This window comes from Comamonas sp. 4034 (genome assembly GCF_050434545.1).
GTDB classification, from domain to species: Bacteria; Pseudomonadota; Gammaproteobacteria; order Burkholderiales; family Burkholderiaceae_C; genus Comamonas; species Comamonas odontotermitis.
Map to the genome: position 1 here is coordinate 1 of NZ_JBNDIT010000003.1, position 54,496 is coordinate 54,496.

General features: G+C 62.6%; 55 protein-coding genes, 1 tRNA gene and 1 pseudogene (1 of these 57 cut by a window edge). 23 read left to right on the plus strand and 34 right to left on the minus strand.

What is annotated here, in order from left to right; genetic code table 11:
- Positions 1 to 134, minus strand: a pseudogene (locus tag ABIE32_RS04220) (IS5/IS1182 family transposase); the annotation flags it as partial.
- Positions 135 to 250: 116 nt separating this feature from the next.
- Positions 251 to 1,153, minus strand: a complete 903-nt coding sequence (locus tag ABIE32_RS04225; RefSeq protein WP_429014286.1) for a LysR family transcriptional regulator — start codon at positions 1,151 to 1,153, stop codon at positions 251 to 253.
- 205 nt (positions 1,154 to 1,358) lie between these two features.
- Between ABIE32_RS04225 and ABIE32_RS04230 the strand changes: the two genes are divergently transcribed.
- The 3 genes from ABIE32_RS04230 (at position 1,359) to ABIE32_RS04240 (ending at position 5,391) form a co-directional block, all read left to right on the plus strand.
- Positions 1,359 to 3,062: an acyl-CoA dehydrogenase family protein gene (locus tag ABIE32_RS04230; protein ID WP_429014288.1), complete on the plus strand. Its 1,704-nt coding sequence runs from the start codon at positions 1,359 to 1,361 to the stop codon at positions 3,060 to 3,062.
- Positions 3,063 to 3,235: 173 nt separating this feature from the next.
- Positions 3,236 to 4,207, plus strand: coding sequence for a Bug family tripartite tricarboxylate transporter substrate binding protein (locus ABIE32_RS04235; RefSeq protein WP_377780036.1), 972 nt, complete (start codon positions 3,236 to 3,238; stop codon positions 4,205 to 4,207).
- A 35-nt stretch (positions 4,208 to 4,242) separates the two neighbouring features.
- The gene (locus tag ABIE32_RS04240) at positions 4,243 to 5,391 is read left to right on the plus strand and encodes a CaiB/BaiF CoA transferase family protein (RefSeq protein ID WP_429014291.1); all 1,149 of its coding nucleotides are present in this window, start codon (positions 4,243 to 4,245) and stop codon (positions 5,389 to 5,391) included.
- A 97-nt stretch (positions 5,392 to 5,488) separates the two neighbouring features.
- On the opposite strand, the gene ABIE32_RS04245 is transcribed toward ABIE32_RS04240, so the two are convergent.
- The 3 genes from ABIE32_RS04245 to ABIE32_RS04255 form a co-directional block, all read right to left on the minus strand.
- Positions 5,489 to 6,202: a DNA/RNA non-specific endonuclease gene (locus ABIE32_RS04245; protein ID WP_429014294.1), complete on the minus strand. Its 714-nt coding sequence runs from the start codon at positions 6,200 to 6,202 to the stop codon at positions 5,489 to 5,491.
- Positions 6,203 to 6,274: 72 nt separating this feature from the next.
- A complete protein-coding gene (locus tag ABIE32_RS04250) occupies positions 6,275 to 7,180 on the minus strand; it encodes a LysR family transcriptional regulator (RefSeq protein ID WP_429014297.1) in 906 nt (301 codons plus the stop codon).
- Positions 7,170 to 7,400 (minus strand): hypothetical protein, encoded by a 231-nt coding sequence (locus tag ABIE32_RS04255; protein WP_429014298.1) that lies wholly within the window; start codon positions 7,398 to 7,400, stop codon positions 7,170 to 7,172. Before ABIE32_RS04255 ends, ABIE32_RS04250 begins: the two co-directional genes overlap by 11 nt.
- Positions 7,401 to 7,436: 36 nt before the next feature.
- Here ABIE32_RS04255 and ABIE32_RS04260 point away from each other — a divergent pair, with 36 nt between their 5' ends.
- From ABIE32_RS04260 to ABIE32_RS04270, 3 genes are all read left to right on the plus strand, one after another.
- Positions 7,437 to 8,198 carry a sulfite exporter TauE/SafE family protein gene (locus tag ABIE32_RS04260; protein ID WP_429014300.1) on the plus strand — a complete coding sequence of 254 codons (762 nt, stop codon included), beginning with the start codon at positions 7,437 to 7,439 and terminating at the stop codon, positions 8,196 to 8,198.
- Positions 8,199 to 8,319: 121 nt separating this feature from the next.
- Entirely contained in the window at positions 8,320 to 8,664 is a 345-nt protein-coding gene (locus tag ABIE32_RS04265; RefSeq protein ID WP_429014301.1) for a hypothetical protein, read from the plus strand.
- A 232-nt stretch (positions 8,665 to 8,896) separates the two neighbouring features.
- A complete protein-coding gene (locus ABIE32_RS04270; RefSeq protein ID WP_429014302.1) occupies positions 8,897 to 9,106 on the plus strand; it encodes a hypothetical protein in 210 nt (69 codons plus the stop codon).
- Between the two features lie 125 nt (positions 9,107 to 9,231).
- Here the strand turns inward: ABIE32_RS04270 and tolA are convergent, their stop codons facing one another.
- The 9 genes from tolA to ABIE32_RS04315 all read right to left on the minus strand — a co-directional run bounded on the left by tolA (position 9,232) and on the right by ABIE32_RS04315 (position 15,907).
- On the minus strand, positions 9,232 to 10,368 hold the full coding sequence (gene tolA / locus ABIE32_RS04275) for a cell envelope integrity protein TolA (RefSeq protein ID WP_429014304.1): 1,137 nt from the start codon (positions 10,366 to 10,368) through the stop codon (positions 9,232 to 9,234).
- A 12-nt stretch (positions 10,369 to 10,380) separates the two neighbouring features.
- A complete protein-coding gene (locus tag ABIE32_RS04280) occupies positions 10,381 to 10,806 on the minus strand; it encodes an ExbD/TolR family protein (protein ID WP_429014306.1) in 426 nt (141 codons plus the stop codon).
- 21 nt (positions 10,807 to 10,827) lie between these two features.
- Complete coding sequence (gene tolQ, locus ABIE32_RS04285; RefSeq protein WP_224151887.1) at positions 10,828 to 11,526, minus strand: protein TolQ; 699 nt, start codon at positions 11,524 to 11,526, stop codon at positions 10,828 to 10,830.
- Positions 11,523 to 11,951 carry a tol-pal system-associated acyl-CoA thioesterase gene (gene ybgC, locus ABIE32_RS04290; RefSeq protein ID WP_429014307.1) on the minus strand — a complete coding sequence of 143 codons (429 nt, stop codon included), beginning with the start codon at positions 11,949 to 11,951 and terminating at the stop codon, positions 11,523 to 11,525. The genes tolQ and ybgC overlap by 4 nt, the downstream gene beginning before the upstream one ends.
- A gap of 11 nt (positions 11,952 to 11,962) precedes the next feature.
- Positions 11,963 to 13,159 (minus strand): pyridoxal phosphate-dependent aminotransferase, encoded by a 1,197-nt coding sequence (locus ABIE32_RS04295; protein ID WP_429014309.1) that lies wholly within the window; start codon positions 13,157 to 13,159, stop codon positions 11,963 to 11,965.
- Between the two features lie 143 nt (positions 13,160 to 13,302).
- A complete protein-coding gene (gene nusB, locus ABIE32_RS04300) occupies positions 13,303 to 13,839 on the minus strand; it encodes a transcription antitermination factor NusB (RefSeq protein WP_224151890.1) in 537 nt (178 codons plus the stop codon).
- Complete coding sequence (ribH, locus tag ABIE32_RS04305) at positions 13,836 to 14,297, minus strand: 6,7-dimethyl-8-ribityllumazine synthase (protein ID WP_224151891.1); 462 nt, start codon at positions 14,295 to 14,297, stop codon at positions 13,836 to 13,838. The genes nusB and ribH overlap by 4 nt, the downstream gene beginning before the upstream one ends.
- Positions 14,298 to 14,300: 3 nt before the next feature.
- Positions 14,301 to 15,422, minus strand: a complete 1,122-nt coding sequence (gene ribBA / locus ABIE32_RS04310) for a bifunctional 3,4-dihydroxy-2-butanone-4-phosphate synthase/GTP cyclohydrolase II (protein ID WP_224151892.1) — start codon at positions 15,420 to 15,422, stop codon at positions 14,301 to 14,303.
- 194 nt (positions 15,423 to 15,616) lie between these two features.
- Entirely contained in the window at positions 15,617 to 15,907 is a 291-nt protein-coding gene (locus ABIE32_RS04315; RefSeq protein WP_184707258.1) for a 2Fe-2S iron-sulfur cluster-binding protein, read from the minus strand.
- Between the two features lie 473 nt (positions 15,908 to 16,380).
- Here ABIE32_RS04315 and ABIE32_RS04320 point away from each other — a divergent pair, with 473 nt between their 5' ends.
- The 3 genes from ABIE32_RS04320 (at position 16,381) to ABIE32_RS04330 (ending at position 21,674) form a co-directional block, all read left to right on the plus strand.
- A complete protein-coding gene (locus tag ABIE32_RS04320; protein WP_429014312.1) occupies positions 16,381 to 17,298 on the plus strand; it encodes an SDR family NAD(P)-dependent oxidoreductase in 918 nt (305 codons plus the stop codon).
- A 293-nt stretch (positions 17,299 to 17,591) separates the two neighbouring features.
- On the plus strand, positions 17,592 to 19,121 hold the full coding sequence (gshA, locus tag ABIE32_RS04325; RefSeq protein WP_429014314.1) for a glutamate--cysteine ligase: 1,530 nt from the start codon (positions 17,592 to 17,594) through the stop codon (positions 19,119 to 19,121).
- Between the two features lie 198 nt (positions 19,122 to 19,319).
- Positions 19,320 to 21,674 carry an FUSC family protein gene (locus tag ABIE32_RS04330; protein WP_429014315.1) on the plus strand — a complete coding sequence of 785 codons (2,355 nt, stop codon included), beginning with the start codon at positions 19,320 to 19,322 and terminating at the stop codon, positions 21,672 to 21,674.
- Here the strand turns inward: ABIE32_RS04330 and ABIE32_RS04335 are convergent, their stop codons facing one another.
- Positions 21,675 to 21,971: an oxidoreductase-like domain-containing protein gene (locus ABIE32_RS04335; protein ID WP_429014316.1), complete on the minus strand. Its 297-nt coding sequence runs from the start codon at positions 21,969 to 21,971 to the stop codon at positions 21,675 to 21,677.
- Entirely contained in the window at positions 21,968 to 22,219 is a 252-nt protein-coding gene (locus ABIE32_RS04340) for a hypothetical protein (protein ID WP_224151897.1), read from the minus strand. Before ABIE32_RS04340 ends, ABIE32_RS04335 begins: the two co-directional genes overlap by 4 nt.
- A gap of 69 nt (positions 22,220 to 22,288) precedes the next feature.
- On the opposite strand from ABIE32_RS04340, the gene ylqF reads away from it, so the two are divergent.
- The 3 genes from ylqF (at position 22,289) to ABIE32_RS04355 (ending at position 26,076) form a co-directional block, all read left to right on the plus strand.
- The gene (ylqF, locus tag ABIE32_RS04345) at positions 22,289 to 23,233 is read left to right on the plus strand and encodes a ribosome biogenesis GTPase YlqF (protein ID WP_429014318.1); all 945 of its coding nucleotides are present in this window, start codon (positions 22,289 to 22,291) and stop codon (positions 23,231 to 23,233) included.
- A gap of 517 nt (positions 23,234 to 23,750) precedes the next feature.
- Positions 23,751 to 23,996, plus strand: coding sequence for a hypothetical protein (locus ABIE32_RS04350; protein WP_224151899.1), 246 nt, complete (start codon positions 23,751 to 23,753; stop codon positions 23,994 to 23,996).
- Positions 23,989 to 26,076, plus strand: coding sequence for an AAA family ATPase (locus ABIE32_RS04355; protein ID WP_429014320.1), 2,088 nt, complete (start codon positions 23,989 to 23,991; stop codon positions 26,074 to 26,076). Before ABIE32_RS04350 ends, ABIE32_RS04355 begins: the two co-directional genes overlap by 8 nt.
- Positions 26,077 to 26,218: 142 nt before the next feature.
- On the opposite strand, the gene ABIE32_RS04360 is transcribed toward ABIE32_RS04355, so the two are convergent.
- The 3 genes from ABIE32_RS04360 to ABIE32_RS04370 form a co-directional block, all read right to left on the minus strand.
- Positions 26,219 to 27,193 (minus strand): TraB/GumN family protein, encoded by a 975-nt coding sequence (locus ABIE32_RS04360; protein WP_429014322.1) that lies wholly within the window; start codon positions 27,191 to 27,193, stop codon positions 26,219 to 26,221.
- A 201-nt stretch (positions 27,194 to 27,394) separates the two neighbouring features.
- Entirely contained in the window at positions 27,395 to 28,387 is a 993-nt protein-coding gene (locus tag ABIE32_RS04365) for a Bug family tripartite tricarboxylate transporter substrate binding protein (protein WP_429014324.1), read from the minus strand.
- 24 nt (positions 28,388 to 28,411) lie between these two features.
- Positions 28,412 to 29,608 (minus strand): M20 aminoacylase family protein, encoded by a 1,197-nt coding sequence (locus tag ABIE32_RS04370; protein WP_224151904.1) that lies wholly within the window; start codon positions 29,606 to 29,608, stop codon positions 28,412 to 28,414.
- 335 nt (positions 29,609 to 29,943) lie between these two features.
- Between ABIE32_RS04370 and ABIE32_RS04375 the strand changes: the two genes are divergently transcribed.
- A complete protein-coding gene (locus ABIE32_RS04375) occupies positions 29,944 to 31,530 on the plus strand; it encodes a hypothetical protein (RefSeq protein ID WP_429014325.1) in 1,587 nt (528 codons plus the stop codon).
- A 33-nt stretch (positions 31,531 to 31,563) separates the two neighbouring features.
- Positions 31,564 to 33,069 (plus strand): hypothetical protein, encoded by a 1,506-nt coding sequence (locus ABIE32_RS04380; RefSeq protein ID WP_429014326.1) that lies wholly within the window; start codon positions 31,564 to 31,566, stop codon positions 33,067 to 33,069.
- 58 nt (positions 33,070 to 33,127) lie between these two features.
- Here ABIE32_RS04380 and ABIE32_RS04385 read toward each other — a convergent pair whose 3' ends face one another.
- The 4 genes from ABIE32_RS04385 to ABIE32_RS04400 are packed head-to-tail and all read right to left on the minus strand — an operon-like array spanning position 33,128 to position 35,222.
- Complete coding sequence (locus ABIE32_RS04385; protein WP_429014328.1) at positions 33,128 to 33,922, minus strand: pseudouridine synthase; 795 nt, start codon at positions 33,920 to 33,922, stop codon at positions 33,128 to 33,130.
- A 53-nt stretch (positions 33,923 to 33,975) separates the two neighbouring features.
- Positions 33,976 to 34,401: a DUF6691 family protein gene (locus tag ABIE32_RS04390; protein ID WP_429014329.1), complete on the minus strand. Its 426-nt coding sequence runs from the start codon at positions 34,399 to 34,401 to the stop codon at positions 33,976 to 33,978.
- A gap of 10 nt (positions 34,402 to 34,411) precedes the next feature.
- Complete coding sequence (locus tag ABIE32_RS04395; protein ID WP_429014331.1) at positions 34,412 to 34,840, minus strand: YeeE/YedE family protein; 429 nt, start codon at positions 34,838 to 34,840, stop codon at positions 34,412 to 34,414.
- Positions 34,841 to 34,877: 37 nt separating this feature from the next.
- The gene (locus ABIE32_RS04400; protein ID WP_377780364.1) at positions 34,878 to 35,222 is read right to left on the minus strand and encodes an ArsR/SmtB family transcription factor; all 345 of its coding nucleotides are present in this window, start codon (positions 35,220 to 35,222) and stop codon (positions 34,878 to 34,880) included.
- A 72-nt stretch (positions 35,223 to 35,294) separates the two neighbouring features.
- Here ABIE32_RS04400 and ABIE32_RS04405 point away from each other — a divergent pair, with 72 nt between their 5' ends.
- Complete coding sequence (locus tag ABIE32_RS04405) at positions 35,295 to 36,203, plus strand: MBL fold metallo-hydrolase (RefSeq protein ID WP_429014333.1); 909 nt, start codon at positions 35,295 to 35,297, stop codon at positions 36,201 to 36,203.
- Positions 36,204 to 36,223: 20 nt separating this feature from the next.
- Here ABIE32_RS04405 and ABIE32_RS04410 read toward each other — a convergent pair whose 3' ends face one another.
- The 3 genes from ABIE32_RS04410 to ABIE32_RS04420 all read right to left on the minus strand — a co-directional run bounded on the left by ABIE32_RS04410 (position 36,224) and on the right by ABIE32_RS04420 (position 40,133).
- Positions 36,224 to 37,504 (minus strand): MFS transporter, encoded by a 1,281-nt coding sequence (locus tag ABIE32_RS04410; RefSeq protein ID WP_224151912.1) that lies wholly within the window; start codon positions 37,502 to 37,504, stop codon positions 36,224 to 36,226.
- Between the two features lie 613 nt (positions 37,505 to 38,117).
- On the minus strand, positions 38,118 to 38,963 hold the full coding sequence (locus ABIE32_RS04415; RefSeq protein WP_429014335.1) for a DUF4377 domain-containing protein: 846 nt from the start codon (positions 38,961 to 38,963) through the stop codon (positions 38,118 to 38,120).
- A gap of 285 nt (positions 38,964 to 39,248) precedes the next feature.
- Positions 39,249 to 40,133: a peptidoglycan DD-metalloendopeptidase family protein gene (locus ABIE32_RS04420; RefSeq protein ID WP_429014336.1), complete on the minus strand. Its 885-nt coding sequence runs from the start codon at positions 40,131 to 40,133 to the stop codon at positions 39,249 to 39,251.
- A gap of 305 nt (positions 40,134 to 40,438) precedes the next feature.
- On the opposite strand from ABIE32_RS04420, the gene ABIE32_RS04425 reads away from it, so the two are divergent.
- Positions 40,439 to 41,086, plus strand: a complete 648-nt coding sequence (locus ABIE32_RS04425) for a DUF2242 domain-containing protein (protein WP_224151914.1) — start codon at positions 40,439 to 40,441, stop codon at positions 41,084 to 41,086.
- 191 nt (positions 41,087 to 41,277) lie between these two features.
- The gene (locus ABIE32_RS04430) at positions 41,278 to 41,841 is read left to right on the plus strand and encodes a DUF6891 domain-containing protein (RefSeq protein ID WP_429014338.1); all 564 of its coding nucleotides are present in this window, start codon (positions 41,278 to 41,280) and stop codon (positions 41,839 to 41,841) included.
- Between the two features lie 377 nt (positions 41,842 to 42,218).
- Here ABIE32_RS04430 and ABIE32_RS04435 read toward each other — a convergent pair whose 3' ends face one another.
- Together ABIE32_RS04435 and ABIE32_RS04440 are read right to left on the minus strand one after the other, a co-directional pair.
- On the minus strand, positions 42,219 to 42,395 hold the full coding sequence (locus ABIE32_RS04435) for a hypothetical protein (protein ID WP_377780368.1): 177 nt from the start codon (positions 42,393 to 42,395) through the stop codon (positions 42,219 to 42,221).
- A gap of 447 nt (positions 42,396 to 42,842) precedes the next feature.
- Positions 42,843 to 42,919: transfer RNA gene (locus ABIE32_RS04440), tRNA-Arg, on the minus strand.
- Positions 42,920 to 44,239: 1,320 nt separating this feature from the next.
- Here ABIE32_RS04440 and ABIE32_RS04445 point away from each other — a divergent pair.
- Positions 44,240 to 44,491, plus strand: a complete 252-nt coding sequence (locus ABIE32_RS04445) for a putative hemolysin (protein ID WP_429014340.1) — start codon at positions 44,240 to 44,242, stop codon at positions 44,489 to 44,491.
- Positions 44,492 to 44,556: 65 nt separating this feature from the next.
- On the plus strand, positions 44,557 to 44,958 hold the full coding sequence (locus ABIE32_RS04450; RefSeq protein WP_429014342.1) for a BLUF domain-containing protein: 402 nt from the start codon (positions 44,557 to 44,559) through the stop codon (positions 44,956 to 44,958).
- Positions 44,959 to 45,044: 86 nt separating this feature from the next.
- Here the strand turns inward: ABIE32_RS04450 and ABIE32_RS04455 are convergent, their stop codons facing one another.
- Positions 45,045 to 45,233: a hypothetical protein gene (locus tag ABIE32_RS04455; protein WP_429014344.1), complete on the minus strand. Its 189-nt coding sequence runs from the start codon at positions 45,231 to 45,233 to the stop codon at positions 45,045 to 45,047.
- Here ABIE32_RS04455 and ABIE32_RS04460 point away from each other — a divergent pair.
- Together ABIE32_RS04460 and ABIE32_RS04465 are read left to right on the plus strand one after the other, a co-directional pair.
- Positions 45,232 to 45,576: a hypothetical protein gene (locus ABIE32_RS04460; protein WP_224151993.1), complete on the plus strand. Its 345-nt coding sequence runs from the start codon at positions 45,232 to 45,234 to the stop codon at positions 45,574 to 45,576. The genes ABIE32_RS04455 and ABIE32_RS04460 overlap by 2 nt on opposite strands.
- Before the next feature lie 113 nt (positions 45,577 to 45,689).
- Entirely contained in the window at positions 45,690 to 46,691 is a 1,002-nt protein-coding gene (locus ABIE32_RS04465; RefSeq protein ID WP_429014614.1) for a linear amide C-N hydrolase, read from the plus strand.
- Between the two features lie 75 nt (positions 46,692 to 46,766).
- On the opposite strand, the gene ABIE32_RS04470 is transcribed toward ABIE32_RS04465, so the two are convergent.
- Together ABIE32_RS04470 and ABIE32_RS04475 are read right to left on the minus strand one after the other, a co-directional pair.
- Positions 46,767 to 47,195, minus strand: a complete 429-nt coding sequence (locus tag ABIE32_RS04470; RefSeq protein ID WP_429014346.1) for a tetratricopeptide repeat protein — start codon at positions 47,193 to 47,195, stop codon at positions 46,767 to 46,769.
- Between the two features lie 46 nt (positions 47,196 to 47,241).
- On the minus strand, positions 47,242 to 48,117 hold the full coding sequence (locus ABIE32_RS04475) for a LysR family transcriptional regulator (protein ID WP_429014347.1): 876 nt from the start codon (positions 48,115 to 48,117) through the stop codon (positions 47,242 to 47,244).
- A gap of 97 nt (positions 48,118 to 48,214) precedes the next feature.
- On the opposite strand from ABIE32_RS04475, the gene ABIE32_RS04480 reads away from it, so the two are divergent.
- Positions 48,215 to 49,741, plus strand: coding sequence for an MFS transporter (locus ABIE32_RS04480; RefSeq protein WP_429014349.1), 1,527 nt, complete (start codon positions 48,215 to 48,217; stop codon positions 49,739 to 49,741).
- A gap of 60 nt (positions 49,742 to 49,801) precedes the next feature.
- Positions 49,802 to 50,320 (plus strand): spermidine N1-acetyltransferase, encoded by a 519-nt coding sequence (gene speG / locus ABIE32_RS04485; protein WP_429014350.1) that lies wholly within the window; start codon positions 49,802 to 49,804, stop codon positions 50,318 to 50,320.
- A 99-nt stretch (positions 50,321 to 50,419) separates the two neighbouring features.
- Here the strand turns inward: speG and ABIE32_RS04490 are convergent, their stop codons facing one another.
- The 3 genes from ABIE32_RS04490 to ABIE32_RS04500 all read right to left on the minus strand — a co-directional run.
- Entirely contained in the window at positions 50,420 to 52,210 is a 1,791-nt protein-coding gene (locus ABIE32_RS04490) for a M14 family metallopeptidase (RefSeq protein WP_429014351.1), read from the minus strand.
- A gap of 124 nt (positions 52,211 to 52,334) precedes the next feature.
- A complete protein-coding gene (locus ABIE32_RS04495; RefSeq protein WP_429014353.1) occupies positions 52,335 to 53,426 on the minus strand; it encodes an endonuclease/exonuclease/phosphatase family protein in 1,092 nt (363 codons plus the stop codon).
- 85 nt (positions 53,427 to 53,511) lie between these two features.
- Positions 53,512 to 54,496, minus strand: the 3' portion of a protein-coding gene (locus tag ABIE32_RS04500) for a DEAD/DEAH box helicase (protein WP_224152000.1). 788 nt of this gene lie beyond the right edge of the window; 985 of the gene's 1,773 nt are visible here — the last part of the coding sequence; its start codon lies off the right edge, out of view — the gene reads right to left on this strand; its stop codon occupies positions 53,512 to 53,514.

Below are 54,496 nucleotides of genomic sequence, written 5' to 3' on the forward strand. Positions count from 1 at the left end.
GCCCACGCTTGCCGCTCGCAGGAGCCAGCCACTGCATGTCTTTATCCAGCCAGATGCTCAAGTCGCCTCTAGCCTTCAGTGCTGCGTTGTACGCCGGTGCGGTACTTGCGCCGTCCCCAGTTCGTCTCACTCATCATCCGAGCCTACTACCGCTGCGGCCCGGATTTGTGCAACAAAGCCGTTGAGGCGCGCACTGTATAAGCACTAGTGGGTAGTTTCGCCTGGATGAGCTTACCCGTGCCTTTGGCTGCTATACCTTGCCTTTGCCAATGGCGCTGACGGCTGCGCGCAAGTTGTGCAGCAGGTCCTCCACCAGCGCGTTGTCCGGCTGGCTGCGCCAGATTGCCAGCAGTTCGGACACGGGGTGTTGGCCCTGCAGCGGCCTGAATACGACCCGTGGCATGCCCACGCGCTGCAGGGCAGCGGGTACGATGGCGGTTCCCTGGCCGTGGGAGACCAGCGACAGCACCGACAGCCAGTGCCGCACCTCGTGGCGAATCTCCGGGGCAAAGCCATGGGCCATGCACATCTGGTAGATGCGCTGGTGGTAGACCGGCGAGACGGCGCTGGAAAAGAGAATCAAGCGCTCGTCCTTCAGGCGCGCCAGATCAATTTCCGGCTCCTTCGCCAATGCGTGGCCTTCGGGCAGGCAGGCGACGAAGGCCTCCTCCATCAGCAGCTGGCTGGCAATGCCTTCAGGCAGCAGAATGCTGTGCACCAGGCCCAGGTCAAGCCGTCCCTGCTGCAGGCCCTGCACCTGCTCGGCACTGTTGAGTTCGAGCATGTCCACGCGCACCTGCGGGTGCTGCGCCTGAAAGGCTGCCAGCGCCTGTGGCACGCCACGGTACAGGGCTGATCCGACGAACCCGAGCCGCAGGTGGCCGCGCACGCCGTGACCCACATCACGCGTCTCCTGCACTGCCTGCTGGGACAGCGTCAGCAATTGCCGCGCACGAGGCAGCAGGTGCTCGCCCGCAGGCGTCAGGCGCACGCCCTTGCTGGTGCGCTCGAACAGCTGGGCACCAATCTCCTCTTCCAGCTGCTTGATGGCTACCGACAGCGGCGGCTGCGATATGGACAGGCGCCTGGCCGCGCGGCTGAAATGCAGTTCTTCGGCGAGGGTTGCGAAGTAGTTGAGAAGGCGCAGTTCCATGCTGTCTCCTTGAATCTGGGCTCCTCCGTCCACGGTTGGTTCCATGGCTCTGGGACGCTATTAATATTTAATATGTATCGATCAAGATTTTAATAATATTTGACGCGAATCGGTCAGGGTGCTGAAATTCAGCGATCAAACACAGGCTGCGCTGCAGGCTCCAAGGTGGAACTGTGGCGACAGACCCGCTTTCCAGGAGACGCGCATGTCCGCCCATGACCAGCCCCAGCATACTGCCGTTGCCAAGACGGTGCTGCCCAACGAACACCCGGTGCCAGATCGCCACGGCGCCAATTTCTACGAGACCGATCCCGAGCTGCAGACACTGCTCAAGCTGTATCTGCCAGCCGATCTGCTCGCGCATCTGCAGCCGCACTTTGCGCGCATGGGAGAGTTGGCAGGTGGCCGGATCGACGAGCTGGCAGGCATTGCCGACAAGAACCCGCCCACGCTCGAATACCGTACCCGCGCGGGCGAAGACAGGCAGCGCATCATCAAGCACCCGGCCTATGAAGAGCTGGAGCGCATTGCGTACGGCCAGTTCGGCCTGCAGGCCATCTCGCACCGCGACGACATGCTGGGCTGGAAGGGCAAGATGCCGCCCATCGTCAAATATGCGCTGACGTATCTGTTCGTGCAGTCCGAGTTCGGGCTGTGCTGCCCACTGTCGATGACCGACTCGCTCACCCGCACCCTCAAGAAGTTCGGTGACCAGGCGCTGGTGGACAAATACCTGCCCCAGCTCCTGTCGCTGGATTGGGACACGCAGGCCCAGGGCGCCATGTTCATGACCGAGCAGGCGGCGGGCTCCGATATCTCGAACACCCAGACCGTTGCCAAGGCGGCTGCCGACGGAAGCTGGCGTCTGACAGGCGACAAGTGGTTCTGCTCCAACCCCGATGCTGCATTTGCCATGGTGCTGGCGCATGTCGATGGCGCGCCTGCCGGCATGAAAGGCATATCGCTCTTCTTGCTGCCGCGCACGCTGGACGACGGCAGCAACAACCACTACCGCATCATCCGCCTCAAGGACAAGATGGGCACCAAATCCATGGCCAGTGGCGAGATCCGCATGGATGGCGCCGTGGCCTATCTGGTGGGTGAGCAGGGCCGGGGCTTTGTGCAGATGGCCGACATGGTCAACAACTCGCGCCTCTCCAATGGCGTGCGTTCGGCAGGAATGATGCGCCGCGCCGTGGCCGAGGCCGAGTTCGTCGCGCGCGAGCGCATCGCCTTCGGCAAGCGCCTCGAAGACATGCCGCTGATGCAGCGCCAGCTCGACAAGCTGCGCGTGCCCGCCGAGCAGGCACGCACCATGGTGTTCCAGACTGCGCGCACATTGATGCGCTCGGACGCGGGTGAAGAAAACGCCTACGCGCTGCTGCGCATTCTCACGCCGATGATCAAGTTCCGCGCTTGCCGCGATGCGCGCAAGGTGACAGGCGATGCCATGGAAGTGCGTGGCGGCTGCGGCTACATCGAAGAGTGGAGCGATCCGCGCCTGGTGCGCGATTCGCACCTGGGCTCGATCTGGGAAGGCACCAGCAACATCGTGGCGCTCGATGTGATCCGCGCCATCAAGCGCGAAGGCTCGCTGCCGGTGCTGCAGGCCTATCTGAAGGATTTGCTCGACCACAGCACGACCACCGCTGGCTACCGCAAGGCGCTGGAAGACGCATTGGGCCGCGCCAGTGCGCTGGCCGAGCGCGCCGCGCAGGAAGGTGGCGATGCGCTGGCCCGCCAGGCCGCCACGGGCCTGTACAACTGCACCACCGCGATTGCCATGGCGTGGGAAGCGGGCAAGACCGGATCAGCCGAGCGCCTGCGCCTGTCGCAACTGGTGCTGCTGCACCGCGTGCTGCCCCGCGATCCGCTGGAGAGCGGCGCCGTGCCTGCCGACTGGCGGTAAGGCGGCGACCGGTTGATATAAGCAGTTTTAGGGAAAAAGTGCTGATGGCACGCACGGGGCGTGCGCCATAAGCTACTTTTTTGATAGTGAATTGGCCTGTGGTGCGGCGCAAAACCGTGCTGCAGGCTGCGAAACAACAAGATGCAAGGAGACAGATGATGAAAAAACGCAGCATGTTGCTGGCCCTCGTGGCCGCAGGTGTGGCCCAGTGGATGGGCGCTTCGGTGGCCAGTGCGGCAGAGAAGTTTCCCGATCGCCCGATCATGTTCACCGTGCCCTTCCCGCCGGGCGGTCCCACGGATGCCATGGCGCGCATTCTGGCCACCGCAATGACGCAGGAGCTGGGCCAGAGCGTGATCGTGGAAAACAAGGCGGGCGCTGGCGGCAACATTGGCGCCGAGTACGTGGCGCGTGCCAAGCCTGACGGCTACACCATCATGTTTGGCACCTCCGGCCCGCTGGCCATCAACCAGAGCCTGTACAAGGCCATCAAGTACGATCCGCGCACCAGCTTTGCGCCCATCATCTACGTGGGCTACCTGCCCAACATCCTGGTGGTCAAGCCCGATCTGCCCGTCAAGAACGTGCAGGAGCTGATTGCTCTCGACAAGGCCCAGCCTGGCAAGCTCAACTTTGCCTCGTCGGGCAACGGCGCTTCGTCGCACCTGGCAGGTGTCATGTTCAACGGCGTTGCCGGCACCCATCTGCAGCACATTCCCTACAAGGGCACGGGCCCTGCGCTCAACGACCTGCTGGCCGGTCAGGTGGACATGACCTTCACCGACATCCTCACCGCCATGCCGTACATCAAGACCGGCAAGGTGAAGGCGCTGGGCGTGGCCACTGCCAAAAAATCCAGCGCCATGCCCGAGATTCCGACCGTGGCCGAGCAGGGCCTCAAAGGCTATGACGTGAGCGTATTCTTTGGCGTGGTAGCGCCCAAGGGAACGCCGCAGGACCGCATCCAGGTGCTGAACCAGGCGTTTTCCAAGGCGCTGGATTCGGACGCTGTGAAGAAGGCATTTGCCGCCCAGGGGCTGGAGGCATCGCCTGACCGTTCGCCAGCCTACTTGGCGGGCTTCATCAAGACCGAAGTGGACAAGTGGAAATCCGTCGTGCAGCAGTCGGGTGTGACGCTGGATTGAACGCACAATCAGGGCCCAACCATCAGCATCCGAGCATGAGCAATACTCCGCAATCCATTCCCAATACCGGCGCGCTCAAGGGCGTGCGCGTGCTGGACCTCTCGCGTATCCTGGGTGGCCCGCTGTGCGGCCAGATCCTGGGCGACCATGGCGCCGATGTGCTCAAGGTCGAGCCGCCGCAGGGCGACGACACCCGCACCTGGGGGCCTCCGTTCCGTGACGGCGTAGCCTCGTACTACTTTGGCCTCAACCGCAACAAGCGCATCCAGTTCATGGACCTGGCAAGCCCCGAGGGGCAGCGGGAGATCAAGGAGCTGATGGCGCAGGCCGACGTGGTGGTGGAAAACTTCAAGGTCGGCACCATGGAGAAGTGGGGTATCGGCTACGAGCAGATGCAGCATGTGTTTCCGCACCTGGTGTGGTGCCGTGTGACCGGCTTTGGCGCCGACGGCCCGCTGGGCAGCCTGCCCGGCTACGACGCCGCCATCCAGGCCATGGCAGGCTTGATGAGCATCAATGGCGAGGCCGACCGCGACCCGCTGCGTGTGGGCCTGCCCGTGGTCGACATGGTGACGGGCCTGAACGCCGTCATCGGCGTGCTGCTGGCGCTGCACGAGCGCGCGGCCAGCGGCCAGGGCCAGCTGGTGGATGCATCGCTCTACGACGCAGGCATTTCGCTGCTGCACCCGCATGCGGCCAACTGGTTCATGAACGGCAAGATTCCCGGCCGCTCTGGCAATGCCCACCCCAATATCTACCCGTACGATGTGGTGAGCACCGGCACCTCGCCCATCTTTCTGGCCGTGGGCAACGACCGCCAGTTCCGCCTGATGTGCAAGCACCTTGGTCAGGAAGGGCTGGCGGACGACCCGCGTTACGCCACGGCGGGCCAGCGCTCGGTGCACCGGGCCGAGCTCAAGCCGCTGCTGGAGACGGCTTTTGCCGCGCTGGACGGCGTCAAGCTCGCGGAGGAGCTGATGGACATCGGCGTGCCCGCCGCCCCTGTGCTGAATGTGGAACAGGCCCTGCAGGCTCCGCACACCCAGCACCGCGAGCTGGTCGTCAGAATGGGCGAATACACCGGCCTGGGCGCGCCGGTCAAGCTCAGCCGCACGCCTGCGTCCTACCGCTTTGCGCCGTTGACGGAAGGCAAGGCCTTTCTGGATGCCGCCAACGATGCCTAGGCGGTGGTTACCGCGCACCGCATGACGTAAAAGAGGCCGCAAGGCCTCTTTTTCATGGTCGTTCCCCGGGGGCTACGCCATTCAGGGGTCATGCCATTCAGTTCAGCAGCCGGATGCCCGTGCGCTGAACAAATGCCTCATAGCTGATCGGTTTGCCTGCGCGGGTGGATTTCTGGTTGGCCTGCAGGTGCACCCAGCGCTCACCGGTGGCCGGGTCGTACACCATCTTGAACACGGCGTCCGGCACCCAGACCTCGCTATTGCCAATCGTGTGGGGCTGGCGGCTGCTGAACACCGGGCCGGTGATCACGTACACATCGCCTCGGGCGCGGCGGATGTAGCGGCGCGTATCCTGCTCGATCTGCGACCAGGGCTTGCCGTTCTGCGTCGGGTCCTGCGGCACCATATTGGCCAGCGAATAGCTCTGCGCCTTGCCAAAGGTGGTGCTCATATCGCCTGCCGCAGCCATGTGGCCCCGGCTGAAGCCCGAGCGGCGGTAGTCGGAGAGCAGGGCGCGTTCGGATTCGGGAAGGCGGGCTTCCTCATAGAACTTGTCATTGCGCTTCAGATCCTTGGCCTTGTTCAGCATTCGGGCGTTCAGGCGCTGGGCGGTGTAGAGCGGCGTCTTGGTCTGGCCCGAGTGCAGCACCGCAAACTCCTCAAAGCACAGCGCACGCTGCTGGCCATAGCCTTGAATGACCGGGGGCTTGCCGGAGAAGAATTGCGGGCAATCATCAAAACCTGCTGCAAAAGCCGTAGCGGCACAGGAAAGCAGGGCGGGCGCGAGAAGAAAAGAGGAGCGGAAAAACATAAGCGCGCAAGTGTTGCACAACTTGGCGGACTTGCGGCCAAAAAACCTCGCGCGCTGCGGGCATTGAAACGGCTATGGGCTTGCAGGCAGTTCCATCAAAAAAGCCCAGAGCTGCTGCGCATGCGTAGGCAATTGCTCGGGGTTGCGGCAAGCCAGCACCAGGTGGCGCGCGGCCCATCCGGCAGCCAGGGGGAGGATGCGCAGTGGCGTCTGTGGCCAGCGCTCAACGCAACGCTGTGCGGCAGCCTGCGGCACCAGTGCCGCGCCCAGGCCCATGGCAGCCCAGTCGCACAGGGCGTCAAGATGCGGCGCTCTGGCACGGTAGCGCAGGCCAACGCCTGCCTGCAGCGCCTGCGTGGCAATCAGCTGCTGCAAGGCATGCTGTGGCAGCAGTCCCAGCAGGGGCAGATCCTTGAGGTGGGACAACCGACTATCTGCCGGCAAGCCTTCGAGCAGCGGCGCAGGGCCCAACAGCACCAGCGGGTCGGCGCGCCAGGTCTGCGTATGCAGTGCGCCGGAGGCGGCCGCGTTGGAGAGCACGCCCAGGTCTGCCTCTCCGTCCAGCAGCGCGCGTGCAATGGTGTCGCTGGTGCATTCGCGCAACTCCAGTCGCAGCAGCGGGTTGGCCTGCATGAAGGCACCCAGCGGTGCAATCAGGTGTTCGCTGATGGCCGAGGTGTTGGCCAGCAGTTCGATGCGTGTACCCAGCCCTTGGCCAAAGGCCTGCATGTCGCCCGCCATCTGCTCCATCTGCAGCAGCATGCGGCGTGCGTGGGGCAAGAGCACGGCCCCAGCCTCGGTGGGCAACACGCCGCGCTTGCTGCGCGAGAGCAGGGCCATGCCCAGCACGGCTTCCATGCCACGGATGCGCTCGCTGGCTGAAGCCAGGGTGATGTGGCTGCGCTCGGCGCCCTGGGTGATGGTGCCTGATTCCACCGTGTGCACAAAAAGGCGCAAGTCCTGCAGATCAAAACGCATGGCGGGCAATGCGTGAAAGGGAGGTTGGATGCATCAGTCCATGGTAGCGGACGGGTAATGTTTTGAATATGGATTTTCCATAGTAATAATCAGAAATATCCAGTTTGTCTAACGAAAATACCTGATTCAGAATTTTCTCTATGGAAAAAACTGAAATGAATGGGTGCCTGCATGGCTTGCCGCTGCTCCCTCCGGTTGCAGATGCGGGCTGTGTTGTCATGGCTGCTGCAAACACGCGGGCCTATGGAGGTGGCGCATGACGGATCCGGGTTGGTGGCTGGGTGTTGCAGCCGTCTTTGTAATCGCAGGCATGGTCAAAGGAGTGGTGGGCCTGGGCTTGCCCACGGTGTCGATGGCGCTGCTGGCGCTGTGGCTGACCCCGGCAACGGCTGCGGCCTGGCTGGTGTTGCCGTCGATGGTGACGAATATGTGGCAAATGCGCCCCTGGCCCCAGTTGCGCGTATTGGCACGGCAGCTGTGGCCCATGCAATTGGGCGTGGTGATTGGTACCTTGGGCGCGGCCTGGCAGTTTGGCGCCTTGCAACTGGCCAGCAGCCAACGCTGGTTGGGCGCGGCGCTGGTGTTGTATGCGCTATGGGGTTTGTGGGGCAGGCCCTTGGTGGTTCCGGCTTCTGCTGGCGGCAGGCAGCAGTCGCTGGCGCACGGCATGTTGGGCGCGCTGGTGGGGGCGGCCACAGGTGTGGTGACGGCATTGACCGGCGTGTTCGTCATCCCCGCCGTGCCCTATCTGCAGAGCCTGGGCTTGGGCAAGGATGCCCTGATCCAGGCCATGGGCCTGAGTTTTTCGGTATCGACGATCGCACTGGCCATCAGCCTGCAGCAGCACGGCGGCGTGGCCATGGCCGAATGGGCATGGTCTGCCCTGTGGCTGCTGCCCGCACTGGCAGGCATGTGGAGTGGCGAGCGGCTGCGCGGGCGACTGTCGCCCCAGGTCTTCAAGCGCTGCCTGTTTGCGAGCCTGTTGTTGCTGGGGGTGTATATGACGGTGCGCCGATAACAAAAACAGCGGAAGAATTCATGCCCCAGCAGGTGGTGAGGGGCATGTCATTGAAATAGGATCAATGTTTTTCGAGGTGGTTGGATAAACTCATTTCGTTACACCCGGTTCATTCACCCTTATGCATTTGCTACACCGCCTTCGAGCTCCAAAACAAGCTGCAGCTTTGCTGGCAACCCTGATGGGGGCAATCATTCCGTGGGTGCGATTGGCCATTCGCGGCCATGTCGAGTTCTGCGATGGTGAGTGCAATCCACGCGATTGGCTGGACTATGCCGACATCATGGGGGGCCTGCTCTCACTTTGCATCCCCGCCGCCGTCCTGACATGGTTGGCCTTTCAGTTCTTTCGACGCGATGAAAGGAACTGGATGCTTATGTTGGTCTGGTTGTTCACCTTCATAGGCGCCATTGCCAGTGGTGTGTATCTTGCGCGACTGGAGGAGGCGTACTTTGCCCAGTTTTAGGGGTTCGTGGCGCAGCTCGCTTCGTCAAAATCCGTTTCTCGCCTCAGCAGGCGCGAGCCTCACATCTGCATATGCACGGGGTGCAAAGAGTTGGGCCTGTCCATTGCGTTTGATCTGTCTGGCAGTTGCTGCATTGTGGCCAGGCTCACGCCGGCCAGAGCCTCCTTCTACGGAAAAAGCCACGCTCAGCATTCGTTGGACCGACACCGAGTTTCGTGAGGAGCTCACTGGCATGTTTCCCTGCGACGCCATTGGGATAGAGGTCGTCACCAAAGGGTATGCGCTGGGCGAGCCGGTGGAGGTGAAGGTTTCAGGGGGGCTGGAGGAGGAGCCTCCCGAAATCTTTTTTCCCTTGGTGGACCATCAAGGCATCGCGCGAATGCTTTTCCAGGCCCCCGAATGCCGAGAAGGTGCGGGCGAGACCGACGAGCCGGGAAATTGATCTCGTCAAAGAGCGCTTTAGAAAGCGGAAAAACCGTACGCTAATGGGCAGCGTTTGTATGGCAGTCCTGTTCGATGCAGCCCAAGGACAGAGCGTCTGCCACGCTTGCTGCGTGGGCAGGGCGCTCAGTCCTTGGGTCGGAAGCCGATGACGAGGTTGCTCGGCACTGTGCCATCCACATCCTTGGGCAGCGTCTCGGTCTTGTGCATGGCGCGTACCACGGCGTCGTCCCAAGCCTTGTTGCCGCTGGATTTGACCACGCGCACGCCGACGATGGTGCCGTCGGGTGCGGCACGTACTTCCAGCTCAGCCCGCGGATTGCCCTGGATATCGTCCGGGAAGGCGATATTGGGGCGCACCTTGGCTGCCACACGGCCGCCATAGCCAGCAGATGGGCCTCCCTTGCCACCAGAAGTACCCGATGTGCTGCCACCTTTGGCAGAGGCGCCGGATGCACCATCGGCCCCCGCCAAGCCCTGCATGCGGGCCAGATTGGCGGCGCGCTGGGCTTCGGCAGCCTTGGCATCGGCTGCTGCCTTGGCTTTGGCCTTGGCGTCGGCTTCTGCCTTGGCCTTGGCATCGGCCTTGGCTTTTTCGGCCTTCTCGCGCTCGGCTTGTTCCTTCTGGGCTTTTTCCTTGGCGTCCTTTTCCTTTTGCAGGCGATCTTTCTTCTCCTGCTCCAGGCGATCCTTCTTGTCCTGCTCGGCCTGCTTCTTGCGATCGGCTTCCTTGCGTTCGGCCTCGGCTTTCTGCGCCTTTTCCCTGGCTTCTTTCTTCTCCTGCTCGATGCGGTCCTTCTTGTCCTGCTCGGCTTGCTTCTTGCGCTCGGCTTCCTTGCGTTCGGCCAGTTCGCGCTCCTTCTGTTCCTTTTGCTCGCGCAGCTTCTTTTCCTGCTCCTTTTTCTTGCGCAGGGCAATCTCGGCTTCGTGGTCGTCGTCATCCTCCTGTGCTGCAACAGGCTTGGGCGGCGGCGTCACCACGGGTTTGGGCGCGGGAGCAGGTGGTGGGGGAGGCGGTGGGGGCGGTTCAGGCACCGGCTGGGGAGCGGGCGGCGGCGTGACCGGGGCAGGCGCGGCCTGCTCATTGGTGGGGGCCCACAGCTCGGCCTCGACAGCGGGCTGGTCGCTGTCTCGCGGGTTGCGCACCGTCCACAACAGTGCAATCACCACCAGCAAATGCGCAACCGCGGCCAGGGACCAGGATTTGGTCCGCGACGGTGGCTTGGGTGGTGCGAACTGGTCGCGTTCTTGGCGAGGGGACATGGAGGCTTTTCTTTACTTGCCGGCTACTTGCAGCGCAACACGTTTGACACCAGCGGCCTGAATGGCAGTCATGGCGTCCATGACTTTCTGGTAGCTCAGGTCCTTGTCCGCGACCAGGAGCATGGCGCTGTCTTCGGGTTGTTCACTTTGCCAGGCTTTAGCGGCTCCACCCAGTTCTGGAAGGGTGAGTTCCTTGGACGATTTGCCAGCTTGAAGCTTGATGGTGCCGTCCTTGCCAAGCAGCACATGGGCGATGTTCTTGGTCGGCGGGCGTTCGCTCTTGCCTGCCTTGGGTACATTGATGGCGCCGGGCGTGAGCATGGGTGCCGTCACCATGAAGATGATGAGCAGCACCAGCATCACGTCGATGAACGGAACCATGTTGATTTCGTTCACGGTGCGGCGGTTGCGTTTTCCGCGAGAGGCTACGGCCGGCATGGCAGTTTCCTTTGAATCTTGTTAGTGCGCAGCGTGCAGCGGCTGGGCGCCCAGGTTGCGCTGCAGAATGTTGGAGAACTCTTCGATGAAGGTTTCCTGCTGGCTGGCGATGCGGTCGATGCCGCTGGAGAAGCGGTTGTAGGCCGTGACGGCCGGAATGGCGGCGAACAGGCCCATGGCGGTGGCTACCAGCGCTTCGGCAATGCCGGGGGCCACGGTGGCCAGTGTGATCTGTTCCATGTTGGCAAAGCCGGTGAAGGCATGCATCACGCCCCATACGGTGCCGAACAGGCCGACGTAGGGCGAAACCGAGCCGATGGTGCCCAGCAGCGACAGGCCCGATTCGATCTCGTCCATCTCGCGCTGGAAGCTGGCGCGCATGGCGCGGCGGGTGCCGTCCAGCAGGGTGTCGGGGTTGGTGATGTGGCGCTCGCGCAGCTTCTGGTATTCGCGCATGCCACTGGCAAAAATGCGTTCCATGGGGCCGCAGGTTTTGACGTTGTGGATGGCGTTCTGGTAGAGCTCGTTCAGGCTCGATCCAGACCAGAAATCGGTCTCGAAGGCTTCATTCTTGTTCTTGATCGATTTGAGCATGCCCACCTTGCGCAAGATGGTGGCCCAGCAGGCGACCGAGGCGCCGACCAGGATCAGCATCACGAGTTGCACTACCCAGCTGGCGTGCAAGACCAGACTGGCAATGGACATTTCTTGGGGGTTCATGAGATGGTTTGAATCAGGGTTGGAGGAATTCTTGCGGGCCGCATGCTGGCAGCATCGACCCAGCCGATACGGATTGTGCCTTCACACAGCAGCACAGGTGTATCCGTTGGTTGCTTCGGTTTTAAGAGCACCTGCTGCGCTATGGTCATGGACGCGCGGCCTGCGGATTGGAGTTGCGCGGTGACGACGAGTTCATCGTCGAGCCGTGCAGGTTGTAAATATTTGATATTGGCCTCGCTCACCACAAACATGCCGCCCACCTCGTCGCGCAGGCGCTGCTGCTCGATGCCCAGCGAGCGCAGCCATTCGGTGCGGCCGCGTTCCATGAACTTGAGGTAGTTGGCGTAGAATACGATGCCGCCGGCATCGGTGTCTTCCCAGTAGATCCGGATGCTGTGTGTGAAGGGCAGGGTGCTGGAGGTCATTGCATAGTGCCTCAGGCCAGCAGCTTGCGCAGGCGGGCGATGGCTTCCTGCAGCTGTTCCATCGAGTTGGCGGTGGAAAAGCGCACAAAGCGGCCCGTGTCCACGGTGCCGAAATCGCGCCCCGGCGTGATGGCCAGGTGGGCACGCTCCATCACGGCGTAGGCAAAGTCCCAGCTGCAATCCTTGCCGGGTGCGATGCCCAGTTTCTGCGCCGCCTGCGTGCAATCGGCCCAGGCGTAGAAAGCGCCATCAGGCGCCACCGGCACGGGCAGGCCGAGCGCTTCGAGCGCGGGGATGAAGTAGTCGCGGCGCGCCTTGAATTCGGCGCGGCGGCGTTCATACTCGGCAATGCTCTCGGGGGCAAAGCAGGCAAGCGCCGCATGTTGGCTGATGGTGCTGGCGCAGATGAAGAGGTTCTGCGCCAGGCGCTCGATGGCGGGCACCAGCGTCTCGGGCACCACGGCCCAGCCCAGTCGCCAGCCGGTCATGTTGAAGTACTTGCTGAAGCTGTTGATCGAGATGATGTCTTCGCCCAGGGCAAGCGCCGTCTGGCCGTAGGCGTCGTCATGCGACAGGCCCAGGTAGATTTCGTCGATGATGGTGAAACCATCCCGCGCCTTGACCTCGTCGTGGATCTTGCGCAGCTCGGCGGGTGCAATGGAGCTGCCGGTCGGATTGCTGGGCGATGCCAGCAATACGCCACGTGTCCGGTCGCCCCAGGCGGCGCTCACCTTGTCGGCGCTCAGCTGAAAACGCTCTTCGGCCGTGGTGGGCAGCAGCACGGCATTGCCTTCCGCTGCGCTCACAAAGTGGCGATTGCAGGGGTAGCTCGGATCGGGCATCAGAATCTCGTCGCCCGCATTGATGAGCGCCAGGCACACCAGCTGCAGCGCGGCCGATGCGCCTGCGGTGATCACGATGCGGCGGGCCGGAATATCGACGCCAAAGCGCTGCGCGTACCAGGCTGACAGCGCCTCGCGCAGCGGTGCAATGCCCAGCGCAGGCGTGTACTGCGTCAGGCCGCCCTCGATGGCCTGGCTGGCGGCTTTCTGCACCAGAGGTGGCGCGGTGAAATCGGGCTCGCCAATGTTCAGGAAGATCATGGGATCGGCCGTGCCCGCCACCTTGGCCGCCAGTGCCTGGGCGGCCTTGGCCACTTCCATCACATAGAACGGTTCAATGCGGTCGGCACGGTTGGCAATCTTCATGGTCTCTGCAATCAAGGGTGAAACAGGTGCTGGCGCTTGCTGTTGATACGCAATGCGCTATCAAAAGTATAACTGTACGGTAGATAAGCGCAAAAGACAGAACCGATGCCAGCAGCCTGTGCGGGCAATCGGTTGTCTGGGGATCAGGCCGCCGTGTTGCGGTCGGCTGCCACTTCGGCTGCGCGCAGGGCGGGTGCCAGGGCATTGAGCACGGCGTTTACATACTTGTAGCCATCGGTGCCGCCAAATTCCTTGGCCAGTTCGATGCTTTCGTTGATGACCACACGCCAGGGCACATCCAGGCAGTGCTGGAACTCGTACACACCGATCCACATGCAGGCGTGCTCGATGGGCGAGATCTCGGCCATCGGGCGGTCGAGGTGCGGCACGATCTGGGTGTTGAGCGCTTCGGCATTCTCGATGCAGCCATGCAGCAGGGCGTCGTAGTGCGCGGCGTCGGCTTTGTGAAAGCCTGCGAGGTCGCGCGTGAAGCTGTCGATGCTGCTGGCGCTGTTGCCGCTGACCAGATGCTGGTAGAGCGCCTGCAGCGCAAACTCGCGCGAGCGGCTGCGGGTGGACTTGGAGGCGGCCTTGCGCGCGCCGGTCGAGGTCAGGCCCTTGCGGGATTGGCGCGGCGGGCGCTTGTCGGGAGAGGATTCGCTCTGGTCGTGGTTGTTCATAGTGTTTCCAGCAGGTTGGCCATTTCGACGGCGACGATGGCGGCATCGCGCCCTTTTTCCGTCTGGCGTGCGATGGCTTGCGCTTCGTTTTCGGTGGTGATGATGGCGTTGGCGATCGGAATCTGGAAGTCCAGCGCCACGCGCGTGACGCCAGCACCCGATTCGTTGGCCACCAGCTCAAAATGGTAGGTTTCGCCTCGGATGATGCAGCCCAGGGCGATCAGGGCGTCGAAATCTTCCGATTCGGCCATGGCCTGCAGGGCGACGGGCACTTCGAGCGCGCCGGGCACGAGGACGTGGCGGATGTTGTCTGCCTGCACGCCCATGGCTGCCAGCTCCTGGAGGCAGGCGTCTGCGAGGCTGTTGGTGATGCTTTCATTGAAGCGCGCCTGCACGATGCCGATGGACAGCTTGCTGCCGTCGAGGTTGATGGCCTTGCCTTTTTCTGCTCCAAACATGGCTTATTCCTTGCTGATGTATCCGGTGATTTCGAGTCCGTAGCCTGCCATGCTGGGCAGGCGGCGGGGGGCGCCCATCAGGCGCATTTTTTGTACGCCGCAGTCACGCAGGATCTGCGCACCGATGCCGTAGGTGCGCAGGTCCATGCGGCCACGCTCGGGCGCCTGTGCGGCGCGGGCCTTGCCGTCGAACTGCTGCACCAGCTGGCTGGCGCTTTCATTGCAGTTGAGCAGCACGGCCACGCCGCTGTCCTGCCCGCCCAGGTAGGCGAGGCTGGCGTCCAGCGTCCAGCTGTGCATGGAGCGGTTGGTCTCCAGCAGGTCCATTACCGACAGGGGCTCATGCACGCGCACGGGCACGTCGGTCTCGGCCTTCACTTCGCCCTTGACGAGGGCGATGTGCACGGCATGGCTGGCGCGGTCTTCATACAGGTGGGCGGTGAATTCGCCGTGCGCGGTCTGCAGGCTGCGGCTGCTGATGCGTTCGACCAGGCTTTCGTTGCGGCTGCGGTATTCGATCAGGTCGGCAATGGTGCCGATCTTGATGCCGTGCTCGGCGCAGAACAGCTGCAGGTCGGGCAGGCGGGCCATGGTGCCGTCGTCCTTCATCACCTCGCAGATGACGGCAGAAGGCGAGCAGCCAGCCATGCGGGCCAGGTCGCATCCCGCTTCGGTGTGGCCGGCGCGCATGAGCACGCCGCCATCAACGGCCTGCAGCGGAAAGATGTGGCCGGGTTGCACCAGATCGCTGGCCTTGGCATGGGGCGCCACGGCGGCCTGCACGGTGCGGGCGCGGTCGGCGGCCGAGATGCCGGTGGTGACGCCTTCGGCGGCTTCGATGGAGACGGTAAAGGCGGTGGAGAGCGGGGCGCCGTTGCGCGCCGTCATCTGGCGCAGCTCCAGGCGCTCGCAGCGCTCGCGGGTCAGGGTCAGGCAGATCAGGCCACGGCCCCACTTGGCCATGAAGTTGATGGCCTCGGGCGTGACATGGTCGGAAGCCAGCACCAGATCGCCTTCGTTCTCGCGGTCTTCTTCATCGACCAGGATGACCATGCGCCCAGCGCGCATTTCGGCAACGATTTCCTCCACCGGGGAGATCGGTGCAGGGGACAAGGGGCTGCTCATGGATTGCCTTTAAAGAACATAGGTGGCGGGTTGCCGTTGCGTGACCTGGCGGGCGCTGGTGGCACCCGGCAGGCAGTACAAACCCCAATTTTAGACCAGGCGCATGGCGCCTGCGGGGAGGTTCTCATACTTGAGGGCATGAGAGGGCCTCGGTCCACACCGGGATGGATCGTTTGATTTGAATCAAATTTGAATCAATATTCGCCGCGCAGCAGCACCACATTGCCGTCTGGGTAGGCGACGCAAGGCAGGATACAGCCTGCCTCCTTGTCCTCGGGGCTCAGGCCCGGCCATTCAATTTCGTAGTGCACGCTGCCTGATTTGAGGCGGCCCACGCAGGTGCGGCAGGTGCCGTTGCGGCAGCTGCTGGGCCAGTCCACGCCGCCTTCTTCCAGCGATTGCAGCAGGGGCGTGTCGGCCCAGGCGTCGACCTGGATGTCTTCGTTATCGATTTGGGCGTTGTAAAGCTCTGGAGTGATCGGCATGGGGAATCAATGCACGGGCAGGCGCCGGTGCTGGTAACAAATCGGATGAAAAAAGCATAGCGCCTCGCGCTTGCCTGGTATAAGTAAATGAGCAAAACCATTGGTGAGCCCGGTTTTGCTGAAATTGCGGGCAATGTAACACGTGCGTAATAAAAACATGGGCTTAGCGGTTGAAATGGCCGGGATCGGCCACTTATCCACATGGTTGTTCAGCAAATTTCGGGATAACCCTAGGAATCCCCTGCAAAACTCCTTGCCGTGGTCGGAACAGTTTCTTAGGCGATCCGCGTTCATCCCATCTGGCGAGGGTGTTGCAGAGGATTTCTGGGAGTACAGCCCTGTCGCCCAAGCGGCGCAAATGGTGGGGCGGCTGGCTTACAGTGCCTCTGCATCACGGCTTTCGCGCTTGGGCGGAGGCAGTCAAACAATACTGGGGTGCCTGCGTGCACCCCGCAGCCAAAAAAGGTGCAGCTATGGGATTGGACTTCAGCGAACGGGTGGCGATTGTGACGGGCGCAGGCGGCGGTTTGGGCCGCGAGCACGCGTTGGCCCTGGCGCGGCGCGGCGCTAAGGTGGTGGTCAATGATCCCGGTGGCGCGGTCGATGGCCGCGGCAACTCGTCGGCGGCCGAAAAGGTGGTGCAGGAGATCGAGGCGGCAGGCGGCATTGCCATGGCCAACCATGCATCGGTCACCGATTTTGCGGCTGTCGAAGCCATGGTGGCCCAGGTGATGGAGCGCTGGGGCCAGATCGACGTGCTGGTCAACAACGCAGGCATTCTGCGCGACAAGAGCTTTGCCAAGATGGAGCTGGACGATTTCCGCCAGGTGCTCGATGTGCATCTGATGGGCAGCGTGCACTGCTGCAAGGCCGTGTGGCCCCATATGCAGGCGGCCGGGTACGGGCGCATTGTGCTCACCACCTCGTCATCGGGCCTGTTTGGCAATTTTGGGCAGAGCAACTACGGCGCTGCCAAGATGGCCCTGGTTGGCCTGATGCAGACCCTGGCGCTCGAAGGCGCCAAGTACCACATCCATGTCAATGCGCTGGCGCCCACGGCGGCCACCCGCATGACTGAGGGCCTGATGGCGCCCGAGGTACTGCGCGCGCTGCGTCCCGAGCTGGTGTGCCCTGCCATGCTGGTGCTGGCGCACGAGAGCGCACCCACCCGCACCATCCTGTGCGCAGGCGCAGGCAGCTTCGAGGCGTCGCACATCACCATGACGCGCGGCGTCCACATCAGCACCGAATGCGTGCCGCTGGCCGATATGGATACACGTCTGGCCGAGCAGTTGCCCCAGGTGCTGGATCGCCAGGGCGACGTCGTGCCCGACAACGGCTTTGTGCAGGCCGACATGGAAATGCGCAAGGCCCTGCAAAAGCTGCATTGAGCAGGCCGCGTGCATTGGCGTGCAGTTGGAGTTGAAAAAAACAATAGCTGGTAGCGCGCGTCAATATTTCGTTTCAATAGGTTTTATATTTGTAATGCAGTGCTGGCAAGCGTTGACAGCTCTCTTTTTTGCCAAAAAAGGCGACGGGCTGCGACCGCCTACACTGCCCGCAGCGCTTGCGCAGCGGCTGGCTGGCAAAATCCCGGGGCGGGCGCGGGCTGACTGCGCGTGGCGCAACCAAGGCGGGCACAACCTGATAATGTGCTGCCTCAGCTTGGCACACAACAATGCAGATGAACCATATCCAACAACGAATCGACGCGGTCGGCCGCGAGCGGCTGCTGCACATCGGCCGAGGCATTGAAAAAGAAGGCCTGCGCGTGACCGAGGACGGCGCGCTGGCGATGACGCCGCACCCTGCCGCCCTGGGCTCGGCCTTGACGCACCCCAGCATCACGACCGACTTCAGCGAATCGCAGATCGAAATCATCACCGGCGTGCACCAAAGCGTGCAGGGGTGCCTCGACGACCTCTCGCAGGTACACCAGTATGTGTACCAGGTGCTGCAGGCCAATGACGAGCGCCTGTGGATTTCGAGCATGCCCTGCTCGCTGCCGCCGGACGAAACCATCCCGCTGGGCAGGTACGGCTCGTCCAACATCGGCCGCAGCAAGAGCGTGTACCGCATGGGCCTGGGCCACCGCTATGGCCGCCGCATGCAGACCATCTCGGGCATCCACTACAACTGGTCCATGCCCGGCATCAGCAGCGAAGAGTACTTTGCGCTGATCCGCAACTTCCGCCGCCAGGCCTTTGTGCTGCTGTACCTGTTTGGCGCATCGCCGGTTCTCTGTCCGTGCTTTGTGGAAGGCCGGCAGCACCAGCTGCAGCCACTGGGCGACGGCAGCGGCGCGCTCTACCTGCCGCATGCCACATCGCTGCGCATGGGGCGCCTGGGCTACCAGAGCGATGCGCAGGCGTCCATCAGCGTCAGCTACAACCACCTCAAGGGCTACGCTGATTCGCTGTACGGTGCGCTCACCCAGCCGTATCCGGCCTACGAGAAGATCGGCATCCAGAACCTGGGCGGCGAATACAACCAGCTGGGCACCAGCCTGTTGCAGATCGAAAACGAGTTCTACGGCACCATCCGCCCCAAGCGCACCGTGCAGCGCGGCGAGCGCCCCCTGCATGCACTGCGGGAGCGTGGCGTCGAATATGTCGAAGTGCGCTTGATGGACATCAATCCATTCGAGAGCATGGGCATTTCGGCGCAGACCATGCGCCTGCTGGACGTGTTCCTGCTGCACTGCCTGCTGTCGGACAGCCCGCCCGATTCGCCTGCCGAAATCGCCGAGATGAAGCACAACCAGCACCTGACTGCCGAGCGCGGCCGCGAGCCGGGCCTGCAACTGCAGCGCAATGGCCAGCCGGTGCTGCTGACCGGGTGGGCCGCAGAGGTGCTGCAGGCCTGCGCGCCCATTGCGGCGGCGCTGGATGCTGCCCACGGCGTGCAGGACTATTCGCAGGCGCTTGCTGCAGCGCACCAGTTGCTGGCCAATCCCGAGCAGACGCCATCGGCCCAGGTGCTGGCAGCGGTGACCGGACAGTTCCAGGGCCAGTTCAAGGCCTTTGGCGCCGCGCAGTCGCAAGCCGCTCGCGCCGCCACGCTGGCCCAACCCTGGAGCGAGGCACTGACCGCCCGCTACCAGGCCCTGGCGGCAGACTCGGTCGGCGCCCAGAAATCGCTGGAAGCGGCCGACACCGTGCCGTTTGAAGAATGGCGCCAGTGCTATATGTCGCCTGAGCACCTGGTCGTTTGACACCGCTGGTGAAGCCATCCATACCCAAGCCCGCCTGCGCGGGCTTTTTTGTTGCACCCAGGCTGCAGCGCGGGGCAGAGGATTGCAAGAAGTTGCAAGCGGCAGCCCGCTTCTCTTTTGATAGCTGACGGCGCGCACCATCGCGGCGCTATCATTTGTCTGACAACAAGAACTCCATCCATCCCGTATCGTTCAGCCATGGCGCATTTCTCTCCCGACCGCAGCTGGCGCACCTTCAAGCGCAGCCTGCTCAACCACTATGTGCTCAATGGGCTGGAGGTGGCGCTGGGCCTGTTCCTGGTCACCACGCTGGTGCACCTGGTCTGGGGCGTGCAGCATGCGGCGGCGGCCTCGGTGGGGGTGATTGTCACCATCGTGGTGGACATGCCGGCGCCCAAGCGTGGCAAATTCTGGCGCATGCTGCCTGCGCCGCTGCTGGGCGCGCCGCTTTTCTGGCTGGTGCAGCTTTTGCACCAGCACCCGGTGCTGCTCGGCTTTCTGGCCGTGTTCTCCACCTTCTTCGGCTTTTTGTGGATGGCCTGGGGCAAGCGGGGCGGGCCGGTGGCCATTGCCGTGGTGCTGGCGATGGTGCTGGCCATGTCGATCACGCCGCAGCCCGGCCATGTGCTGGAGGTGGCAACGCAATCGACCCTGTTCTTCGTCATCGGTGCTGCCGTCTATCTGGTGTACGCCGTGGCGGCCAACGCCATCCTCAACCTGCGCTACCGTGTGCAGTTCATCGCCGATACGGTGCTGTCGCTGGCCGCGCTGATGCTGGAGCAGGCGCGCATGGTGCTGCCCGACGCCGCGCGCCATGTCGGGCTGGACGACGAGATGGTGGACGGCGAGGCCTATGGCGACAACCTGGCCGACCGCAATTTCGGCAGCTTCTCGCGCCAGAGCCCGCAGGCGGCGCACATGGGCAACCTGCTGGCGCGGCACGCCGCCTTTGCCGACCAGTTGCAGGCGGCGCGCGACATCGTGCTGGAGAGCCCGCGCACCCCACGCCGCCAGCGCCTGGCGGGCATGCTGATGCAGATGCTCGACATCCGTGACCATCTGCTCGCCTGCGAGCTCGATCTGGAGCACCTGCGCAAGGTGCCCGAGCAGGCACCCATGCTGCTGGCCCAGCAGGCCATGCTGCGCGCGCTGGCGCTGGAGCTGGTGCACCTGGCAGACAGCCTGCTGTGGGCGCGCAAGCCGCAGCCCATGGCCAACCTGAACACTTTGCTGCTGCCCATGAAGGCGGCCTGCACACCGCGCCAGCGCCTGGAAGAGACGCTGCCCGACCAGTACGACCCCGCAGCCCTGCCGCCGCAGGCGCTGTCACAGGAGCTGAGCGAGCGCATCGTGCGCATCCATGGCGAGGTGAACCGCTTGATCCAGCTGGGCCGCGACGAGGCCGAGCCCGATCTGGCCGTGGTGCGTGCCAGCTGGCAGATGTTCGTCAGCCCCACCGCATGGTCCTGGTCGCCCTTCAAGGGGCTGATGAGCTGGGATGCACCGCCGCTGCGCCACGCCATTCGCGCTGCGCTGGCGATTGCGCTGGGCTATGTGGTGGCGCAGCTTCTGCCCTGGAAGGCGCACGCCTACTGGGTGCTGCTGACCATCGTGGTGGTGCTGCGCGGCAGCCTGGCGCAGACGCTGGAGCGGCGCACCATCCGCGTGCTGGGCACCTTACTGGGCTGTGTGGCGGCACTGGCCATCCTGTCGGCCCACCTGCCGCCGCTGGCGCTGATTCTGTGCCTCACGCTCGCGCAGGGCATATCGCACGGCTTTGCCCTGCGCCGCTACCTGTTCACCGCCATGGGCGCCACCGTGCTGGGTCTCGTGCAGGCGCACATGCTCAATGCCGAGGGCAGTACGAGCTTCCACATGTTCGAGCGCGTGGTTGACACCATCATCGGCACCGGCATCGCCTGGGCCTTTGCCTATGTGCTGCCGTCGTGGGAGCGCTCGCAAGTGCCTGCGCTGGTGCAGCGGGTGCTCAAGGCCCAGGCCGCGCATGTGCGCACATCGCTCTCGGTGGAGCAGTTGCAGGCCGTGGACAACGCCCCCGAGCTCGCCTGGCGCCTTGCGCGGCGCGAAGCCTATGACAGCCTCTCGGCGCTGGTGCAGGCCGTGGACCGTTCGCTCAAAGAGCCGCGCGCTGTGCAGCCGCCGCTGCAGGCGCTGGAGCAATTGCAGGCCCACTGCTACCAGTTGCTGGGGCAGATGACCTCGGTCAAGATCATGCTGATGATGCGCCGGGGGCAGACGCCATCGTCGTTTGCCGTGCAGCAAATGCAGGAAACGGTGGCCGATGTCGATGCGCACCTGCTGGCACCTGTGGCCGCAACGCCGCAGCCTGGAGACGCCGCTTTGCCCAAACCGCCCGCACCAGAGCCCGTGCCTGATCCGGAAGACCGCGACCTGCTGCCCTGGCTGATGCGGCGCCTTGCGGCATCGCGCATCCTGGCGCGGCAGTTGCAGGCCGATGCAGCGCAGATTCACCAGGCATTGGCACGGCAGGAGCCTGAAATGCCTGCCGCAGAAGCCGCGCAGGCCCACTGATCAACGGCAAGATTGAATGCCTGATGGGGCGCCGGGTGAGGTGGGGAGCGCCTCGGTGTCGGCCAGGGCCTGCAGCGCGCACTCCTGCCAGTACATGGCGGCGGCAAAAAAACCTTCCCACACACAGCCATTGCAGCCACGGCCGCAGCAGGTGGTGGGGGCATCGGGCGGCGCGCGCAGGCTGATGCGGCGTGCCGTGGCTGTCGCCAGCAGCGTGTCAAAACAGTCTCGTGCGGCTCGCAGACTGGTGAGCGGCTGCAGGGCGGGCAGGGCAGTGGCGGCCGAAGGCGCCGTCATTCCGAGGGGCGTGGCGGCACGGCCTTGCGGCGCAGGCCAAAGCGCACCACAAAGGCCGCCCCCAGTACCAGGGAAAACCAACCCACCGCAGCGGCCTTGGCGAAAACTCCCTGCACAATAGCGCCTTGGCTGACAGAGGGCGACACAACAATCACCAGCCCGATCAAGACCAGAATAATGCCTTTGATGAGCAGATCCTGATCGGATTTTCGCTGCGCATCCCACTGGCGTTGAGATAAAGAAGACATGGCTGCATTATCCGGCACCTGCGCCGTCCGCAGGCGCACCGGCCCTCGCAGCCTGCAGAAAGCAAGATTATGAGTATCCAATGGTTCCCGGGGCACATGCACCTGACGCGCAAGCTGATTGCCGAACGCATCAAAGATATCGATGTGGTGATCGAGGTGCTCGATGCGCGCATGCCGGGATCGAGCGCCAACCCCGCCCTTACCGAGCTGACCGGCCACAAGCCCACGCTCAAGATCATTAACAAGCAGGACATGGCCGACGCCGCGCGCACGGCGCTGTGGGTGGACTGGTATGACGCGCAGCACGAAACCAAGGCCCTGCCGCTCGATGCCAGCGAGCCCGCGCCCGCCAAGCGCCTGGTGGAAGCCTGCCGCAAGCTGGCCCCCGGGCGCGGCGGCATGGCCAAGCCGATGCGGGTGCTGATCTGCGGCGTGCCCAACGTCGGCAAATCCACCCTGATCAACAGCATGAGCGGCAAAAGCCAGGCCAAGGCAGGCGACGAGGCCGGCGTGACCAAGGACGAGCAGCGCATCGTGCTGGACGACGATTTCTACCTGTGGGACACCCCCGGCATGCTGTGGCCCAAGATCATCGTGCCGCAGACCGGCTACAACCTGGCCGCCTGCGGCTCGGTGGGCCGCAATGCGTATGACGACGAGCTGGTGGCTCTGGAATTGTTGCTGTACCTGCAAAAGCACTATGCCCGCCGCCTGGACGAACGCTACAAGCTCGGCCTGGACGACGACGAGATTGCGGCGCTGCACGACGACGAACTGCTGACCCTGATCGGCAAGAAGCGCGGCGCGGTGATGAGCGGTGGCCGGGTGAACCTGCAAAAGGCGGCAGAGCTGCTGATCACCGATTTCCGCACGCAGATGCTCGGTCGCATCACGCTGGAGACGCCGCCAGAATTCGAGCAGTGGCGTGCTGCAGGAGAAGCCACAGAGGCCGAGCACCAGGCCAAGAAGGCCGAACACGCCAAGCACCGCAAGGCTGGCCGCAAACGCTATTGAGACAACAGCAGTTGGCGCTTGCTGGCTGGCTGCCGCGGGCTCCAAAGGCGGGGCGTGCAAAAATGCTGCCCATATCGACGCCTTGCAGCGCGCCTTTCGCATCATTGGCGACTTGCCGGCAGATAGCACCCAAAGCCAGCACAAAGTCGTGCAAAGCCCGCTGTTGAGGGGTTGCATTTTTGCAACGAATTTTGTATAATGCTTGATTCCCGCCAGTCTTGGCACTACATTCATCGCTCATCTTCCTATCGCTGCAGTAACGAATGACCTTCTGCAGCGCACCGCAAGGAGTTTTTGCTATGTCCTGTTTCATGTTCAACCATTTCGACTGAACACGGTTCTTGCCCCGGCTGAACTGTGGTCACACCGTTCAGCCTCGGCCCAGATCGCTGCCCGCTCCCCTTGCAGGCAGGATCGACAAAAGCCCTGGCTTCCCCGCCGGGGCTTTTTGTTTGGGCCCGCGCCTTCCCGTTACCTGCTGTGCAGGTGCCTGGCGCGGCCCGTGAGGAACCGCACAATGAGTGCAAAAACCGTTTCCCGCGCCTATGGAGAAGGCCGGGTCAAGGCCTTGCGCCGCATGAAGCAGCCGATGGCGCTGCTGATCGTGGCCGATGCCGCTCCTTTCAACCCTGTTGCCAAAGCCATGGCCCAGCGGCGTCTGTCCGGCGCCGCTGGCAAGCACATCCGCAGCCAGGGCGCGCAGCGCCGGGCCGACCGCATGGCTTTGCAGCAGGTCATACGCAGGGATGGTCGTGATGACTGATTCCGTTTTCAAACCATCCGATGGCTTTGTCCTCTTGGGTACGCGAATGGTTGAACAATGGAAAGCCTCTGCCAATGATGAGAACAAGAACATGAACGATCTGAGAACCCCGAGTGAGCTGCTCCTGCGTGAGCAGATGCATGAACGTCAACAAAACCTGCAGGCCATTGCGGCGCAGCTGAAAACCGAATTGATCGGTATTGATGACGTGATCGACCGTGTCATTGGCGCCGTGCGCGCCTGGTACGTGATGCCGCAGCTCATTACCCGCCCCGTGATCGTGTGCCTGTGGGGCCTCACAGGCACAGGCAAGACCCAGCTGACCAGGCGCCTGGCGCAGCTTCTGGGTTTTTACGATCGCTTTGTCGAAGTGCAGATGGATGGCTTCAGCCAGAACAGCGGCAACTACGGCGCATCAACGATTTCTGGCACGCTCGAGAGTGCCGGTCTGGTCGAAGGCGTGCCGGGTATCCTGGTGCTCGACGAGTTCCAGCGCTACCGCACGGTGAGCAGCCGGGGTGAGGACAGCAAGGTCGAGCGTTACCAGGACGTGTGGGCGCTGCTGTCCGATGGCAAGCTGCCACCTGCGCTGTCGGAGCTGCACAACATGGAGCGCAAGCTGGCCGATGCGCACTATGAGGCGGAGCGCGAAGACGAGGATGACGAAGAGGAGCGACGCAAGAAGCAGAAGCTGCGCTACAAGATTGACGCCTGGGACGCGCAGGCGCTCAAGCGCAGCCTCAAGCTGGCCGAGCCGCTGATCGAGATCATGCAGTGGAGCAACGACTACATCCACCAACTGCTGGTCAAGTTCCGCGAATCACAGCAATCCTGGGAGACCGACTACAGCAAGCTCCTGGTGTTTGTCTGCGGCAACCTCGACGAGATGTACACCGAGACGGCCAGCCGCGTGGAGGACTGTGACACCGATGCCGACATCTTCCACCGGCTCACGAGCCGGTTGTCGTTGATCGATGTCAAGCGCGCGCTGGCCGAGCGCTTCAAACCCGAGCAGATTGCGCGGCTGGGCAACCACCATGTGATCTACCCATCGTTCAGCCGCGCTACCTATGAGCAGCTGATTGCCGCTACGGTGCGCAACTACGTGCAGGGCATTGCCGACAACTGTGGCCTGCATTTCGTGATCGGCAGCGATGTGCTGGCGCAGATCTACCAGAACGCGGTGTTCCCCACCCAGGGCACGCGTCCGCTGTTCTCGTCGGTGCACACGATCCTGTCGAGCTCGCTGGTCGATGCGGCGCTCTGGGCGCTGGAGCAGGGGGCGCAGGCAGGCCGGTCGCTGCAGGTGCACATGGCGCCTGATACGGCGGAGCTGGTGGTGCAGATGCAGCTGCCGTTGCATGAAGCCGTTGGCGGGCAGGTGCACAGCCAGCGCTTTGCCGTGCCGCTGGATCTGAACCGGATCAAGCAGCGCACCAGCGCGGATTTCCGCGCGCTGCTGGCGGTGCATGAGGCGGGACATGGCCTGGTGTATGCGCTGCTGTTTGGCCGCGCGCCTCAGGAGCTCAAGATCAACATCGCCACGTTCGAAGGCGGCTACAACAGCTTTACCGAGCTGCAGGCCACCTCGCGCCGCAACATGCTCGACATGGTGTGCGTGGGGCTGGCTGGCCGCGCTGCCGAGCGCCATGTGTTTGGCGAGGCCGCCTGCACCACCGGTGCCGAGCAGGACATCCGCCAGGCAACCGCCGAGGCTGCGCGCTACCTGCGCCACCTGGGCTTTGGCGACCGTCTCTCGCGCACCGATGTGGCGGACGAATCCGGTGAGAACATGAACACCGAGGTGGAGCCGACCAACACTGCCATCGAAGCACTGCTGCAGGCGCAGATGCTGCGTGCCCAGCAACTGCTGGTGCAGCACGACGCCTTGCTGGTGGCGATGACGGAAGTGCTGATGCGTGAGGGCCTGATCACCCCGGCCGCGATGGTGGCGCTGTGTGCAGCCCAGGGCCAGCCCGTGGCGCTCACAGCGGCCAAGGGAGGCGATGCGCCAGAGCCCAAGCTGGTGCTGGAGCCCTATGCCAGCATGCTGGCAGCGCATACCCAGGGCGCTGCGTAAGCACATCGTGGTGCCAAGCGTGGCGCAGACCGCGCAGTGGGCATTGTGCTACCGAGCGTTACGATACCTTCAAGCCACCCGTGAACTGCGGGTGGCTTTTTTCATGGTGCCCTCATGCCGCTGCATGCCGAGGCATGCGGCTTCATTGGGCGCTATCGGCTCCTTTGCCGGTCAGCTGGCGCACGGTAAAGCCTTCTTTCTGCAGCAGTTGCAGCAGGTTGTTGTCTCCCACCATGTGCAGCAGGCCGACGGCGATGAACAGCTTCGGGTGCTGGGCGACCAAGGGGGAAATGCGTTCTGCCATGCGACGGTTGCGGTCGTCGAGCATGGCGGTCTTCATACCCAGGTCGTCCATGCAGTTGCAGGTGCGCATCAGCGTCTCCAGGGCCGCCAGATCGCCGCTTTGCCAGTGGCGCACCAGGTCGCTGGTGATCTCGCGGCTCTTGCCGCTGCGGATGTCGTCCAGCACCTTGGTGATGTCGTCGGGGGTGGCCAGGTTGGCCAGCGAATCCTTGCCGCCCAGGCCCATGGCGTCGAGCTGCTCCTGCGCAGTTTCAAGCGCCAGGTTCAGGTCAATGCCAAAGGCCATGCTGTAGCCATCGCGTGACACATCGGCCACGGCGAGCGCCAGTATCTTGGGGATGGTGGCCATGCCTTGCCAGCTGCTGCGCTCTACGCACAGCGTCTGGGCCATGGCATCCATGCGTGTGCGCAACTGCGGGTTGTTGCGCATCACCAGTTGCTGCGCGTCGCTGTCGCGGGCCATGGCCTGCATCAAGGTCTGCAGGGTTTGCGGGTCCAGCGGATTGAGTTCCAGCGCAATGGCGGGGGCGGCGCGCAGAGCCTGCGCAGTACGCGGGCCGGGGTAGATCCACGGCAGCTTGCCCAGGTGAATGGTGCCTAGCAGGTACGCGGTGTGCTCGCCTTTGCGCAGTTCCCACAGAACGCCCTGGTCGGGGTGCTGGCGCTGTGCCTCGGCCTGGTAGTCGGCCGGGCTTGGCAATGTGGGCGCGGGGCACTGCAGAGGCGCTGCGGCGGTGCTGGTACTGGCAGGTGATTGCGGAGCGCGGGCCTGCGCGCCAGGCGTGGCCAGCAGGGCGCCGCCTGCCAGCGCCAAAGCCGCAAGGCCCGTCTTGACACAGGATGTCTGAAAATAATTTACTATATTTTTGATAGCTGATGGCGATTGACAGTATTGCGCCAGAGGCAGTTTTCTCCGCAAATCTCTCTCCCAGTAGTGGCAGAGCGCATTGTTGCCGCAAACGCAAAAAAAGCGAATGCCGGGCATTCGCTGTGTTGTGCCAAGGCAGCGGTGCGTTTACTGCGCCTGGATCTGGGCTTCCCGCACCACCTTGCCATTGGCTTCCCATTCCTTGCGGATCAGGGCCTGGAACTGGTCTGCGCCCATGGACAGCGGGATGTTGTCGAGCGAACGCAGCTTGTCCTGCACCTCGGTGTGGGCCAACTGGGCGTTGATGGTCTGGTTCAGGCGCTGCACCACGGCAGCAGGCGTTCCTGTAGGTGCGTAAAAGCCGAACAGCGAGGTGAGGTTGGCGCTTTGGTAGCCCAGCTCGCCGAGCGTGGGCACCTGCGCAAATGCCGCGGCGCGTTCGGGGCCGGTCACCGCCAGCACGCGCAGCTTGCCTTCGGCGATCAGCGCATTGATGGGCGCGTAGGGATTGGCCACCAGCAGATCGAACTGGCCGCCTGCGGCATCGGTGATCAGCTGGCTGCCGCCCTTGTAGGGCACGTGCACGAGGTTGGCGCCGGTCTGGCGGGTGAACTGCTCGATCATGATGTGGCCCAGCGTGCCGTAGCCGGAGCTGGCAATGGTCACGCCCTTGGCGCTGGCCTTGGCAGCAGCGAGCACGTCGGCAACGCTGCTGCCCTTGAAGGCCTTGGTGGCCAGCAGGTACACCGGTGCATACATGGTGGAGGCCACGGCGCTGATCTGCTTCATCGGGTCGTAGGCCACCTTCATCACGTGCGGCAGCAGGGTGAGGGTGCTGATGCCGGAAAAGGCCAGCGTGTGGCCATCGGGGGCAGAGCGTGCGAGCGCGTCCATGCCCATGCTGCCGCCCGCGCCGGGCTTGTTGTCCACGATGATGGAGGTTTGCAGCAGCGGTGCCAGCAGGTCGGCAAACTGGCGCGCCACCACATCATTCACGCCACCGGCCGGGAAGGGCACGATGATGCGGATGGGCTGGCCGCCGGGCCAGGGTTTGTCTGCAAAGCTGCTGCCGCAGGCAAGGCCCGCAGCCAGGGCGGCACCGGTTTTCAGCCATTGGCGACGGGAGAGTGGGGAAGTCATGGGCATCCAGGGAGTATGAAGGGCTCAGCGCACGGCCTGGGTGTCAAACCAGCGGCGCGCCAGGCGGTCCCAGAAACGGGCGCCCAGATCGAGGTTGTTGTCGTTGAAGTCGTAGCCGGGGTTGTGCAGGCCTACCCCGGGCTGGCCATCGGCGCCATTGCCGATCCAGCCGTAGGCGCCGGGAACGGCTTCGAGCATGAAGCCGAAGTCTTCGGCGGTCATCGCGGGCAGCACATCGGTGTGTGCATGGGCGTCTCCCACCATCTCGCGCATCACCTCGCCCATGAACACCGCTTCCTTTCTGTGGTTGGTGGTGTTGGGGTAGCCGGGTTTGATGATGACTTCGGCGCTGGCGAAGTGCGCCTCGGCAATGTGGCTGCTGATGCGGTGCAGGCCGTCGATCAGGAACTGTTGCGAGGCATTGGTGAGGTTGCGGCAGGTGCCGTAGATGCGCGCTTCGTCGGGGATGATGTTCTCCACCGTGCCCGACTCGATCTTGCCGATGGTGAGCACCGCGCTGTCCAGCGGATCGGTGCCGCGCGAGATGAGGGTCTGCAACTGGCCGACGATGGCGCAGGCCACAGGAATCGGATCGATGGTGGTGTGGGGCAGGGCGGCATGGCCGCCACGGCCACGCACGATGATCTCGAACCGCAGCGCCGCTGCCATGATGGGGCCGACGCGCACGCCCATCTCGCCCTGTGGCAGCGCGGGCCAGTTGTGCAGCGCAAACACGGCCTGGCAGGGAAATTGGGTAAAGAGCCCGTCATTCATCATGGCGCGCGCCCCGGCACCGCCTTCTTCGGCGGGCTGGAAGATCAGGTGCACCGTGCCATCGAAATCGCGCTGGCGCGAGAGCAGCTCGGCCGCGCCCAGCACCATGGTGGTGTGGCCGTCATGGCCGCAGGCGTGCATGCGGCCTTCGTACTGGCTGATGTGGCCGAACTGGTTGGTCTCCTGCACGGGCAGGGCGTCCATGTCGGCGCGGATGCCGATGGCAGGCCCCGGGTTGGTGGCATCGCGCCCCTTGCCGTGAATGCTGGCAACAATGCCGGTGGTGCCCAGGCCCCGCGCCATGGGGACGCCCAGCGCCGTGAGGTAGGCTGCAATCTTGTCAGCCGTGCGGCTTTCTTCGTACTTCAGCTCCGGGTGCATGTGCAGGTCGCGGCGGAATGCGGTGAGCTGGTTGATGTTGGGTGCGTTGTCTTTGTCGATGTACATGGCTCAATCTCCCGGGATCGATGAAGGCGGCCGGGCCGGTGGTTGCACCGATTATGCGGCTGCCAAAACTACTTCTGTTTATATGGTTAGGCCCATCATTGTCACCCGCAGGACGCGCCGGGCATGGGTGCGGGCCATGGTGGGCTGCATCGGGATTCCATTGGCAGCCAATGCATGAGGCTGGGCCGGGTTCTGAATTTTTATCGAATTTATTTATTAAAGTATTTGTTATTCTGATAAAACCCTGTTCTGGTTCCGGATCCGATTCATTGAATGCTGTGCGGGAGATTTGCATGAAGGGCAGTTTGATCAGAAGCATAGGCCTGAGCGCGTTGATGCTCGCTGCCTCTTGCGCGTATGCGCAAAACAGCTATGCCCCGCAAAACGGTACCTGGGTCGTGAGCAGTGAGCTGGACGGCAAACCAGGCCGCGGCCTGGCGCTGGATGTGCAGTTTGGCTCGATGGTGCTGCAGCTGTATGGGTACAACGCAGACGGCTCGCCCACGTTCTACATGGCCAGCGGCAATTTTCAGATGGCGGTGGGCACGCCCTTTGTCGCGCCTCTCAAGCGTTATGCAGGGGGCCGGTACTTTGGCAGTGATGCGCGCGATGCCCAGGAGCTGGATACGGCTGGCGATGTCACCGTCATTTTCGACAGCGCCACGACGGCAACCTTGACGCTGCCCGGCGAACAGCCGGTGCGCATCGAGCGCCTCTACTATGACAATCCACTGATCCAGCCGGGGCAGCGCGCCACATTCTTGCTGGGCCATTCCTGGCAGCCGGATGCCTCGGCGCTTGCGGCCAGCCTGGAAATGACCGGCGATGGCTCCGTCAGCTTTCAGTACCCGCGCTATGACCCGGATGCCAACAAATTCCTGACCATTCAATGGCCTTGCAAGGCAGAGCAGGCGCGGCAGGCCCTGGTCTGCGAACGCCTGAGGGACGATGGCGAGGTTCTGGACCGCGTGGTGCTCAAGCGTTATCTCAACGAGCTGATCGGCGTGCTGGAGACCAATGATGTGCGGGGCTCCAACCGTGGAGCAGAGGCTTTCAAGGGCCCTTTGCTGACCGTGCATGACAGCAGCAACACATTGAAAGCCCTGCCGCTGGACACAGCCACGCCGCCCGCAGGCGCGGCCGGGGCCGTGGTTCCCGACAGCGGCACCTGGGTGGTGACGGAAGAGAGCACCGGCCAGCCCGGCCGGGGGCTGAGCATCGACCCGCAAGGCGGGCAGGTGCTGGTGCAGGTGTTCAACTACGGCAGCGACGGGCAGCCGACCTTCCATATGGGTACAGGCCCGTACCAGCAGGGCGCCGCAACCGTGGCGCTCAAGCAATACCGAGGCGGTCGTTCCCTGGGCGGTGCGGCCGCGTCGGGTACCGAAATGGGCGAGCCCCAGGCGATGGGCCTGCAATTCGATACGGCCACCAGCGGCTGGGTACAGTTTCCGGGCGAAGCGGCAAAGCGCATCCATCGCTTTCAGTTTGGCGTGAACCATTGGTTTGTTGAGACCAGCAGGCAGCCATTGATGTATCTGGAAGGGGAGTGGTCTGCGGTATCAGCCGATCCCAACATGGCGCTGAGGGTGAAGCTCTCGCCGGTCAACTGGCAACCAGGGGTCAATCCGCCGACTTCGTACGAAAACTGGCCCGAAATCGGCTCCAGTGAAAAAGTGAAGTGCTGGTACGAGCAAACCGCCGACGGCAATGTGCGCTGTAAGGTGACGGACAAGCGGCTGGGCAGCTATCCGGAGCTGGAATACCGCTTTGCGCTCAGCTACCGGGGGCGCAGCCTGGCCACCGTGTACCGGCTGCTGGGTGACCAATCGGTGCTGCTGCTGGGGCAGGTGCCTTTGATCCGCACAAGCAATTTTTACACCGCATTTGACGAGGGCATTGGTTTGCCCAGAACACGCTGACACGGCGAGCCGCATGGAAGACGGGGATTTTGTATGAAGCGTTTGCGTAGACAGATACTGTTGCTGCTGGGGGTTGCTGCAGGCATGGCTCCGGCGTGGGCCGCGCGTGATTTCACGCCACTGGCGGGCACATGGGTGATCGATGCCGAGTTGGACGGCAAACCGGGGCGCGGTCTGGCGGTTGACGTGCAGGGCAATGCCGTCGTGCTGCAGGTCTACGGCTACGAGACCGATGGCGCTGCCACCTTCTACATGGCTTCTGGCCAGATGGACGGAGACAGTGCAGTGCTGCCGCTGCAGAAGTTCAAGGGGGGAGTCGCCCTGGGCGGTGCGATGCAGGATGCAGCGCTTGCCGAGAGCGTGGGCAATGTGCGGCTGCAGTTTGCCAACGGCGTGCAGGGCAGCATCCAATTGCCTGGTGAGCCCGCGTATGCCATGCGCCGCTTCATCTTCAACCCGCGTGGTGAACAGCCGACCTACCGGCGGCAGCGCTTTGCGCTGGCTGAACTCGATGCCGAGCGCCATCCCGTTGGTTTGTGGAATCTGGAGGTCTATGGCTCGGGGCGCTTGATCTTGAAAGGGCAGGCTCCATCGGCATACTGGTACTTTGTATGCCAGCCAGCCGATGAACACGGCACCGTGGAGTGCAGTGGAGAGGCGCCAGCCGAGACATCCACCAAAAAAGTTCGGCTGAGTTACCAGCAGCATCTGTATGACCTCAGCGTCCTGATGGAGGTCGAGGGTGAGCCCGCTCGCCGGATGGTTGGCGCTTACCAGGACACTGCGACACCGAGGTCGATGCCATCAAGTGCCGATCAGATATGGTTTTCGGGATTTCAGGGAGGCTATGGAGGGCAGCGCATTCCAGAGCCGGGTACCTGGATCGTGCGGGACGAAAAGACCGGCAAGCCCGGTCGCGGCTTCAGCCTGGATGTGCAATTTGACCAGGCACTGCTGCAGGTCTTCAATTACCGGCCCGATGGCCGCGCCACCTTTCATATGGGCTCGGGAGAATATGCCAAATCGAAGGCACAGATTGCACTCAAGACCTACCAGGGGGGACGCTACCTGGGCGGGCCGTGGCAATCGGCCTCCGAGGCATCCGATGCAGGGTTGACGACTGTCAATTTTGACCGCATAGACAGCTACAAGAACATGAATGAAGGCTCGATTCGCCTGCCGCAGGAGCCGCTGCGCGTGATCGAGCGTTTTGAGCTGCAGCCAACGCGTCCCGATCTCACCAGCCTGATGGGCGATTGGATCTTTACCGACAGAGATCTAGAGTTCTTTGTTGCGTTGAACAGGATCAACGGCAAGGTGCTGAGCAATGAGGCTGGAGATTTTCAGTGCCAGTTCATCGAGCTGCTGACGGATACCGTGGTCGAATGCACGAGCGTAGCTGCCACTGATAAACGGGCCGTCCGTTTCAGCTTCCCTTTCAGCTACCGAGGGCGCAGCGTGGCCACGGGCGGCATCGCCTTTCGAGTCCGTGACAGGTTTGGCAATCTCACAGGCGTGGGTCCACTCATCAAGCAGTAAACACGTTCTAAGCAAGTGCGCTGGCAGATGAACGACTGTGGCGATTGCGCAGTTGCGCCTATTTTGCGAAATGGTGCAACAGGTGCTGCCATTGCAGCAGGCTGGGGTGATCGCCTGTAGCGGGCGGGCATTCCCCGCCTGTGGGCCATTGAAGGCCGCTGTGCAGTTGCAGAGCCTGTTGCGTGTACGGATGCGCCAGGTGCATGCCCCAGGCATGCAGCCATAGCCGCTGCAGGCCCAGGCGCTCGGCCCACCAGCGGTTGAGCGGACCCTTGCCGTGGGTGGCATCGCCGATGATAGGGTGGGCGATGTGCTTGAGGTGGCGGCGAATCTGGTGGCGGCGCCCGGTGTGCGGCTCGGCCAGCACGAGCGACAGGCGCGTGCCGGCAAAGCGGCTGTCATAGGCATCGGGGTGTTCCAGCGCGGCCAGCTTCGAAAAGCGGGTCTGAGCAGGTTGTGCGGGGGCGTCAGCCGGTGCGTCGTCGGGGCGCAGGGCGTGGTCTACCTCACAGTGCTCCGGCGCCCAGCCGCGCACCAGGGCCAGGTAGCGTTTGTGGATCTGGTGGTTTTCAAACTGCGCGCGAGTGCGGCTGGCGGCTTCGGGGTGCAGGGCCAGCAGCAGCACGCCGCAGGTGCCTTTGTCCAGCCGGTGCAGCGGGTAGACATGCTGGCCGATCTGGTCGCGCAGGGTCTGCACGATGAAGCGCGTCTCGCCCGCGTCCAGCCCCGTGCGATGCACCAGCCAGCCCGCTGGCTTGTAGATGGCAATCAGGTGCTCGTCTTGCCACAGCACGGGCAGTGGGCTGCCCTCGGCATGCGTGTGCGCAACAGCTGGGTCGATGGTTGGAAGCATGGAGTGGAATTGGGCTGTAGCGCTTGTCAGTAAAGCGCAGCAAGCTATCTATTTTATAGTTTTGTGCCTTGCCGTGCTTGCCACAGCCCGAACAGCACCATGCCTGCCAGCATGGCAGCGCTGAAGATGGCGGCCGATTCCATGCCCGCTGTGATGCCGACCAGCGCCGGGCCGGGGCAGTAACCGGCCAGACCCCAGCCTATGCCAAAGAGGGCCGAGCCTACGACAAGCGGCGCGTCGAGCGCCTTGCTGGCTGGCACCTGCATAGGCTCGCCCAGCAGGCTGCGCTGGCGTTGGCGTGCCAGTGCAAAGCCGGGCAGCCCCACGGCAATGGCGCCGCCCATCACCAGGGCCAGCGAGGGATCCCAGGCGCCGGCCAAGTCCAGAAAGCCCAGCACCTTGTGAGGATCGGCCATGCCCGATACCAGGAGGCCCAGGCCGAACACCAGACCCACGATGGCAGCAATGATGGTGGTCATCACAGTCTCCTTACAGAACGTGGCGCGCCACAAACACGGTGGCAAAACCGGCGGCCATGAAGCACAGGGTGGCGACCAGCGAACGCATCGACAGGCGGGAGAGCCCGCACACGCCGTGCCCGCTGGTGCAACCCGAACCCAGACGCGTGCCAAAGCCCACCAGGAGCCCGGCGATCACCAGCACCGGCCAGCTTGCCGGGCTGGCTGTTGCAGGTACCGGCGCAAACAGGCCATAGGCCCAGGGCGCAGCCAGCAGGCCAATGAGGAACGCCACCCGCCATGCCCCGCCTGGCGCGCGTGGTGGCAGCAAACTGCCCACAATGCCGCTGATGCCGGCGATGCGACCATTGAACAGGACGAGCAGCACGGCGGCCAGGCCGATCAGGGCGCCGCCAAGCAGGGCGGCCACAGGGGTGAAGGCGGTCATATCAATGGTCATGGCGGGCTTTCGTGGGGGGGGGAAGGGGTGCAGTGCATCAGGGCGCGGGGCAGTACTGGGTGTACATGGTCTGCAGCAGTGCCAAAAGGCGAGCGTCGGCGACCTGGTAGTAGATGTTCTTGCCTTCGCGCCGCGTGGTGACGGCGTTCTCGCGCCGCAGCACGGCCAACTGTTGCGACAAGGTGGGTTGCAGAATGCCCAGATGTGACTCCATATCGCTGACGCAGCATTCGCCCTGGCTCAGGTGGCACAGCAGCAGCAGTCGGTCTTCGTTGGCGAGCAGCTTGAGGGCCGCAACTGCCTGCTGGGCGGCATGGCGCATGGCTTCAGGGGGCAGGTGGTGAACGGTAGGGCTATCAGTCATCGAAAGGCAGGTTGACATGGGGCCTTGCACAGAGGCCTGGTTTTTATTATATTAAAATATATATTGTTTTTTGTGAATGTGTTTTTGACCATGGTATCTTCCGCTCCATTCGGCATTCAGGCGTTTTTTGACGAGGTGACGGGCACCGTCAGCTATGTGCTGCACGATGCCGCGAGCCGTGCGGCGGCGGTGATTGACCCGGTATGGGACTTTGACGCCAAGAGTGGCCGCACCAGTACGGTATCGGCCCAGCGCATCGTTGATTACCTGCAAGCGCAGCAGCTGGATCTGCGCTGGGTGCTGGAGACGCATGCACATGCCGATCACCTCTCGGCTGCCCAGTGGCTGCGCGCGCAGGTGCCTGCCGGTACGGCCCGCATAGCAGCACCGGTTGTGATTGGCCAGCACATCACCGCTGTGCAGAAGGTGTTTGGCGGCATTTATGCAATGGATGATTCCATCGCACCACAAGGGGCAGACTTTGACAGGCTGTTGGGCGATGGCGATGTGCTGCAACTGGGCGCCACCCGCATACGCGCCTTGAGCGTGCCGGGCCACACGCCCGCAGACCTTGCCTATGCGGTAGAAGGTGGCAGTGGTGTTGGTGCCATTTTTGTGGGCGACACCCTGTTCATGCCCGATGTGGGAACGGCGCGCTGCGACTTTCCGGGCGGCGATGCGCACCAGCTCTATCGTTCCATCCGCAAACTGCTGGCGCACGCGCCGCACACCGCGCTGTACGTCTGCCACGACTACCCGCCTGCAGGCCGTGCTCCCGCATGGTGCAGTACGGTGGCCGAGCAGTGTGCCCACAACATCCATGTGCACGATGGTATCGATGAGGCCGCGTTTGTTGCAATGCGTCGGGCACGCGATGCAACGCTGGCTGTACCGCAGTTGATGCTGCCTTCGGTGCAGGTCAATATCCGTGCGGGCAAGCTACCGGAAGCGGACGCGCAGGGCCGGTGCTTTCTCAAGCTGCCGGTGAATGCGCTCTAGCTGCGGTAACTGTTCTCGCCTTATCGGCCAGCAGACTGGTGCTGCGCGTCTTCAAAGCGGTTCACATTCCACAGGCTGGGGAAAAGCCGCGTCCACAACCCCACCACGGCCAGCGTGCACAGCCCGCCTGCCACGGCGGCGGGCACGGCCCCCAGCAACGCAGCGCTGCTGCCCGCGCGGAACTCGCCCAGTTCATTCGAAGATCCGATGAACAGCATGTTGACCGCGTTGACGCGGCCCCGCATGCCATCGGGCGTGGCAAATTGCAGCAGTGCGCCGCGCACGTACACGCTCACCATATCGGCCGCACCGGCCACTGCGAGCGCGATGCAGGACAGCCACAGCCAGTGCGACAGCGAGAACACGAGGTTGGCGATGCCGAAGATGGCGACAGCCAGCATCATGCGTTTGCCCACATGCGTGCCAAAGGGGCGGTTGCTCAGGTACAGGCCCGCGCAGACCTCGCCCATGGCCATGGCGCTGCGCAGCAGGCCCAGGCCTTCGGGGCCGGTGTGCAGCACTTCGTGCGCATAGATGGGCAGCAGCGCCACCACGCCGCCCAGCAGCACGGCAAACAGATCGAGCGAGATCGTGCCCAGCACCATCGGCCTGCCGAAGATGAAGCGGATGCCGGTACCAAAGCGCTGCCAGATGGTGTCGGCGGGTGCATCCACCCGGTCCTTCGCACGGGGCGCGGCATACAGTACCTGCACGCGCAGCAGCAAGACGGTGCCGACCGCAAACGCCAGCAGGCAGGTGCCATAGGTCCATTCCGCGCCACCTGCGGCATACAGAAAGCCGCCCAGCATGGGCGCGCCGATGGCGGCGCACCGCATGACCACGCTGTTGGTTGCGATGGCTTTGGGCAGCAGCGCCTGCGGCACCAGCTGTGGCAGCAGGCTTTGCAGGGCCGGGCCGGAAAACGCCCGCGTAGCCCCATACAGCACCAGCACGGCATAGATGCCGGCGACGCCCGCATGTCCATGGCCCGACAGCCACAGCAGCAGCGCGCTGCAGACGCCGCCGATGGCCCAACTGGCTGCCAGTACCTTCTTGCGAGGCAGACGGTCAATCAGCTCGCCTGCCGGCAGCAGCAGCACCAGCATGGGAATGAACTGTGCCAGGCCCACGAAGGCCAAGGCCATCGGATTGCGCGTGAGGTCATACACCTGCCAGGCCACCACCACGGCCTGGATCTGCGTGGCGCCAACGGCAAACACGCGGGCCACCAGAAAAGTCAGAAAGCCGCTGTGTTGATCGCGCAGCAGGGGAGGGTGGGCTGAGGTGGGTGGAACGGGCATGGATGGCAATGGCACGCGTCTGGGCCGCATGGCGCAATCGAGGCAACTGCAGTGTTGTTGGTGGTTGTGGCGCCATTCTGCCACGGCGGCTCAACTCTTATATAAGAGTTAGGCTTCGCAAGCGTGCAACAGGGTGTTGCCCAAAAACTGGGCAAGAAGAAAATGTGTTTGAAGATCAAGCATCTTGGTCGCTTTTGCCAAGCTTATGCACAGAAGCATCCCCGCTGGATGGGAATAACTGCGACTGTTGCAAGATCATCCTCGGCCAGGCCAAGCCTGGCGGGCAGGAGCGGGCCTTGCTGTGCGGCGATAGAAGGGGCAGCGCGCGGCCATGAAAAACCCCCGGCAAGCCGGGGTTGGATTTGGTGTTGCGTGCAGCGCTTAGAACGTGTTTACGATCTCTACGCAGCCGCGTTGGAGTGCAATCGGGATGAGTTCGAAGCGCTGGGCCGCAGCTTGCACCGGGGTGCAAGCAAGGGACAGCGCGAAGAAATCGCCCGATTTCACTCCAACCCGTAGGGACAGTGGGTTTGGGGACGCCCGGTTAGGGGCGTCCGGCTAGGGGCGCCCCGCAAACCCACTGTCGCGGCGCGAGGAGATCGTAAACACGTTCTTACTTGGTGCGCTCGGATTCCACCGTCATGTCCAGCACGTAGGCGTAGCGCGAGGCGTCGGCAGGCGGGTTCTGCACCGTGTATCGCTTGACGCGCAGCACATTGCGGATGCCCGGCTCATGCTGGTAGCCTTCGATGTTGCCGTAGAAGTTGCCCCACTCACCAGTCGTGGTCTTGCGGCCGGCGCTGTCATAGTGCACCTCACGAACCTGCAGGCACTGGGTTCGCATCACGCCTGCGCTGCAGGGCTTGGTCTGGGGGCCCACTTCCAGGAAGATGGTCTCGCCTGCATTGCCATACTTGGTGGCATTGGTGGGCACGGCCTTCAGATTCCAGCGGCTGCCGTCATTGAAGCTGAGCACCATGCTCTGCGGGTTGGCATCCTGCGCGATGCGTACGCTTTGCGCGCGCGGCAGTTGGGCGCCAACGGCTTGCTCCAGCTGCATCACTCGGCCATCGGCGCAGGCCATCTGGGTCGAGATCATGTTGCCGATCGTGATCTTGTCGCCATCGAGCCGGTAGCTGCCGCCGAGGTTGTTGCAGATCTTGGTGGAGACCAGCTGCTGGCCAGGCTGGCTGCCAGCAGAAAAGTTCAGGCGCACGGCAGTCTTGGGGGCCAGGGCGGTGAAGCTGGGCAGCGCGCGGCCTGATTGGTCCTGGGCGCTTTCCAGGTCCCAGTGATAGGCCTGCAGGGTTTTGTTGAGTGCAGAGGAGTTCATGCCGGGATTGGTGGAGGAGGATGCGCCAGGCTTGCTGGTGGAAGGGTCGGCCGAGCCCGTGCTGCTGCAGGCAGCGATGCCGAGCAGGGCGGCGGAGGCGAGAGCGGCGAGAGGCCAGCGTGTCATGGTGGATTCCTTTCTGGATGTGGGATGGTAGCCGATGGGGCTGCCAGCCGGTGGTTGGAACGCAAACACGTTCAACAGGGGTGTGCGCCATCCTAGAGGATGGGCATGTACGCAGGTTGTAGGCTGTTATCCGTTTTGATGGCCTGCGTGTGAGGGGATGCTGCGATGCAGTACTGCACAAAAGATGGGCAGTGATCAATAATTTTTATAAAACAATGGCTTGCGAGATTGTCCCCAGGCTTGCCCACACCATCGCCCACAGAAGTGAGGAATAAGGTTGGGCGATCAGCCCGGCAGGAAGAGCGCCGGGTCGACCATGGTGCGGTTGAGCATGACGCCCCAGTGCAGATGGGGGCCGGTGACTCGGCCGGTGGCTCCCACCTTGGCAATGACGTCGCCCGCCTGCACTGCGTCGCCTACGGCGCAATCGATCTTGCTCAGGTGGCAGTACATGGTCAGAAAGCCGGAGCCATGGTCCAGCCATACGGTATTGCCGTTGAAGAAATAGTCGCCCGTGTCGATGACCTTGCCTGCGAGCGGCGCCTTGATGGGGGTGCCGGTGGGGGCGGCGATGTCCATGCCGCTGTGCGGATTGCGCGATTGGCCGTTGAACACGCGGCGCAAGCCGAACGAGCTGGAGCGCCGCCCCGGCACAGGCGCGGGCAGCACCATGCCGGCTGGAGAAACATTGCTGAAGGTGGCCATGACCTGCTTGAGGTGGGTGCTTTCCCGCTCATAGCGGGCATTGTCGTCGGCCGAAAGATCGACCGTCTTGGGCGCCACCTTGAGCCGCTGCTCGCTGTACTTCTTGTCTCGTACGGTGTAGGGAACGGTCCGGCTGCCTTCTGCAGTCTGCACGCGGATACTGGCGGGCCCCACGACGGCAGACAGTGGAATACCCACCAAGGCCGTCCACTCGATCGCGTCACCCAGCACCAGCACGGGCATGTCGCCGCTGAATGCCTGGGGGCGGCTCGCCGCTGGCCCCAGCGAGAGCCGCGCCACGCCGCCTGGCACCCGTGAATCTGCCGGCCAGCCATCGGGAGCGTGGGATGGCGCAGCCTGGAGGCCAGGCGCAAGCATTGCAGCCGCGCAGCCCAGCACCATCTGGCGGCGGCTGAACCCCTGGCTCGTGGCGGTGAGGTCTGCGGATGTAACTGAATGGAACATGGCTAAGATCAGATTCTGTAATTTGCTTTAAAAAGCATAGCGCCTTGCGCTTACCCATAGAGCGCAAACCTTGCATTTAATATGCAAATTTTGGTAAACCAGACGATGTGTAACCCCGATGGCTACGGGGGCTGGTAGCATATTTGATGCTATCCTTTTTGCAAATGGTAAAGCGACTGGTGGACTGGCAGGCACGGGATGTTTGCCGGTGCGACTGCAGTAGCCCATCCATCCGTTACAGTAACAGCGGCCATGGGTGCCAGGGCGTTTTCCGCAGAACCATATTCCGGGAGTTGGTGTCGTTCATGTTGGGCAAGTATTCAGACAGACCTTACCTTGCGCGTGCAAGCGGCAACCTGCGGCTTCGCACTGCAGCATGGGTGCTGATGGCTGCCGGTGTGGCCCTGGTGTCGGGCTGCGCGAGCCTGGGCGGCAGCCAGGACGGAGCCCATTACAACGTGGTGGCACGCGAGACCTTTGGCTCGGCCAACACCTATTCACGCCTCTTCGATGCCTCGCCCGAGCGCACCTGCGAAGCGGCACGCCGCGCGCTCCTGAGCCAGGGCTACCTCATCAACGTGTCCAAGGACAAGGAAGTGGAAGGCCAGAAGACCTTCCAACCTGCGCCGGACAACAACCAGGTCATCACCATCCGCGTGGTGTGTGCCCCTGACAGCAAGGACGGCAAGGTCAGCCTGGGCTTTGTCTCGGCGCTCAAGGACACCTACAACCTCAAGAAGAGCAGCAACTCAGCCAGCGTGGGCGTGGGTGCGCTGGGCTCGCTGTCGCTGCCATTCTCTGCCGGCAATGACTCCCTGATCAAAGTTGGCAGTGAAACCGTGAGTTCGGCTACGTTCTACGACAGCTTTTTTGACCTGATCAAGTCCTTTCTCCGCCAGGACGACAGCCTGCGCCAGCAGAGCCTGCACGATGGTGAGGAGTTTGTGGAATAGCGGCGGCAATGCTGCGGCGCAAAACGGATACCCCATGAAAAACCGGCTCAGGCCGGTTTTCTTCTTTGGCGAGGCGGCTCCCCCGCTCATGGGCTTCGCGTCGCATGTTCAGCAAAGCAGCGCTGTACTTGCAGGCAGCCAGGTGCTGGGTTAAAAACAGCCATGGGCAACACAAGTGTGGAGCGTGCGAAATGCCTCTGAACCATGAAGTGCGGGACGAGATTACGGTGCTGGTGCATGGCGGGTTTGAAGACGCCTCGCGCATCGTCGAAATCATCGTGGACGAGATGTACAACCCCGGGGAACTGGACGAGGACGAGGTGCAGGCCTTTGTAGGCCAATGCTTTGCCGCATTGGAGCTTGCCAAAGGCCAGTGGCCGCGCGTGACCGACTGTGATCGCCTCGATCAGGCCTTTGACCAGCTGGAGCAGCAGGGCGTGGTCTGCCTGCAAAATGCGGGCCATACCCAAAGCGATGGCTATGACGATATTCGCGAGGAACTGCGAGAGCGCAGCGATGCGACGCGTTTCATCGGCTATTGCTTTTTCCACGGACAGGACCTGGCGCGGGCGGTGCGTGGGGGCGGGCTCTACCTGGCCTTTGGCCCGCTGGACGCGGCACTGGAGCATTCGCTGGGTCTGGAGGTCGGCCAGCGTGTGATGCGTGCGCTGGTGGCAGCAGGCCTGCATGCGCAGTGGAATGGCTCGTTTGATGAGCGCATATCCGTGCCGGTGTTTGACTGGAAGAGTCGATGACACAGGTCAATTGCTATATTTCGATAGCAATGGCGTAGAGGCTTGAAGGAGATAACCGTTCCCTCATCGGTCTCTGCGCTCATCGCAGTATGCGCAGTGCGTGGCACTGCTGAACCACACCAAGTTTCGTGGAGGCAGTTTGGTTGAAGTCAGACGGTCATCGCAGTGGCCTGACTGGCGAGTTGCCAATAGCAGCCGATCTCGGCAGATGCAAGCAGACGCTCAACGTCCCGGCTAAACGGGCGAAGACGCCGGGCCACCAGGCCAAGGGCCGTGATAACGGCTCCGTTACGCATCCGATGGAATGAAAAGTTGGGCTCGGAGACCCAAGGATGTGACAACCATATGGTGTGGAAATGCACGATGGCAGGCCAACATCAAAAGAGATTTACAAAGCCGAGAATCGTCGACCAGGCCAGCTCAAGCAAAGCCCACGCGGAAAACAATCCGTTCACCACAAGAAAAAGCACGCCAACGACAATCACTAAAGCGATGAGTTGCACAGCCTTCATGCGGTGAAGTCTCCCGAAAAAACCAATTTCTTCATTGGGCATGTTTGGCTCTTGCCGAGATGCCGTATCGTGTACCGTTGACCAATTTTAGATTGGTTGTGCACTGTTCTCTTTGGGGCGATAGCCGTCATCTGCCACCAGTGATGCCGGTCAATCCTGGCTATGGGTGAGGGGGCTTCGCCGGGGTGAGGCGGCAGTTGCCTAGCTCTCCAGCCGCGCGGTAAGGGCAATAGCCTGGCGCTGGCGGCATAGCGCTCGGGCGGCAGCTTCGTGTGCTCTTTCAAGATCCATCTTCAGGCTCCTTGGCTGCTGCCCTATTCTGCAACCAATAATGGAGCGCACCCGGGATAAATGCTTGAGCTGCAGTCTTAACTTTGCTTCGCTTTTGCTACAGCGGAAACTGAAAGATTGGTCTGGAAGACTGTGCAGGTCAACAGTTTTCCGAAGCAGAAAACTACAGTATTGATAGCGTGAAATCGTTGCAGAGACTGGCCTGCCCGACTGGAATCGAACCAGTGACCCACAGCTTAGAAGGCTGTTGCTCTATCCAACTGAGCTACGGGCAGGAGTTTGATTTGATTGAGGAAAGTTGACTTTTCCGCAATTGAAATTTTGACCAGATGCGGAGCGCGCCGCATTGGCCAATCGGCGATCTTCATGACCGCTTGTTATTATGCCCGGAATTTAGGGACTCACCTGGTTGCTTTGACCGGGGGACGCCCACCAGTTGCCAGCTTGTCAACGGACATCCGGCCCGGGCTGTTTTGCTACTTTGGAGAGCCTATGGCTTCAAAGATGTGAGACGCAAGTTTTCAGGAATGCATGGCCTCGGAACAGACTGATTTTTGACAAGCACAGAATGGCAAAGCCAAAGAAGGCCGAGCCGGAGGCGGCAGCGATGCTCGTCAAAAACAGAAAGGGCCTACTGGGTAGGCCCTTCACTCACTGAAACTTACCGATAGCAGAGGGCTTGAATAGGATTCAGTCGTGATCTCTCTCTAGATGGAGTTTCTGGTGAGTGACTCAATTGTGTTCTTCTTGCTCAAAAGGTTTATAGGTAAAAACCCTTGTGCGTTTGGCAGAGAAGGGCTGAGGGATAGCTTGAGGTAGTGCGGAAAACGGATGCCAAGGAAACCGCCTAAGCCCTGCACTCGGCCTGGATGCAGAGCGCTTTTGACTGATGGCAGTGGCAGATACCCAGCACACCCCAAGCCGAAATGGGAGAAGAGGCCGGGCGCTACCCAGCGGATCACAGATCGAAAGCTCCAGTGACTGAGAGAGAGCGGAGCGGAAGCTTGCATGAGAGCGTCAGTGAGCACCCCATTGCGATCCTTGCGCATGTCGGCAGGTACCCGCGCCCTTCAGGCAAAAAGAAGCCACCCGAAGGTGGCGCGAGTTTCGCTGTAAAAAAAGCCGACCCTGGGTTACCAGGGATATCGTGCAAGTATAGAGAGGGAGGGAGGAGAGCACGAACTCGGCGCAAATCGAGGAATCGATATTAGCGCATCACTATCGATTCTTGAAAAATATTTGTATTTTTTCTCGTTGCGGGTCAAAAAAAGAGCCTGCTATGCGCAGGCTCAAAGCTGAACTAACTTTTTGTCGTGGTATTCCCTCTCTCTATAGGGGTGCAATGATATATTAAATTTATAATAAATTGAATTTGATAATTTTGATAAATATCATTACTTGGCCGGTGGGTAGTGGGCGCGCGCCACTTTGGGCGAAGCCCAACAGCGAACCGAGCCCTTGCACTGCCGTCGTTGCTTTGCGAGATGCCCGTGAAAGCATTCTTGCACGCAGGCATTGCAGAAGTGAGGCAGCGAAACGCTCGCAGCAGTGGCAGCTTTCCAGGTCGCTCGGTCCAGGTTCGCTATCATGACTTCATGACCCATCCCTTGAACCCCATTGCCATCACCCTCTGCGCTCTTGCTGTCAGTGCCTGTGCGCAGCCCGAGCCGCAGCCCCGCATTGGCATGCCCAACCCGGCCTCGGCATACTGCGTCAAGAGGGGTGGAGCATTGCAGATCAAGGATACGCCCCAGGGGCAGGTAGGCATCTGTGTGCTTCCCGACGGCTCGCAGGTCGAGGAGTGGGAGTTTTTCAGGCGCGACCATCCGCTCTCGCCCAAGCAGTGAAAGCGCATTGGTGATAGGCTGCGAGGCAGTTAACATGGCCGAGTACCTGGTTGGAAGCCTTATCTATGTCGCCTCCATTGCACTGTCTCCTTTACATAAGCCAGATAGCCCCTGATCTGGACGTTCACCAGGTTGGACAGATCGTCAAGCAGGCCAGAGAACTCAACGCCATCCAGGGCATCACAGGAATACTGGTTTTCGACGGAGAGCGATTTGCGCAGTATGTCGAAGGACCCGCAGAGGCGATTTCATCCCTGGCCACCAAGCTGGCAGTGGATGCACGGCACAGGCATTTCAACCCGTTGCTGACGCAGGAACTTGCAGGGAAGCGCCGGTTCGCCAGCTGGGCGATGGGGTATTCCGATGTGGATATGGATGCGCTCGATATCGAAGCGCTGAGCAGCATGGAGGCCGGCAGGGCGCTTGAATACTTCTGCGCCGCGACCACGGCCATCGATAGTTTGTAGCTGGCTCCTGATTGCAACCGCCGCAGCGGATGTTATGGCAAAGAAGCGGCATGGTTAAAAAGAGCTTCGTGTGGTAACGTTGGCTATCAGTAGATATCCAAAGCATGCAAGCCTGCGTTTTCAAACCGAATGAAATGCGCAATCAAGAGCGCGATGAAGAGCGCAATTTGCACGGATTTTTCCGTACTTTCCTCACCCATCCATTGTCTTCCCATGAACAAAAACGCCTTTTTCCGAAACTTCGCTGTTGCCTGTGGACTGGCTGCATCGGCCATGCAGATTTCCGCGCAGGTGGCCCCCGCTTTTTTTCTGAATGACACGATCATCCGGAATATTCCGGCAAAGGATTTGCCTTCGTTTCGTTCGGCCCTGGGCAGCGTGCTGGAGAGCCCTCAGGATGGCGTGGCCAAGTCCTGGAGCAGCACCAACGCGGTGGCATCCAAGGCCATCAAGGTGGTTTTGACGCCTTTGCAGACGGCGCAGACAAAATCTGCCAACACCTGCAGGCTGGTCAAGGCCGATGTGGCAAGAGGCAGCCAGTCGGAAAACTGGCAGTTCTGGTTCTGCAAGCAGGGTGACGGTGCCTGGAAGGCGAGCGGAAGCTCCACTCCGCGCTGAAGGACCGACGTATGGCGATCTCCAAACCTACCAAGGGCAATTGCATGCATTCCTGCAGGAGCCGGTTCCTTGGTATCAAGCCATTGCTTCTCAGCCTGGCGTTGCTGAATGCAATGCCCGGCGCGTCGGCATGCACGAGGCTGGTCTTTCTGGGTGATGGCGGGCAAGTGGTCACCGCGCGCTCCATGGACTGGAAGAGCGATATCACGAGCAATCTGTGGGTGATGCCGCGCGGTATGGCGAGAAGCGGTGAAGCAGGGCCGAATTCGCTGCGCTGGACATCGCGTTATGGCAGTGTCGTCACATCGGGCTATGACATCTCCACGACCGATGGCGTCAATGAGGCGGGCCTGAGCGCCAACCTGCTGTGGCTCGTGGAGTCGCAGTACCCCAAATTCGATTCGAACAGCAAGCCGGGGTTGAGCATCGCTGCCTGGGCACAGTATGTTCTGGATAATTTTGCAACCGTCGAAGAGGCGGTGGCCGCCTTGCAACAGCAGCCTTTCACCATTGTCACGGATAGCGTTCCAGGCGAAAGCCGGCTGGCTACGCTGCATCTGTCGATATCGGACGCCAGCGGTGACAGCGCCATCGTTGAATATATTGATGGGCGTCAAGTCATTCACCACAGCCGCAGCTACCAGGTAATGACGAACTCGCCGGTTTTTGACCAGCAACTGGCGCTCAACAGCTATTGGCAGCAGGTGGGTGGAACGACGATGTTGCCGGGCACCAATCGCGCAGCAGACCGCTTTGCCCGCGCCTCGTTCTATGTAAACGCCATTCCCAAGGACCAGGATGCCAACAAGACGCTGGCAAGCGTCTTCAGCGTCATCCGCAATGTCTCGGTGCCCTATGGCTTGACCACCCCTGGTGAGCCCAATATCTCGTCGACGCGCTGGCGCACCGTGTTTGACCACCAGCGCAAGCTGTATTTCTTTGAGTCGGCACTCACGCCCAATACCTTCTGGGTGGATCTCAAGCGCATCGATTTCAGCAGCGGCAAGGGAAAAGTGCTCAAGCTTGATCTGGGGCCCAACCAGGATCATCCCTTTGCCGGGGATGCCACCAGTGCCTTCCGGCCTGCCGAGCCGTTCAGGTTTCTCGGAATCTGAACGCTGCGGGGGTGTGAGCGCGTTCCGCAATCACAAGGCTTGATCTTCATCCGGGGCCCACGCTGTGGGCCTTTTTCATGGCTGCTCGCTCTCCAGCGATTCCAGGGTTGACTGTGCATTGGGGTAGCCACTGTCCCTCGCTTTTCGTGCCCAGTAGATGGCTCTCTCGTAGTTGTTCTCATGCCGGTAGATCTGGGCCAGGATGTATTGCGAAGACGGGTAGCCCAGCTCGCCGGACATCAAGAGCCACTCCATGGCCTTTGGCTGGTCATTGGCGGTAGATCGGTAGTACGTATACACGTTGAAGGCGGCTCTGCCGTCACCGTTGTTGGCCAGTCCTTTCTGGCGTGTCAACTCGGCTGCTGACATGGTTGGAATGCCGGTGATGGATGCCTTTGAATCGTACCGGATGCCCGTGTCCGGGGGCGGGCGGTTGAAATGAGGAATATTGGTGCATGAGACGACGCTCAGAACTGCAAGTGATGCGATCAGGTGGTGTTTCATGGATTGCCAATTTGCGTTGGTGTAGAGGGGGCCGTTCAGCGCTGGCTCAATCGCCCAGCATCAGTAGCTCCGCCAGCCGCTGCTGCAGCCATAGCGCGGTGCCGTCCAGCGTTGCGCCCTGCAGGCTGAGCATGCGCACGGCCAGCGGTGGCAGACGCAGTTCCGGGCAATCGAGTGCGACGATGCGGGGCTCGATGCCCGGTGCCTCGGCAATGTTGCGGGGCAGGATGCCCCAGCCTATGCCGTCGGCCAGCATGTCGGCGAGTACGTAAAAGCTCTCCGAACGCCAGATGCGCGGGCTGATCACGAGGTCTTCAACGTCTTCGATGTGCATCACCAACTGGCGGTGGCTGGCCAGGTCCTCGCGGGTGATGCGGGTCTTTGCAGCCAACGGATGGTCTCGCGCCACGAACACCATCTGCGGCACGCCTGCCACATAGCTCTGGGCAAACTGCGCGTCCGCAGGCCCGCGCACGAACTGGAAGGCCAGCGCGGCCTGGCGCGACTGCACGGTTTGGGCCACCTCGGCTGCAGTGCCATTGAGCAGGGTCAATTCCAGCGCAGGAAACTGCTGCGCCAGCTCCCGCAGCAGTCTGGCGATTGGTGGGTAGGGCAGGGCCTCGTCAATGGCCACGCACAGCTGCGCGGCCTGACCGGCGGCCAGCGCCTGGGCGCGCAGATCGAGCGCCTGGGCCTGGTTGAGCAGGGCCCGCGCCTCCACCAGCATGACTTCCCCCGCCGGAGTGAGGTGCACCGAGCGCCCGATGCGCTGGAACAGCGCCAGCCCCAGGTCCGCCTCCAGCAGGCCCATGGCCATGCTCACTGCCGACTGGGCGCGCCCCAGCCGCCGCGCAGCCTGGGTCATGGAGCCGCAGTCGGCCACGGTGACGAATTGGTTCAGGCGCTCAAGAGTCCATTCCATACATCAATTTTACTGATTAATCTAAGCTTTTATCAAATATAAAAATGATAGATCATGAGGTTTTATTCAAGACAACCTCCCTCCACAAGAGGATTCCATGCAAACCACAACACGCTCCACTTCGCTGACTCAGGGCCTCGGGTCTCGCCGCTGGCTAGTGCTGGGCATCGTCTCCGTCGCGTTGCTGCTCATCGTCATCGACATGACGGTGCTGTACACGGCACTGCCGCGTCTCACCCATGACCTGGCTGCCACCGCATCGGCCAAGCTCTGGATCATCAACAGCTACTCCCTCGTCGTCTCCGGCCTGCTGCTGGGCATGGGCACGCTGGGCGACCGCCTGGGCCACAAGCGCCTGTTCATCGCGGGCCTGACCGTATTTGGCGGTGCCTCGCTGGCGGCGGCCTTTGCGCCAAGCGCGGGCGTGCTGATCGCGGCCCGTGCGATGCTGGGCGTGGGCGCGGCCATGATGATGCCGGCCACGCTGTCGCTGATCCGACTGAGCTTTTGCGACGAGAAGGAGCGCGCCCTGGCCATCGGCATCTGGGCCTCGCTGGCTTCTGGTGGCGCTGCCTTCGGCCCGGTGTTGGGCGGGGCGCTGCTGGAGCACTTCTGGTGGGGCTCGGTGTTCCTGATCAACGTGCCCATCGTGCTGATCGCCTTGCCGCTCGCCTGGCGGTACATTCCTGCCAGCCAAGGCAATCGGGAGCGGCCCTGGGATCTGGTGGCCTCCATCCAGGTCATGCTGGGCCTGATGGCAGGCACCTATGCGATCAAGGAGCTGGGCAAGCAATCACCGGACTGGGCCTTGGCTGCCTTCGCGCTGTTGACAGGTATTGGCTTCCTGTGGATCTTCGTGCGCCGCCAGCGCAGCAGCAGCCACCCGCTGCTCGATCTGGCCCTGTTTAAGGACAAGGGCTTCAGCACCGCCGTGATCTCGGCCCTGGTGGCGGCGGCTGCGCTGCTGGGCATGGAGCTGGTGTTCAGCCAGCGCCTGCAACTGGTGCTGGGTTTCAGCCCGCTGGAGGCTGGCTGGGCCGTATTGCCGCTGCCGGTTGCAGCCTTCGTGGCAGGCCCTATTGCCGGGCGCCTGCTGCCGCGCTGGGGCAGCAGCCGTCTGCTGGCACTGGCGCTGCTGGCCTCCGGCCTGGGCATGGGGGCCTATCTGGCACTGCACGAGGCGACAGCGCTGTGGCAGTCGCTGAGCCTGGTGCTGCTGGGTCTGGGGATTGGCGGTGCCATCACGGCGGCCTCGGCCACCATGCTAATGCGTGCGCCTGCCGACCGTGCCGGCATGGCAGCCTCGGTGGAGGAGGTGTCGTACGAGCTGGGTGGCGCCCTGGGGGTGACTGTCATGGGCAGCCTGCTCTCGGCCGTCTATGCCCATTCGCTGGTCGTGCCAGAAGCGGCTGCTGCGGCTGCTGCGGCTGCACTGCCACCTACGGTGCGCGACAGCCTGGACGAAGCCCTGCTGGCGTCGGAACGCATGCCGCTGGATGCCGCCCAAAGCCTGGTGCAGGCGGCCAGCGCCGCCTTCGATAAAGGCTTTGCCGCAGTGCTGCTGCTGGCGACCCTTTTGCTGCTGGTCACCGCTTGGGTGGCCTGGCGCACACGCACGCGCTGAGCGGGCAGCTGCTCATGGCAAAGAATTTGAAATTGATTAGAAATTAAAAAGGATTGATTCATGAATACGAATATTCAACTGAGGCCGCTGGAGCGCGAGGATTTGCGCTTCGTGCACCTGCTGGACAACAATGCCAGCGTCATGCGCTACTGGTTCGAGGAGCCCTACGCCACATTCGACGAGCTGACCAGCCTGTACGATGCCCATGTGCATGACCAGGGCGAGCGGCGCTTTGTAGTGCAGCACGCGGGTGAGCGTGCTGGCCTCGTGGAGTTGGTGGAGATCAATCTGATCCACCGCAGCGCAGAGTTTCAGATCATCATCGCCCCCGCCCAGCAGGGCAAGGGCATTGCAGCCCATGCCACGCGACTGGCGCTGGACCATGGCTTTCGTGTGCTGAACCTGCACAAGATTTACCTGTACGTCGACAAGGAAAACGCCAAGGCCATCCACATCTATGGCAAGCTGGGCTTTCAGCCGGAGGGCGAGCTGGTGGATGAGTTCTTTTCGAACGGCCAGTACCGCAGTGCGATCCGCATGTACATGCTGCAGGGGCCTTACCTGCAGCGAACGGCCTGACGTAGCCAAACAAGAAAGAGGAAAGAAGAAAGCCACCCTGGCATGCCGGGGTGGCTTTCTTGTTCAGGGCTGCCGGTCAGGCCGTGCGCACGAGGCAGCTCAATCCGTTTCGTCGTACACCAGCGATGGATTGTTCATCGACCGGGCCACATCGCTCAGGCCGGTGATGATGTGATTGGCAAAAAAGCTGCTCTGGGTATCGGGCTCCAGGGCGGCAATGGCCAGGTTGGCCATGGGCTGGTTCAATGGCACGTAGTAGCTGCCTTCCGGCACATCGATGGCAATGCGCTGCAACTGAACCTTGACCCGCTCCACCGAGCGGGAAGAGGGGCCCAGCACATCATTCTTGGCGCTGCTGCTGCGTTCTAGTTCCTGGTAGGTGTCTGCCAGCATATTGCCCGGCTCGGCCACCCGCAGTACCTGCAGCCCCAGGGCGCGCAGCTTGTCGGCGGCTTCACCGGCATTGGTGGACAGCCAGTAGCCGCAAGGGCGGGCACGGCTCTCGCCCGGCTGCAGCTTGACGGACGATTTCCAGTCCACTTCCTGCGGACGGTCCTCACCCGTCTGCGGGTCGAGGAAGACGATGCGCCGCTTTTCAGTGGTTTGCTGGGATTCGAGGGTGAACTGGCCCCGGCAGGCCTGCGAAGCCACGTCGCGGGCCACGAATGCGCGCACCTGCTCCAACTCCTTGGCGCGCTGCGCCGTGGTCTGCAGTGCTGATGTGAGAGCCACCACATGGCTGTGGACGCGGCGCTGGATATGGGCGCGACCAATGCCGACGCCACGGGTCTCGATCAACAGACTGGGCGCATTCTTGAGGGCATAGACATTGCGGCCGGTATCGGGGCGCACGCCGCCCATCGACAGTGTCAGGTCGTCGGCCTTCTTCGTGGTGGTGTAGTACCAGTTGGTGCTCATGCCCTGGTCGGTCAGCGCCTTCTGCATGGGCAGCAGATACCATTCATTGGCCGCCTTGCCCACAAATTCATGCGTATTGGCCGTGGTCGGGGTCTGCAGCAGGGCGTCGTAGCGCTGTACGGCCTGGAATTTTTCCAGATAGCGTCCGGCAACGGTGAATTCATGCGAATCAAATACCGCGACGGGACGGTAGTTGCGGCTGAGCTTGGCCAGCGCATCGGCTTCAGGCGTCTGCAGCAGCAGGTGGTCGCGGTTCATGTCGATGCCGTTGGAGGTGGTGCGTCGGCCCGAGGCAGCGCCATCGGGGTTGGCGCGCGGCACCAGCAAGACATTCAGCTTGTCGAGCAAAGGCCCAAGTGGGCCCTGCGCGAGGGATTGCGCCATGGCAAGCAGGGCTTCGCTGCCGGCAGGCTCGTCACCGTGCTGCTGGCCGATCAGCAATACCGTTGGGCGTCCGCTGGCATCGAGGTCGTGCAAGCTGGTGCCAGCAGCGCGCGTGAGCAGCAGGGCATGGATGGGGGTGCCTTCCTGCGAGGTGCCGGCCGTGATCAGCTCGGCCTTGGTTCCCCCGGCCGGTGCTGCTGCAATCTGGCGCAGCATCTGGCCCAGTTCCGCATTGCTGGTGAATGTGGTGCGCCCATTGGTCAGGCCAGGGGTGCTGTATGGGGTGGCCGGGTCTGGAAACCGTGCGGCAACTTCGGGGCTTTCCTGCCACACGCTCAAAGGGACGGCCTGCAGCGGCGTGGTTTCCACGGGGGTGCTGATGACCCCCGGGTTGCTGACACCGGGGATGTGCACGGGGGCAGGCCCCTGGCTCTTGGGGGCGGTGGTGACCGTGCCGGGCGTTGCCGTGGGCGCGCTCGTCCAAGGGGGCAGGGGCGTGCTGGTGCATGCGCTCAGCAGGACCGCTGCAGAAACGGCGCTGAGCGTCATCCAGCGCGAGGCAGTGAGAGAGGAATGGGGTTGCATCATTGTTGTTGCGTGACGAAGCACGGCCCTCCTGAAAATTATGTTGCCATTATGCAAAACAGAGGCGGGTGTCTGCGTAGGATGGGTGCGAAAGAAAATCCGCTGCTGCTGCGGTTGCAGCCGGGAGTCAAGACCCTTCGAATGTACCAGCGACCGGCGGGGCTCCGGCTGAGCCGGGTGGGGTGGCTGCCTGTTCCTTGTCCGGGATGCGCAGGCGCAGCAGGGCGCGGACAAACCCGTGATCGGAGCGTGTGCGGTCGCGGCCTTCATGCAGGTGGTCGTTGAAATAGTCCACCCGGCGCACATCGCCAATGGAATGCTTGCTGCCCGGGTCAAACTCCTCGCTCACCAGAATCTGGTCGAGCACGGCAGGTGCGCCCTGGTGGATGTGCGAATAGGCGACATCCTTCTTGAGGGCCGCATCACCAAGCAGATCGTAGGCATTGAACAGGGCGCGGTCGCGTGCCCCCCGGTCATAGGCGACCTCGGATGTGGCCGCAATCAGCTGCGTGGTGACGCTGTCGGGCGTGTCATTGAAATCGCCCATCACCACCAGGGGCATGCGCGTATGGCGCAGCAGATCGATCACGAGGCAGCGCAGGGCCAGGGCTTCCACCCCGCGCATGATGAGCGAGCGTAGCGAGGCGAGTGCCGCAATCTTGGGGTTGTCGCGGTCTTCGAGCGGATTGCCTGCTTCGTCCTGCAGGAATTTGGGGCGCTTGGATTTGAGGTGGCATGTGAGCACCGACACCACCTGGCCGTGCTTCATCTGCAAGGTGGCCACCAGCGGCGGGCGCTCGAATTTGTCGTGCATGCCCAGACCCGGAATCGGCTGGCCAAGGCCTGCCGGGAAGTCTGGAAAGGAGCGGCAGGCCAGCACCTTGAGCCTCGTGGCAATGCCCACGCGGGGTGTACCGCTGGCGCCAGCCTGTCCATCGGTGTTCTCTGCGCCCGGCACGCTCACAAAGGGGTAATGCAGGCCACTGATCTTGAGGGCCTCCTGCAGCGCGGCGGCATCCCAGACCTCCTGCACGGCCAGGATGTCGGCGTTGAGCGTCTGGAAGCGATTGCCCAGCCACTGCACCTTGCGTTCGTACTGGTTGCGCGTGTAGGCATCCTGGTTGGGGTAGAACATGCGCTCGGCAAGCGCCAGATTCAGGGTGTTGCAGGTCGCAACCGTGAGGGTGTCAAGAGGTACAGGTGAAACAAAGGGCCGCATGGAAATCTCTTTCTGATGCGGCCCTACCGTAGCGGAATCTGGTGACTAGATCAACGAAAAGAAGATTTGTTCACCATGCAAATGCTTATCTTGAAAACGAATGGTTACGATTTCCTCGCCCACCATTGCCGCCATTGCGATTGCCGCCGCCAAAGCCGCCACGACGGCCGCGTTCGGCCATGCTGTCTACGCTGGTGCGCATGGGGTCGGGTTGCGCAGCGCCGCTGCGGCGGTGATCGCGGCCATCCACGGTGCCACCAAACTGGGTACCCAGATGGGCATCGGCGCGGGGCTGGCGCTCATCCTGGCGTGGAGCGCGCGGGCCGCTGTGGCGCGGATTGGCGCCCTGTGGGTGGCGCGGCTGTGCGCCTTGGCCACCTGGCCGACGTGCCTCTCCGGAGCCGCGCGGGCCCTGGCGGTTGGCATCACGGCGTGGAGGGCGCTGGTCGCGGCGAGGCTGCTCTGCGCCTGCGGGCTCGAATTCGCCGTTGGCTTCTGCGCGAGGAGCCGCACCGCGCTTGGCGTTGCGTTGGCCGCCATTGGCATTGCCTGCGGTGCCCGTGCCGCGGGTCGACTTGGTCGTGCGGATGCGCTCCATCATTTCCTGGCGCGCAGCCTTGGCAGCCGCTTGCATCACATCACGGCTTGGTGGCTTGCCGGCACCGCCCCAGATGGTTTGCCGGCCCATGGCGATGGGTTCGGCCTTTTCGCCTTCTTCAGGGCCAAAGCCGTCGATCACCTGCACCGGGATTTCCTGCTTGGTGAAGCGCTCGATGTCCATCATGAAGCCTTCTTCATCCATGCACACCAGGCTCACGGCATTGCCTTCGCGACCGGCGCGGCCCGTGCGGCCGATGCGGTGCACGTAGTCTTCCGAGACATTGGGGATCTCGTAGTTCACCACATTGGGCAACTCGTCGATGTCGATGCCGCGTGCTGCAATATCGGTTGCGACCAGGGCACGCAGATCGCCCGTCTTGAAGCCTTCGAGGGCCTGGGTGCGGGCACTTTGGCTCTTGTTGCCGTGCAGGGCCATGGCCGAGACGCCATTCTTGGTCAGGAAATCAGCC

Bases quoted from the DNA above. Each gene is read 5' to 3' on its own strand.
- ABIE32_RS04255 (WP_429014298.1), bottom strand. From the start codon at position 7,400: ATGACAACACAGCCCGCATCTGCAACCGGAGGGAGCAGCGGCAAGCCA.
- ybgC (WP_429014307.1), bottom strand. From the start codon at position 11,951: ATGACCTCCAGCACCCTGCCCTTCACACACAGCATCCGGATCTACTGG.
- ABIE32_RS04280 (WP_429014306.1), bottom strand. From the start codon at position 10,806: ATGCCGGCCGTAGCCTCTCGCGGAAAACGCAACCGCCGCACCGTGAAC.
- ABIE32_RS04425 (WP_224151914.1), top strand. From the start codon at position 40,439: ATGTTGGGCAAGTATTCAGACAGACCTTACCTTGCGCGTGCAAGCGGC.
- ABIE32_RS04435 (WP_377780368.1), bottom strand. From the start codon at position 42,395: ATGCCCAATGAAGAAATTGGTTTTTTCGGGAGACTTCACCGCATGAAG.
- ABIE32_RS04430 (WP_429014338.1), top strand. From the start codon at position 41,278: ATGCCTCTGAACCATGAAGTGCGGGACGAGATTACGGTGCTGGTGCAT.
- ABIE32_RS04230 (WP_429014288.1), top strand. From the start codon at position 1,359: ATGTCCGCCCATGACCAGCCCCAGCATACTGCCGTTGCCAAGACGGTG.
- ABIE32_RS04330 (WP_429014315.1), top strand. From the start codon at position 19,320: ATGGCGCATTTCTCTCCCGACCGCAGCTGGCGCACCTTCAAGCGCAGC.
- tolA (WP_429014304.1), bottom strand. From the start codon at position 10,368: ATGTCCCCTCGCCAAGAACGCGACCAGTTCGCACCACCCAAGCCACCG.
- ABIE32_RS04235 (WP_377780036.1), top strand. From the start codon at position 3,236: ATGTTGCTGGCCCTCGTGGCCGCAGGTGTGGCCCAGTGGATGGGCGCT.
- ABIE32_RS04260 (WP_429014300.1), top strand. From the start codon at position 7,437: ATGACGGATCCGGGTTGGTGGCTGGGTGTTGCAGCCGTCTTTGTAATC.
- ABIE32_RS04460 (WP_224151993.1), top strand. From the start codon at position 45,232: ATGCAGATTTCCGCGCAGGTGGCCCCCGCTTTTTTTCTGAATGACACG.
- tolQ (WP_224151887.1), bottom strand. From the start codon at position 11,526: ATGAACCCCCAAGAAATGTCCATTGCCAGTCTGGTCTTGCACGCCAGC.
- ABIE32_RS04490 (WP_429014351.1), bottom strand. From the start codon at position 52,210: ATGATGCAACCCCATTCCTCTCTCACTGCCTCGCGCTGGATGACGCTC.
- ABIE32_RS04375 (WP_429014325.1), top strand. From the start codon at position 29,944: ATGCTCGCTGCCTCTTGCGCGTATGCGCAAAACAGCTATGCCCCGCAA.
- ABIE32_RS04410 (WP_224151912.1), bottom strand. From the start codon at position 37,504: ATGCCCGTTCCACCCACCTCAGCCCACCCTCCCCTGCTGCGCGATCAA.
- ABIE32_RS04350 (WP_224151899.1), top strand. From the start codon at position 23,751: ATGAGTGCAAAAACCGTTTCCCGCGCCTATGGAGAAGGCCGGGTCAAG.
- gshA (WP_429014314.1), top strand. From the start codon at position 17,592: ATGAACCATATCCAACAACGAATCGACGCGGTCGGCCGCGAGCGGCTG.
- ABIE32_RS04395 (WP_429014331.1), bottom strand. From the start codon at position 34,840: ATGACCATTGATATGACCGCCTTCACCCCTGTGGCCGCCCTGCTTGGC.
- ABIE32_RS04265 (WP_429014301.1), top strand. From the start codon at position 8,320: ATGCATTTGCTACACCGCCTTCGAGCTCCAAAACAAGCTGCAGCTTTG.
- ABIE32_RS04475 (WP_429014347.1), bottom strand. From the start codon at position 48,117: ATGGAATGGACTCTTGAGCGCCTGAACCAATTCGTCACCGTGGCCGAC.
- ABIE32_RS04355 (WP_429014320.1), top strand. From the start codon at position 23,989: ATGACTGATTCCGTTTTCAAACCATCCGATGGCTTTGTCCTCTTGGGT.
- ribBA (WP_224151892.1), bottom strand. From the start codon at position 15,422: ATGAGCAGCCCCTTGTCCCCTGCACCGATCTCCCCGGTGGAGGAAATC.
- ribH (WP_224151891.1), bottom strand. From the start codon at position 14,297: ATGTTTGGAGCAGAAAAAGGCAAGGCCATCAACCTCGACGGCAGCAAG.
- ABIE32_RS04405 (WP_429014333.1), top strand. From the start codon at position 35,295: ATGGTATCTTCCGCTCCATTCGGCATTCAGGCGTTTTTTGACGAGGTG.
- ABIE32_RS04295 (WP_429014309.1), bottom strand. From the start codon at position 13,159: ATGAAGATTGCCAACCGTGCCGACCGCATTGAACCGTTCTATGTGATG.
- ABIE32_RS04245 (WP_429014294.1), bottom strand. From the start codon at position 6,202: ATGTTTTTCCGCTCCTCTTTTCTTCTCGCGCCCGCCCTGCTTTCCTGT.
- ABIE32_RS04470 (WP_429014346.1), bottom strand. From the start codon at position 47,195: ATGAAACACCACCTGATCGCATCACTTGCAGTTCTGAGCGTCGTCTCA.
- ABIE32_RS04335 (WP_429014316.1), bottom strand. From the start codon at position 21,971: ATGACGGCGCCTTCGGCCGCCACTGCCCTGCCCGCCCTGCAGCCGCTC.
- ABIE32_RS04400 (WP_377780364.1), bottom strand. From the start codon at position 35,222: ATGTCAACCTGCCTTTCGATGACTGATAGCCCTACCGTTCACCACCTG.
- ABIE32_RS04315 (WP_184707258.1), bottom strand. From the start codon at position 15,907: ATGCCGATCACTCCAGAGCTTTACAACGCCCAAATCGATAACGAAGAC.
- ABIE32_RS04365 (WP_429014324.1), bottom strand. From the start codon at position 28,387: ATGACTTCCCCACTCTCCCGTCGCCAATGGCTGAAAACCGGTGCCGCC.
- ABIE32_RS04480 (WP_429014349.1), top strand. From the start codon at position 48,215: ATGCAAACCACAACACGCTCCACTTCGCTGACTCAGGGCCTCGGGTCT.
- ABIE32_RS04445 (WP_429014340.1), top strand. From the start codon at position 44,240: ATGACCCATCCCTTGAACCCCATTGCCATCACCCTCTGCGCTCTTGCT.
- ABIE32_RS04420 (WP_429014336.1), bottom strand. From the start codon at position 40,133: ATGTTCCATTCAGTTACATCCGCAGACCTCACCGCCACGAGCCAGGGG.
- speG (WP_429014350.1), top strand. From the start codon at position 49,802: ATGAATACGAATATTCAACTGAGGCCGCTGGAGCGCGAGGATTTGCGC.
- ABIE32_RS04270 (WP_429014302.1), top strand. From the start codon at position 8,897: ATGTTTCCCTGCGACGCCATTGGGATAGAGGTCGTCACCAAAGGGTAT.
- ABIE32_RS04465 (WP_429014614.1), top strand. From the start codon at position 45,690: ATGCCCGGCGCGTCGGCATGCACGAGGCTGGTCTTTCTGGGTGATGGC.
- ABIE32_RS04340 (WP_224151897.1), bottom strand. From the start codon at position 22,219: ATGTCTTCTTTATCTCAACGCCAGTGGGATGCGCAGCGAAAATCCGAT.
- ABIE32_RS04390 (WP_429014329.1), bottom strand. From the start codon at position 34,401: ATGACCACCATCATTGCTGCCATCGTGGGTCTGGTGTTCGGCCTGGGC.
- ABIE32_RS04320 (WP_429014312.1), top strand. From the start codon at position 16,381: ATGGGATTGGACTTCAGCGAACGGGTGGCGATTGTGACGGGCGCAGGC.
- ABIE32_RS04385 (WP_429014328.1), bottom strand. From the start codon at position 33,922: ATGCTTCCAACCATCGACCCAGCTGTTGCGCACACGCATGCCGAGGGC.
- ABIE32_RS04495 (WP_429014353.1), bottom strand. From the start codon at position 53,426: ATGCGGCCCTTTGTTTCACCTGTACCTCTTGACACCCTCACGGTTGCG.
- ABIE32_RS04225 (WP_429014286.1), bottom strand. From the start codon at position 1,153: ATGGAACTGCGCCTTCTCAACTACTTCGCAACCCTCGCCGAAGAACTG.
- ABIE32_RS04415 (WP_429014335.1), bottom strand. From the start codon at position 38,963: ATGACACGCTGGCCTCTCGCCGCTCTCGCCTCCGCCGCCCTGCTCGGC.
- ABIE32_RS04240 (WP_429014291.1), top strand. From the start codon at position 4,243: ATGAGCAATACTCCGCAATCCATTCCCAATACCGGCGCGCTCAAGGGC.
- ABIE32_RS04250 (WP_429014297.1), bottom strand. From the start codon at position 7,180: ATGCGTTTTGATCTGCAGGACTTGCGCCTTTTTGTGCACACGGTGGAA.
- ABIE32_RS04380 (WP_429014326.1), top strand. From the start codon at position 31,564: ATGAAGCGTTTGCGTAGACAGATACTGTTGCTGCTGGGGGTTGCTGCA.
- ABIE32_RS04455 (WP_429014344.1), bottom strand. From the start codon at position 45,233: ATGGCCGATGCAGCCAGTCCACAGGCAACAGCGAAGTTTCGGAAAAAG.
- ABIE32_RS04450 (WP_429014342.1), top strand. From the start codon at position 44,557: ATGTCGCCTCCATTGCACTGTCTCCTTTACATAAGCCAGATAGCCCCT.
- ABIE32_RS04370 (WP_224151904.1), bottom strand. From the start codon at position 29,608: ATGTACATCGACAAAGACAACGCACCCAACATCAACCAGCTCACCGCA.
- ylqF (WP_429014318.1), top strand. From the start codon at position 22,289: ATGAGTATCCAATGGTTCCCGGGGCACATGCACCTGACGCGCAAGCTG.
- nusB (WP_224151890.1), bottom strand. From the start codon at position 13,839: ATGAACAACCACGACCAGAGCGAATCCTCTCCCGACAAGCGCCCGCCG.